This window comes from Stenotrophomonas sp. GD03958 (assembly GCF_029839005.1).
Taxonomy (GTDB): Bacteria; Pseudomonadota; Gammaproteobacteria; order Xanthomonadales; family Xanthomonadaceae; genus Stenotrophomonas; species Stenotrophomonas hibiscicola.
On sequence record NZ_JAOBZT010000016.1, the window covers coordinates 1 to 55,479 of the forward strand.

A 55,479-nucleotide genomic window follows, 5' to 3' on the forward strand; every position below is an offset into this window, starting at 1 on the left:
GGGCGTGGTCGCCAGCGTTGCCAGCACGGCATCGAGCTCACCGGCATCCACGGTGGTGGCATATAGAACGGCCTCGATCTCCACGTCGCGCTCGCCGAACGGGCGCTGGTCCACCGCGCGCACCGGGTACTGCGCCTGCTCAAGCAGCAGCAACAGCCGGTCCAGTACCTCGGCCTGCTGCTCGCGCTGGCAGACCACGTTGATCGCATAGGTCGCCTCGCTGAACGCTTCCGGCAGCGGCTGCCGCTGGATGCGGTTCACCACCGGCCGCAGCAGGGTGTTGGCGGCCAGCACGAACACTGCCGCCAGCACCGCTTCGGGCAGCAGCTTGATGCCGGCACACGCACCCACCGCCGCCGAGCCCCACAGGGTGGCGGCGGTGTTCAGGCCAGACACCTGGGCGCCGTCCTTCATGATCGCACCGGCGCCGAGGAAGCCGACGCCGGAGATCACATAGGCCACCACATGCAGCGGCGAGGGTGAACCACCGTACAGGTCATGGAAGCGCACCGCCAGATCGACGAACACTGCCGCGCCCACCGCCACCAGCGTGTTGGTGCGCAGGCCTGCGGTGCGCTGGCGTAGCTGCCGCTCCAGGCCGATGACCGTGCCCAGCACGAACGCCACCGACAGGCTGATCAGCGAGCTCAAGGTCGCGCCGGCGTTGAAGGCCGGCAGGTTGGGATTGATGTCCATTGTGTTTCTCCCTGGACAAGCGGCGGTCGTTTACTGCCAGCCGTACCGGCGGATGTAGAACTTCTTCAGCGCGGTGGTCAGCACCGCATAGCCGAACAGGATCGCCACCAGGAACGGCCAGTAGCCGGTCGGCAGCGCCTGCAGCTTGAAGTAGCCGGCCAGCGGGCTCATCGGCAGGGCCACGCCAATGGCCATGATCAGGCCGGTCATCAGCAGCAGTGGCGGCGCGGCGATGCTCTGCAGGAACGGCACCTTCGGCGTGCGGATCATGTGAACGATCAGGGTCTGGGTCAGCAGGCCGACCACGAACCAGCCGGACTGGAACAGGCTCTGGTCGCCGGCGGTGAGCGCATCGAACACGTACCACATCAGCGCGAAGCAGGTCAGGTCGAAGATCGAGCTGATCGGCCCGAAGAACACCATGAAGCGGCCGATGTCCGCCGGGTTCCACTTCAGCGGCTTGCGCACCAGTTCCTCGTCCACGTTGTCGAACGGAATGGCGATCTGCGAGATGTCGTACAGCAGGTTCTGCACCAGCAGCTGCAGCGGCAGCATCGGCAGGAACGGCAGGAAGGCCGAGGCTACCAGCACCGAGAACACGTTGCCGAAGTTGGAGCTGGCGGTCATGCGGATGTACTTCAGCATGTTGTTGAACGTGCGCCGGCCCTGGATGACACCTTCCTCCAGCACCATCAGGTTCTTTTCCAGCAGGATGATGTCAGCCGCCTCCTTGGCGATGTCCACTGCACTGTCCACGCTGATGCCGATATCGGCCGCACGCAGTGCCGGGGCATCGTTGATGCCGTCACCGAGGAAACCGACCACCTTGCCTTGGGCGCGCAGCTCGCGTACCAGCCGTTCCTTATGCAGCGGCGTCAGCCGCGCGAACACGCGGTGGTGGTGCAGTGCCCGTGACAATGCGCCATCATCCATGCGCTCGATCTGCGGGCCGGTCAGGATGGTGTCGGCGTCCAGCCCCACCTGTGCGCAGACGCGGGCGGTCACCAGTTCGTTGTCGCCAGTGAAGACCTTGACCTCGACACCGTGTGCGGCCAATGCCTGCAGCGCCTGCGCTGCCGATTCCTTCGGCGGGTCCAGGAAGGCGACGTAGCCGACCAGGGTCAGGCCACATTCGTCGGCCTGCGAATAGGTGGTCTGGCTCGCGGCGGTCTCCTTCATCGCCACCGCCACCACGCGCAGGCCCTGTTCGTTCAGCTCTTCGGTGGTCTGCCGCACGCGGGCCAGGCGATGTTCATCCAGCGGCATGTCCTGGCCGTTCTCGCGCACCGTGCTGCATACCGCCAGCATCTCCTCGACAGCACCCTTGCAGATCAGCTCGTGGTGGTCCTCGCGCTCGGACACCACCACCGACATGCGGCGGCGCTGGAAATCGAAGGGAATCTCGTCCAACTTGTGGTAGTCCTGCGACAGCCGCAGCGAACTTTGCAGCTCCACGTGTTCCAGTACCGCACGGTCCAGCAGATTGATCAGGCCAGTCTGGAAGTGGCTGTTGAGATAGGCGAACTTCAGCACGTCTTCCGAATCGTGACCGAACACATCGGTGTGACGCTCCAGCGCGATCCTGTCCTGGGTGAGGGTGCCGGTCTTGTCGGTGCACAGCACTTCCATCGCGCCGAAGTTCTGGATCGCATCCAGGCGCTTGACGATCACCTTGCGCCGCGACAGCAGCACCGCACCCTTGGCCAGGGTGGAGGTGACGATCATCGGCAGCATTTCCGGCGTCAGGCCCACTGCCACCGACAGTGCGAACAGGAACGCCTCGGTCCAGTCGCCCTTGGTCCAGCCGTTGATCAGCAGCACGAACGGCACCATCACCAGCGCGAAGCGGATCAGCAGCCAGCTGACACTGTTGACGCCGGCCTGGAATGCGGTCGGCGCGCGGTCAGTGGCGGTGCTGCGCTGGGCCAGCGTGCCGAAGTAGGTGCGGTTGCCGGTGGCCAGCACAACGGCGGTGGCAGTGCCGGACACCACATTGGTGCCCATGAACAGCAGGTTGTGCTGTTCCAGCAGGCCAGCCAGGCCGTCGCCCGGGTGCGCGAACTTCTCCACCGGCAGCGACTCGCCGGTCATCGCGGCCTGTGCCACGAACAGGTCCTTGGCAGTCAGCACGCGGCAGTCGGCCGGAATCATGTCGCCGGCCGACAGCACGATGTGGTCGCCGGGCACCAGCTCGCGGATCGGCAGGTCCAGCAGGCGCGCCGGGCGCCGGCTGTGCAGGTGCGCACCGAAGTACTGGTCGGCCACATCGGCGGCCTCGGTACCGGGATTGCGGCGCAGCACGCGTGCGGTATTGCCGACCAATGCCTTCAGCCGCTCGGCTGCACGGTTCGAGCGGCCCTCCTGCACGAAGCGGATCAGCGTGGACAGCAGCACCATTGCCCCGATCACCACGGTGGCCTTGACGTCCTCGGTCAGCCAGGACACCGCCGCCAGCACGGTCAGCAGCAGGTTGAACGGATTGCGGTAGCACTGCCACAGGTGGCGCCACCACGGCAGCGGCTTCTCGTGATCCACCTCGTTGGGGCCGAACGTGGCCAGCCGCTCCTCGGCTTCATGCGGGCTGAGGCCATCGGCATGCGACTCCAGTGTGGCCAGCAGCTCGGCTTCGTCCTGCTGGGCGAGGGTGACCAGGCCGGTGGTGAGCGCGAACGGCGCCGCTTCGGCGCTGCCCGGACCGAATCCGGCCTCGGGCATCGCACGACGGCGGAACAGGTTGCCTGCGCGACGGCTGCGCAGGAAGGCGTTGAACCAGGCGTTGAGCAGGCTCATGGAACGCTCCTCGGTTGTCAGAGCCGGCCGCAGCCGGAACACGAACGGAATGGGTGCGGCAGATCAGGCGTGGCGCATCGCCAGCACTGCCGGCGACCACGGCTGCATGTGCAGGCGCTGGCTGCCGCCGATGCACAGCGGCTTCATTGCATCGCGCAGGGGATAGGGCAGGTGGCGCAGCACGGTGATGCGCTCGCTGATCGGCAGCAGCGACAGCGCGTCGGCCACCACGCGTGACGAACCGAGTGACAGCGAACGGGCGAACATGACCGGGCCGTGCTGCAGCAGCTGGCTGCGCAGGGCGGCAACATCGCGCTCGCCAATCAGGCGGCGCAGGGTGATGTAGAGGATCTTGTAGGACATGGGGCGATCTCCAGGCAGGCGGCGCCTGGCGGTCCCCCGTCACTCAGGCAGGCAGGGACCGGCGGGCAGGCGCCAGGAACAGGCAACAAGCGGTCATCCGGGGCGCGGTGCGCCCAGCAGGGTCGGGGTCCATCTGCGTCTCCATGAGGGGAGGGTGCCAGCCAGGGTTGCCCTGGCCAGTGGCGCTATTGTCCGCCCCTGAATGGGGCAGGCCTAGAGGCCCGTGGGTTAGCCCGGCTATACCTTGGTATAGCCGGCATGCGCAGCGCCAGTCGAGGGCTCAATGATGGATCAATGCGAAGCGCTGGTCTGCTTGCACACGTCGTACTCGCCGCGGCTCAGCGTCTTGTTGCGGTCGGTGTCGCAGGCGTGCAATCGTTCGGCCCAGTCCGGTGCCACGGCATCCACCTCGGCCAGCGTGACGATGCCGTCCTTGTCCTTGTCCAGCGATTCGTAGGCAGGGATGAGCCTTACTTCTGTCACGTCCTCGGCGGCGGTGTCCTTGCTGGCCTCCTGGGGATTGGAACAGGCGCCCAGCAGCAGGCCCCCACATAGCGAGAGAGCGATGGGAAGGCAGCGATAACCGGTCATGGTGTGCTCCTGAGGAAAGGGCGAACCACCGGTGCGGTGGTCACCGCCGGATCTTCTGCGCGGGGCTGTAAGCGGGCTGCGAAGAATGGGGCCGTGGACCGTTGCCGGTGGGCCGCCATTCACCGGGCCGCGCAGCAGCGATCGCGCGGAGTCGACGCAACCCTCGAACGGTGGGATGCCGACCAGCGGCCGGCACTACCATCTGCTCAGAAACGGTCGGCAAAGGCATCCGTCGCCCGCACCAGCGCATCCACCGTGGCCGGCTCGTTCGCGCTGTGGCCGGAGGTCACCATCTCCAGCCGGGCTTCCGGCCACGCCTTGGCCAGATCCCAGGCGCTGCGCGGCGGGCAGATGATGTCGTAGCGCCCCTGTACGATCACGCAGGGCAGGTGGCGGATGCGATCGATGTTGCGCAGCAGCTGGTCGGGCTCCAGGAAGATGCCGTTGCGGAAGTAGTGCGCTTCAATGCGGGCCTTTGCCAATGTGTCCAGCGGGTCGTCGGTGGATTGCGCATCCACGTCGTGCTGCAGGGTGGCGGCGTTGTCTTCCCAGCCCAGCCAGGCCTGCGCGGCTTCGATGCGGGTCGCTTCATCCGGGCCGTCCATGCGGCTCCAGTAGGCCGCGATCATGTCGCCGCGCTCGGCATCTGGAATGTAGGCCTCATAGCGGTCCCAGCGCTCCGGGAAGATCCAGCGCGCACCGCCATCGGCCTCGGCGAACCAGCGGTTCTCGATCTCACGACCGAGGAACACACCACGCACGATCAGGCCCGTGGCGCGCTCGGGATGTGCCTGTGCATAGGCCAGCGACAGCGTCGAACCCCAGGAGCCGCCGTAGACCAACCAACGCTCGATGCCGAGGTGGTCGCGCACCTTCTCGATGTCGGCCACCAGGTCCTGCGTGGTGTTGTGGCGCAGTTCGCCAAACGGCGTGGAGCGGCCGCTGCCACGCTGGTCGATCAGCACGATGCGGTAGCGCGCCGGGTCGAAGAAGCGGCGATGGGTCGGCGAGATCCCGGCGCCCGGGCCACCGTGCAGGTACACCACCGGAATGCCCTCCGGCGTGCCGCACTCTTCGATATGCAGCGTGTGCAGATCGCTCACCGGCAGGGTGAATTCGCGGTAGGGCTCGATGGCCGGGTACAGGGTGCGCATGGCAGGTGTCTCACAAGCAGGGGCGGCCAGCATAGCGCCGCCATCTACGGCTTGCAGTGGCGGGCTCCTGCGCGGCGCTGGAAATGCGCTGGCCGATGCGCATAAGCTTCCGCGATGCAAGCGACCACGACCGGGACGTCCACGTTCGACCTCAGCCTCGGCAGCGGCGCGCGCGAGCTGTTGAAGTGGATCGCGCTGCTGGCCATGACCGGCGACCACGTAGCCAAGGTGGTGCTCGGGGGCTACGTGCCGGTGGTCAGCGAACTGGGGCGTATCGCCTTCCCGCTGTTCGCGCTGGTGATGGCCTGCAACCTGGCCCAGCCGGGCGCCGACCTGCGCAAATCGATCCGCCGGCTCGCGCTATGGGGGCTGATCGCGCAGCCCTTGCACGCCTTCGCGTTCGGTTCCTGGCTGCCGCTCAACATCCTGCTCACCTTCACTTTGGCGGCGGTGGCCGTGCATGCGCTTGCGAACAATCGGCCGGTGCTGCTGTTGCTGGCTGCCGGTGTGCTGCCGATGTTCGTGGACTACCAGTGGGCCGGCGTTGGCGCCGTGCTGCTGGCCTGGATCGCGTTCCGGCATCGGGCGTGGTGGCCGCTGCTGGTCGCGCTTGCGGCGGTGTGCTGGGCCAACCACAACGGCTGGGCACTGCTGGCTGTTCCTATGGTCGTGCTGGCGACGCGGGTGCCGAGGCAACTGCCGCGCTGGCGTTGGGCGTTCTATGGGTACTACGCTGGGCATCTGGCGGTGCTGGCGTTGGTTGCCCATCTGCTTGCGTAATGTCGGAACTGGCATGTGGCATGTCCTGAATGCCGGATGCGGTCAAGGAATGCGCGGTGCCGATGCGGGTGAAGCATGCCGCCATCGGCATGCTGCAAGTTATTGAATTTTCGGCGCGATTGTCGATATGCGACAATGCTGCCACTGCGTGAACGTTGCTGTCTTTGCACTTGGGTTGTTGGCGCCTGCCACCCCGCTGTGCCCATGATGGATTGCCACCGAAAAAGGGTGGCCGGGTGTGGAAACCCGTTTAGCTATGCGTTGTTTACGCTTGCCAGCCGGCGTCGCCTTGTGCGGCGCCGGCTGGCATTCCGTTCGCGTTCTATGGCGGGCGGTACGTGGGGTGCGCGCAAGCGAACCCACCGGGTAATGACGCTTAGCTACCGGTTTCCACACACGTACCGTCCGCCGCCTTTGTTAAGGGCGGTGGTCCCGCATGCCTTGCACAGAGACCTGCCATGAACGCATCGGAGTTCCCCCATCAGCGCGCCCCGGCCAATGCCGATGAGGGGCACGACATCCCGCCCGATCCCAACAACCTGACGGCCCTGCTGCACAGCATCGGGCTGGGCGCGGCTTCTGACGGCCAGCCTTGGCCCGAGCGCCACCAGCTGCCGGGCCGGTGCCTGGCGTTGGCCGACGCCGACGGTGCGCTGGCCGGGCTGCGTGTGGTGCAGGAGATCCTGCTGGCGGCCGAACGCGCCCGCCAGAATGGCGGCCCGGAACAGTACGTGGGTGATCGCGTAATGGAAGGGCTGAAGCTGGCGGCATTGGCGTTGACCAGCCACGCCATCTATCGCCTGCATCCGGAATGACACATAGATCCACGCCATGCGTGGATGCCGTTCGCGGATTGCCTGACGACCTGTAGAGCCGAGCCTATGCTCGGCTCAGCGGACGAAACGGAGCCGAGCATGGCTCGGCTCTACAGGGGTTCCACGCCAGCTTAGAAATCCATCGTTGCCGACAGCAGCACCGTCCTCGGTGCACCCAGCGCCAGGCTCGACAACAACGGCATGCCCCAATACGACTTGTTGGTCACGTTGTTCACGCTGGCCCGCAGCGCAAGCGATCGACCCGCCACGGTGGTGCTGTAGCGCGCCCCCACGTCGAACAACGTACGCCCCGGCACCGACAGGCTATTGTCCGCACTGATGTACTGCTTCGACATCGCCGTGGCATTGCCGGTCAAAGTGAGGCCCTGCAAGGTCGGCACATCCCATTCCACGCCCAGCTTGGCCTGCCGCTGCGCCACGGCGGTGGCTATGCGTCCTTCATTCACGCCGCCGGCCGTGCGGGTCAGCTTCGGCTGCACATAGGCCACGCCACCGAGCAGGCGCACGCCGTCCAGCGGGGCGCCGAAGAAGCCCCATTCCACGCCGCGATTACGTTGCTCGCCGCTAAACGAGAAGATATTCGTGACCGGATCGGTGTAGCTGTTCGGTCGCTTGATCTCGTACACGCTGAAGGTGTGTGCGAAGCGGCCCAGGTCCAGCTTCAGGCCCAGCTCCTTCTGCCTGGTGCGGAACGGTGCGAACACATCGCCGGCGTTGGCGGCGGTCATCGGCGCGGTGGCGCCCTGGCTGAGGCCTTCAATGTAGTTGGTGTAGAGGGAGACCGTGTCGGTGGCCTTCACCAGCAATGCAGCCGCAGGGGTGGTCGCGCTCTTGTCGTAGCGCGAGGTGCGCGCACCGGTAGCGACGCTGAAGGTCTCGCTGACCACCTGTTGGCGACGCACACCCAGCGTCAACTGCACGCGGTCATTGGCGAAGGCGAGGGTGTCGGCGAAGCCGATGCTGTCCAGCTTCAGCTCGGTATGCGAGATGTGCGGTGCCACGAACGGCGCGGCCGGGCCCCACACCGGGTTGTACAGATTGGTGGTCCAGTCCCAGCCGGGTACGCTGCGCCGGCCGTAGTCGTTCTGGGTGTGCTGGTAGTGGGTCACGTTGGCGGCCCACTGGTGGCCGACGCTGCCGGTGTGGAAGGAACCGCGCAGGCCGGCATCTCCGGACTGCTTCTTGATGTCGAAGGCGAGCTGGCCGATCACCGTGGTGAAGTCGCCAGCCGGATTGAGGATCTGCGCGCTGATCGAACCGTTGTAGCGGTAGTCGGTCTTGCTGGTGCCGTAGGCCAGATAGGCCATCAGGCTATCGTTGATATCCAGTTCGCCGCGCAGCATTGCGCCCTTGTCCTGGCTGTCCACGTAGGCCCAGTCCGGGTTGATCAGCGTATCGCCACGCGGCGGCCGCGGAATGGCCACGCCCGGTGCCAGGCCGACGCCACGTGCCGGGCCGTCCACGCGATCGTCGGCGCTGTACAGATCGGCCGACAGCCGCGCACGTTCGCCGCGCCAGTCCAGTGCCAGCGAACCGAGCTGTACCTTCTTGCGCTGCTTGCCGACGGCGCCGTCACCATCACGGTAGGCAAAGTTGAAGCGGATGCCGAACTGCTTGTCGGCACCGAGGCGGCGACCCATATCCACATGGGTGCCGAACTGCGCGTCGGAGGCGAAGTTGGCACTGACCCGCAGCAATGGCAGCTCACCCGCACGCTTGGGCACCAGGTTGACGCTGCCACCGACCGAGCCGCCCGGCGGCATGCCGTTGAGCAGCGCAGACGGTCCCTTCAGCACCTCGATGCGTTCGAACATTTCCGGCGAGGTGCGGTAGTACGGCGCCATGCCGCTCAGGCCATTGAACGTGGTGTCGCTGGTGTTGGAGGCGAAGCCGCGGATCGCGTAGTTTTCGCTCCAGGAACCGGTGACGCCGTTGCTGAACACCGTGGGGTCGGTGGCGGCGATGACGTCGGTCAGGTCCTTGGCCTGGCGATCACGGATGAAGGACTCGGTGTAGCTGACCGTACTGAACGGCGTGTCCATGAAATCCTTGTCGCCGAGCAGGCCGACGCGGCTGCCGGCAGCCACTTGCCCGCCCGCATAGTCTGCAGTGACCCGGCGTTGTTCCTGCACCTGCACCGACGGAAGGGTGGACGGCGCGGCGTCGGCCAGCGCGGCGAACGAGGCCAGCAGCCCCAAAGCGAGGGCGGACATCCGGTAGCGCATGGGCATGCCCGGCGGATGCATCAGGCCTGAGAATGCGGCAGCACGATGCTGTGCAGAAGTGAAGTTGTAAACGGTCATGCCAGAGTCCTGTGAATCGCAGGCGCGAGCGCGCCTGGCGCGCTGCCGACGGCAAGCACGGGGGTAGGGCGCAGCGCAGGGTTGTTGGCTGGGTGGGGACCTGGCGGGAAGTGAGCCATGGGCTCGACTACGGGCAGCGTGCTGGACGCATTCCGAATTAGTTGGGTAAGTTAAACTAAATCAATTGAAGCGGACAAGAGGGTCCCTTTACTGGCACCCTCAGCAGGGTATGGACGCGCACCGTCAGAGCAGGCACCGCATGAGCACGCACCCCGATCCAACGGCGCCGACCCGTGGCCGCCCGCCAACCATCACCCCGGAGCGTCTGGCCGACATCGGCATCCGCCTGGGCCTGCCCAACCTGACCATGGCCAACGTGGCCGCCGAACTGGCGGTGACCCAGGCGGCGCTGTACAAGCGCGTGGCCAACCTGGAGGCGTTGAAGCGCCTGGTGGCGGAGGCGGTGTTCCAGCGCTGGCAGATTCCGCGCGCGTCGATTGACGCACCGGGTGGGCTGGAGGCCTACCTGATGGGGTTCGTGGAGTCGCTGTGCGAAGTGGTGAAGGCGCATCCCGGGCTACCACCCTACCTGCTGCGGCGCACGGTGGCGACCGCGCCGATGCTGGAAAAGATCGCCTCGCACCAGGCGCACGTAGCTGAGGTGTTCGGACTGCCGGTGGACAAGGCGCGCTGGCTGCTGGCCACGATCGCGTTCTACTGCATCGCCGGCGCCGACACGATCTACGCGATTGCGGACGACGAGGAGGGGCAGGTGATCACCGAGTTCAAGCAGGGCATGCGGGCGCTGGTGATCGGTTCGCTGGAGGTATCGCGGCTTCGGTAGATCCATGCCATGCGTGGATGCCGTTGCACGGTTCGCCACGGCCCCACCTACGCATGGCGTGGATCTACAATGCGGCCATGCCTGCCACGCCTACTCTCGATGACCTTCGCCGCTACGCGGTGGCGCGCACCCTGTTCAAGCCGACCACGCTGCTGACCGCGATACGGCGGCTGGGCTTCGTGCAGGCCGACCCGATCCGGGCACCGGCACGCGCACAGGACCTGACCCTGCGCCACCGGGTGAAGGACTACCGCGCCGGTGACCTGGAGCGCCGCTACACGCGTCTGCCGGTGGAAGAGGATTGCCTGGTGAATTACGGCTTCCTGCCGCGCGAGCATCTGGCACTGATGCACCCGCGTGTCTCCAAACGCGAGTGGGATGCCGAAACCCATCGCCGCGCGGCCGACGTGCTGGCCTTTGTGCGCGAGCGTGGCAGCGTGCACCCGCGCGAGGTCGGCCAGGCGTTCGCGCATGGGCGGGTGACCAACTACTGGGGCGGCACCAGCAACGCCAGCACGCATCTGCTGGATGGCATGCACTACCGTGGCCTGCTGCGCGTGCAGCGGCGCGAGAGCGGTACGCGCATCTACGCGGTGGCCGATCATGCCGAGCCCGATTCCAGCGAACAGGCGCAGATCGAACGTGCTGCCGCCCTGATCGATCTGGTTGTGCGCAAGTACGCACCGCTGCCTTCGGCCAGCCTGACCTATCTGGTGCGCCTGCTGGGCTATGGCGCCCCACATCTGGCCGAGCAGACCCGCAAGGCATTGGCGTTGGCCAAGCAGCAGCTGGCCAGTTGCACGTTGGAGGGCACCACCTGGTACTGGCCGGCGGACGAGAATCCGCGTTCGCGCCGCCATTCACCGGACGAACAGGTGCGCCTGCTCGCGCCGTTCGATCCGGTGGTGTGGGACCGCCGCCGCTTCGAACTGCTGTGGGGATGGGTGTACAAGTTCGAGGCCTACACGCCTGCACCGAAACGCCAGTACGGCTACTACGCACTGCCGGTGTTGTGCCATGACCAGGTGGTGGGCTGGGCCAACCTGAGCATGCGCGACGGTGAGTTGGTGTCGAGCGTGGGCTATGCCGGCAGGTCGCTGGCCCGCGACAAGGTATTTCGTGGCGCGCTGGACGACGACCTGCAGCGCATGGCGGAGTTCCTGTAGCGCTAAGCGGCGCATGGGTATCTATCGATCCCGGTAGCCGCCAACCTTGGTTGGCGCTGGCTTCCATCGGTGCCCACCAAGGTGGGCATCTACCGGTCAAGCGGCATCGTTGTGCTCCGCGTCGTCCATGCCGGGGCTGACTCGCCGGCCGATGTCCTTCAGCCGCGCGAGCTGATCCACCATCGATGGTGCATCGTCCAGGCTGCCGATGGTCAGTGCGAACAGGGCTGCTGCCGTCGCGCCGACGGCCAGCACGGCGCCGGCTTCGCGATCGGAGAGCAGGATGCGCAGGCGCGACAGCGTGGTGTAGTGACGGCGCAGCACCGAGGGACTGACCCGGTCCACCAGTCGGATTTCCTGTTCCAGGCGGTTGTTGAGGCGCCCATGCAACTGCTCGTTGCGACGCGCGAACGACGGCAGCAGCAGGAGAGCACCGAACAGCGCGAGGAGGGCGGCACCCCCGACCAGCGGTTCAATTGCGAGCAGCATGACCGCAGCGCCAAACATGGATACCAGTGCGGTGGCGATGATCGGCACGTGCTTTTCGAAGAAGTCGACGAACTCGCGGGCCAGAACGACGCGGGCCGCCGAAGTGGAGGTGGCCTGGCCCAGGCGGCGCTGCGCCTGCACCACGCTCACTGCCAGATCGGCATAGATGCGGGTGAACGTCCGGGTATCGACCGCGCGGCGGGCGGCACCGACCAACCAGAACAGCAGCACCACGCCGGCGTAGGAGATGGCATGGCCGATGTTGCCGCTGATGATCGCGTCTACCGCGAAGCCGGCGAACAGCGGATAGGCCAGCAGCAGTGCGTTCTCCAGTGCGACCAGCGAGAACGTGCCGGTGAGCTGCCAGGGGTAGGTGCGCAGGATGGCCTTCAGGGTGGCGGCCGCATTCTGCTGGCCGATGCTGCCGGCGGCGGCCGCTGGATCATGGGGGTGTTTCATGGGATGCCTGGGTGGGTCGGAGACAGGGCAGGGGACGGATGCCTGCCATCTCCCACGTCGCGCCCAGTATCTGCAGCCCTTTGGAGCGGGCATGGAGGGGCGATGGAGATTGCGTGGAGAAACCGGCGGCGTTCAGCCACGCACGTGGTGCCCACCAAGGTGGGCCGCTACCGGAGCAACGTCCTCCGCAATGCTGCGTCCTCAACGACGCGCGTGCACCGGCCAGCGGATTTCGAAGGCACTGCCGCCGCGTTCGGTCGCCCTGCACTGCGCCGTTCCGTGATGGGCCACGGCAATCGCGCGCACCACCGCCAGGCCAAGCCCGGAGCCACCACTCTGCCGCGAGCGCGACACATCGGTGCGCTGGAAGGCTTCGAAAATGCTGTCGCGAAGGTCGTCCGGCACACCGGGGCCACCATCCTCAACGGTCACGGTGCAATGGCCTTCGGCCAGCGTGACACGGACCCGCAGTGGGCAGGGGATCGCATGGCGCCGCGCATTCTCCAGTAGCGCCAGCACCGCCTGGCGGATGCGTGCCGGATCGCAGTCGGCAAGCGACGGCCGTGCGTCCAAGGTCACCGAGAAACCACTTTCGGTCAACGCCTCGGACATCGCTTCGACCACCGCCGCTACCTGCACGCTGACATCGCTGCGCTGCAGGCGCAGATCCAAGTGACCGCTTTCGGCAAGGCTGACCACGCGCAGGTCTTCGATGATGCGGGTCAGGCCCTCCAGCTGGGTGAGCATGCTGTTGAACTGCTCCGGCCCGGGCTCGAACACGCCTTCGGCGATGCCCTGCAGGCGGCCGCGCAGGATGGTCATCGGCGTGCGCAGTTCGTGTGCGATCGCTGCATTCCAGAACACGCGGTTCTCGGACATCCGGCTGAGCCGCTCGGCCATGGAATTGAAGTCGCTGACCAGTGTGGCGGCCTCGGTCATCGAGGTGTCGCCGCCGCGCGCACGCGCCTCAAGATCACCGCTGGCGACGCGACGCAGGCTTTCGGCCACCGAGTTCAGCGGGGTGATGATGCGCCGGGTCAGGCGCGAGGCGATCAACGTGGCCAGTGCCACCACCACAGTGGCGGTCAGGCCGATCCACAGCCATTCCAGGCCTGACGGCATGATGGTTTCCGGCTCGTCATACCAGCGTGGATAGAACACCTCCATCAGGTAATAGAACAGGTAGAAGCCACTGATCGACAGTACGGTTGAACACAGCGACGCGACCGTGATGGACAGCGTGATCTGGCGCCCGATGCTCTTGCCTTTGGGGTTCATCGGTTCAGTCCAGGAAGCGGTAGCCGACACCGCGGATGGTGGCGGGAATGCCGATGACGCCGACGTCCTCCAGCTTGCGGCGCAGCTTGCTGACGTGGCTGTCCACGGTGCGCTCCTGCGCATCGCCTTCCGGCAGGCAGGTCTGGAGAAGATCCAGCCGGCTGTGCACCATGCGCGGTGCGCGCGCCATGTGCACCAGCAGACGGAACTCGGTGAGTGTGAAATTCAAAGCGTGCACATGGTCATCGGTGCGCACGGTGACCTCATGGCTGCGCAGGTCGATCTCGAACGGGCCCTGCCGGATCAGCCCGTTGGGTTCTTCTGCCATGGGCTTCGCGCTACGGCGCAGCACCGCCTGGATGCGGGCGACGATCTCGGCCGGATTGAACGGCTTGGCCACATAGTCGTCGGCGCCGACGCGCAGGCCAGTGAGCTTGTCCACGTCCTGGTCCAGTGCGGTGAGCATGATCACCGGGGTGTTGCCGCGCCGGCGCAGCTCACTCAGGACCTGCCAGCCATCCAACTTCGGCATCTGCACGTCCAGCAGCACCAGGTCGGGGCGCAGCTGGCGGTGGCTGGCGAGGGCGGCTTCGCCATCGGCGGCGCGGGCGCTGCGCAACCCGGAGCGGGCCAGGTAGGCGCCGAGAATGTCAGCAATTTCGCCTTCATCCTCGGCAATCAGCACCAGGGGCGCCTGGCGCGTGCGTGCATCGGTCTTCATTGAACGCTGCAGTTTCAAGTACGAGATGGGGAGTGCTGGCGACGGTGTCATCGTGGCCGTTCCAGGGTCTGTGCTTCTTCGTGGGCGGCCCAGGCGAGGGTGGCCAGCACCAGCGTGTGCTGCAGGGCGGGCGCCAGCGTTGCGGTCCCGCGCAGGTGCTGTGCGAGCAGGGCCGATACGGCCGCAGGCAGCTTGCTCCACCGTGATTGCATGCCCGTTGCGTCCACCCGGTCCTGCAAGCGGCGGGCCATGCGGACCAGGGCCCACAGGCGCAGGGCAAGCAACGTCGCCACCAGGACCGCTGCTATCCCTGCAGGCATGAGACTCAGGCCAGCGCTGGAGGCGGACCAGGCCGCGAAGCCGATCAGCACCAGCGACGCCAGGGTGCCCGTGCGCGCCGAATGGGCGGGGCCTTCGCTGCGGAAGCACACAAGCGCGGCGGCACCGGCGCCCGCGAGCAGGGGCGGCGCCGGGTTCGCGCTGGCAAGCATCCAGGCGCTGGTCGACGCCATTACCAGTGCAAGCAGCCACGGCGAAGGCGCGCACCAGGCGAGGTAGGCGCGGCGGACATCGATGGGAGGCAGGTCAGGAAACGGGAGGTACACGGCGGGAACGCAGTCGGCGAGGCCGACAAGGCTAGGGGCCGTTGATGGAGACTTGGTCGAGATTGTGTCGAGATTTCATGGACGCGATCCGTGCCGTTCAGGAGCGGACGCCGTGCCTGAACGGATGTGCGGCCTCCATGCAATCTCCACAGTGGCTCCAAGAAACATCCACCACCACCTCCCAGACTGCGGCTTCTGCGGTCACATCCGGTGGCTGCGTGCATGCGAGCCTTCCGATGAACAACCGCAGGACCTGGATCATTGCCGCAATCGTTGCGCTTCTTGCAGGCGGCACCGGCTGGTGGCTGTTCGCCGAAAGTGATGATGCCGCGCTGATCACGGCCCCGGCAAGGGTGGCGGACCTGGAAAAGACCGTGCAGGCCGTTGGCCGGGTCAACCCCAAGGAACTGGTGGCGGTGGGTGCGCAGGTATCGGGCCAGGTCAAGCGCCTGCATGTGGTGCTGGGCCAGCGTGTGCACGCTGGTGATCTGATTGCCGAAGTGGATTCGCAGCCGCAGCGAATCGCCCTGCGCAGCGCCGAAGCGGCTGCCAATGCGCTGCGTGCCCAGCATGCCGCCAGCCTGGCGCGCTACGCCCAGGCCATCCGCGTGCATGAGCGCCAGTCGCAGCTGGTGGCGTCTCGGCTGGTCTCGCAGGAAGGTTTCGAGTCCGCGCGGGTGGCGCGCGAAGCGGCGCGTTCTGACGTCGCAGCGCTGCAGGCCCAGATCGAGCAGGCGCTGACCCAGGTGGAAACGGCGCGGATCAACCTGGGCTACACCCGCATCGTCTCACCTTCCGATGGCTACATCGTGGCCATCGTCACCAAGGCCGGACAGACGCTGAACTCGATGCAGACCACGCCGACCATCGTAATGCTGGCACAGATGGACACGATGACGGTTCGCACCGAGATCGCGGAGGCCGACGTGGAGCTGATCGCGCCTGGCCAACCCCTGTGGTTCTCTACGCTGGGGCCGGGCGGACGCCGCTATGAATCGCATCTGCAGCAGCTTGAACCTGCGCCATCGTCGATTGCCGATGTGGCCACCGGCAACACCGGTGGATCGGCGCAGACGCCGAAGGCGGTGTACTACGCTGGGCTGTTTGACGTACCCAATCCGGGCCTGAAACTGAAGCCGTCGATGACGGTGAAGGTGACGATCCAGCTGGCGCGCGCCGCCAACGCGCTGCAGGTGCCGTTGACAGCAGTGTCCGAGAGCGATGACAAGGCGGGCAACCGCGCGACCGTACAGGTGATCGACGCCAAGGGCCGTGCCCGCGAGCGCGCGGTGACGACCGGCCTGCGCACAGCTACTGCGGTGCAGATCCTGTCCGGCCTCAAGGCAGGCGAGAACGTGGTGGTCGGGCAGGCGCCCAGTGGCGCGGAAGCCGAGCCCACCAGCCTGCTGGGGATGTGAGCATGGCCGACGCGCTGCTGGAACTGCATGGCGTATCGCGCGCCTACCGCTCGGCCGCCGGCGAGGTGGTGGTGTTGAAGGACGTGTCGCTGCGCATCGCGGCGGGCGAGTTCATCGCCATCATCGGCCCGTCCGGTTCGGGAAAATCCACGCTGATGAACATCCTGGGCTGCCTGGACCGGCCAACCGAAGGCAGCTACCGCGTGCACGGCGCCGCAACCGAGCAGATGTCGCCCGATGAACTGGCGCACCTGCGTCGCGAACATTTCGGTTTCATCTTCCAGCGCTACAACCTGATGGAGAACCTGAGCGCTACCGAGAACGTGGCCTTGCCCGCCGTCTATGCCGGGGTGGAGGCCGATGCGCGCACCACGCGTGCCCGCCTGCTGCTGGAAACGCTTGGCCTGGGCGAGCGCACCACGAACCGGCCCAGCCAGCTGTCCGGCGGCCAGCAGCAGCGCGTTTCCATTGCGCGTTCGCTGATGAACGGCGGCGCCATCGTGCTGGCCGACGAGCCGACCGGCGCGCTGGATCATGCCAGCGGCAGTCAGGTGATGGCCGAACTCAAGCGCCTGCATGCACAGGGCCATACCGTGATCCTGGTGACCCATGATGCGGCGATTGCCGCGCACGCTTCACGCGTGATCGAGATCGCGGACGGCCGGGTCGTATCCGACCGTGGTACGGGTGATCCCGCGGACGCACGCAAAGCCGTCGCGCCCGAGCGCAGCACGGAACCGGGCGCCGAGCGCCGCGCGCGCCTGGATGCGACCAGGGAAGCGGCACGGATGGCGGTACGTTCGATGCTGGCCCATCGCCTGCGCACCTTGCTGACCATGCTGGGCATCATCATCGGCGTGGCTGCGGTGGTGACCGTGGTTGCGTTGGGCAAGGGCGCACAGGCGCAGGTCGAGTCACAGATCAACGAACTGGGTGCCAGTACGCTGGAGATTTTCCCGGGTGCGGATTTCGGCGACCCGCGCTCGGCCGAGATCGAAACGCTGGTCGTGGACGATGCCGATCACCTGGCCGCATTGAGTTACGTAGACAGCGTAAGCCCCAACCTGAGCAGCTCGGTGGCCGCTCTGCAGGGCAACCGGCGCGCCAACACACAGGTGCTTGGCGTGGGCGCTGATCTACCCCGCGTGCGCGGGCTGCGCCTGAAGGCGGGCCGGTTCTTCACCGATGTCGAGGTGGATGCGCATCGCGCGGTGGCCGTGCTCGACCAGAAGGCGGCCAAGGCACTGTTCAACGGCAATCCGATCGGCGGCACGGTACTGCTAGGCGGCATGCCGGTGGACGTGATCGGTGTGGTGGGTGCCAGTGCATTCGCAGGCGGCGCGACGCCCACGGTCTACGTGCCTTACACCTCGGCGGCCTCGCGCCTGCTTGGCAGCCAGCGGCTGGAGAGCATCACCGTACGCGTGCGCGATGACGTGCCAACCCGTGCAGCTGAGGCCTCGCTGGGTGCGGAACTGCAGCGGCTGCATGGGCGCCGCGATTTCTTCATCTACAACTCGGACCAGATCCGCAAGGCGGTAATGAAATCCAGCCAGACCATGGCGGCGCTGGTCTCGGCGATTGCGGCGGTGGCGCTGGTGGTCGGAGGCGTGGGCGTGATGAACATCATGCTGGTGTCGGTGAAGGAGCGCGTGCGCGAGATCGGTGTGCGGCTGGCAGTGGGGGCCCGGCAGGGCGACATCCTGCGCCAGTTCCTGATCGAGGCCGTGCTGATCTGCCTGTTCGGTGGGGTGCTGGGCGTGTTGTCCGCGTTGGGTGTGGGAGCCTTGTCCAGTCTGCTGTCACTGGGCGTGCCGTTCCTGTTCACGCCAGGGCCGGTGCTCGCCGCGCTGGCATGTTCGTCTGCAATCGGGCTGGGTTTCGGCTACTTCCCGGCCCGCAATGCCGCGCAGCTGGACCCGATCCAGGCATTGGCGGCGGAGTAGGCTCGCCTGCTATGGCACGTGTAAAGCCGAACCCACGCTCGGCTGCTCTCCGTTCAGACCGCGATGCGTGATGCGCCCTGCGCCCTGCGCCCTGCGCTACGCGCAGCAAGCCGAGCATGGGCTCGGCGCTACAGCGACTCAGCGCGCCTTGCCCTTTATCGGCAGGCTGCCTGGCAGGTGCGAATAGCCGCTGTCGCCCCAGTGCCGGGTGATGCGCTGGAAGAACAACGAGTTGGGCACGCGCAGCAGGCAACCGCGCGCGCCTTCGCCACGATCACTCAGCGTGGTGTAGATCAGGTTGATGTCCACCACCTGACCACACAGGCCCGGCTTGTCCACGCTTTCCAGCACTTCGATGGTGTCATTGATGCGGAACGGGCGCGTAGCCACGATCAGGAACGAACAGAACAGGTTGGACAACACGCTCCACGCTGCAAAGAACGCCACCGCACCGACCGCCATGAACCCGGTCAGCGCAGTCCACAGCACCGAGCGCGAAACGCCCAGCCGCTCCAGTATCAGCAGCGCGGCCGCCAGATACAGCAGCAATGCACCGCCGCGGCGCAGGCCCACATGAAGCTCTGGAGCCAGCCTGCCGCGCTGCCGGGCCTGCACCAGCAACCACGCCAGGGCGCGCACCATCACCCACGCGACGCCGAGGATGGCCAGCACCTCGGCCACCGGCACAACCACGGTCAGCCAATCCTGGATCCAGGCGGGCAATCCGGCCATGAGGGGTCACAGTGTTGCCGCGCCGCCGGAGATGGTCAGCAGTGCGCCGGAGGTATAGCTGGCGCTGTCCGAAGCCAGCATCACATAGGCTGAGGCCAGCTCGGCCGGCTGTCCGGGGCGGCCGAACGGCGTCTGCGCGCCGAACTGTTCGACCTCTTCGGCGGCCATGCCAGCGGGAATGAACGGCGTCCAGATCGGGCCGGGTAGCACGGCATTGACGCGGATCTGATGTTCGGCCAGCAGGCCGGCCAGCCCCAGCGTCAGGTTGGCGACGGCACCCTTGGTTGCAGAATAGGGAAGGATGTTCGGCGTCGGCCGCTTGGAGTTGACCGACGCCGTGTTGATGATCGCGCCGCCACCGCGAAGATGTGGCACGCACAGCCGGGTCAGATTGAACACGGCATGCACGTTGGTATCGAACGTCCGCTTCCAGTCATCCAGGGTGATGTCGTCGAAATGCTCGTAGTAGCGTTGGTAGGCCGCGTTGTTGACCAGGATGTCGAGGCCGTCAAGCTCGCTGGCCACGCGGTCGACCAGCGAGCGCGCCTGCGCCGGGTCGCTGATGTCACAGGGCACCAGCACGGCCTTGCGCCCGGCCTGTTCGATCTGCTGCTGCACATGGCGGGCGTCGTCCTGCTCTCCATCGAGGAATGCGATGGCAACGTCGGCGCCTTCGCGCGCGAACGCGATTGCCACCGCCGCGCCGATGCCGCTGTCACCGCCAGTGATCAGTGCCTTCTTGCCCTGCAGCAGTCCATGCCCGCGGTAGCTGTCCTCGCCGTGGTCCGGCCGGGGCTGCATCTGCGCGGTCTTGCCGGGGAAGGATTGCTGTTGGGCGGGGAAGGGCGGGCGTGGGTAGTCGGGCAGGGCCATCGTCACTCTCCGGAAGGAAACCGGGGCCAGTCTCCCTCCATGGCGGTAAACGGCCGGAGGGCGCGGTGTCGTTGCGGCGTGGATGTGTGCGCGCAGGACTTCACAGCGGATGGGCGATGGTGGTCATGATGCTGTTGGCCGGTTGACGCGAATCCAGTCGCGTGTGCTGCACGATGATCGGCTGGTCGGATTCGACGAGGGTAGCGAAGCCGGTGCCGCGCGGTACCGGCGCCGGATCCTGCAGGTCATTGAAGCGCAGGTGACAAGTGCGTCGTGCCGGCACGGTGACCCGGTAGGGGCCCACGGGATCTCGGTCTTCGAAGTAGAGGGTCAGGGTGACATGCGCGTCCTCGTTGCCGGCATTGAGGACACAGCAGGTTTCGTGACTCTGCATCTCCGGTGACGGGCCGTTGCTCCAGGCTGGAATGTAGCCTTCGGCGATAGCCCAGCGTCGATGCCCGATGCAGGAAGCGTTCGTTTCCATGACGCCGTTTTAGCCCGGCGGGTGTTGCCATCGTGTCCAGTCCCCGCACGGAATCCGTGATGACCATCGGCTACCACGCATCGCATGAGCAGTTCCCGCCCGCCACTTTGCTGGGCCTGGCACTGCGCGCCGAACAGGCGGGATTCGAGGCTTTGATGTGCTCGGACCACTTCCACCCGTGGACGACCGCGCAAGGGCAGTCCGGCCACAGCTGGGTATGGGCCGGCGCGCTGGCGGTGCAGAGCGCATTGCCCCTGGGCATGGTGACCTGCCCGATGCTGCGCCAGCACCCGGCATTGGTGGCACAGGCAGCGGCGACGCTGGAGCAGTTGGCGCCGGGCCGGATCTGGCTGGCGCTGGGTACCGGCGAGGCCCTGAACGAGCGCATCACCGGCCAGCCGTGGCCAGCCAAGCGCGAGCGGCAGAAGGCACTGCGCGATGCGGCCGAGGTGATGCGGCGGCTGTGGGGCGGCGAGCAGGTCGACCACGACGGTGGCTTCCGGGTGCGCCAGGCACGGCTCTACAGTCGCCCGGCGCTTCCCCTGCCGCTGCTGGGGGCGGCCGTCACCGAGGAAACCGCACGCTGGATGGGGGGCTGGGCCGATGGCCTGATCACCATCAGCCAGCCACTGGCGCAGTTGCGGCGTGTGGTGGCGGCGTTCGAGGACGGCGGTGGCAGGGGCAAGCCGATGTACCTGCAGGCCAAGCTGTCCTACGCGCGCGCCGAACAGGCGGCGCTGGAAGGTGCGATGGAGCAGTGGAGCGCCAACGTGCTGCCGCCGGAACTGGCCGAAGGGCTGGACCAGCCCGAACAGTTCGAAGCACAGGCGCGATCGGTCAGTGCCGAGGTGCTGCGCCAGCACGTGCATGTCTCGGCAGACCTGGGCCAGCATCGGGCCTGGCTGCAGGAGCTGCAGGGACTGGGCTTCGATCGCATCTACCTGCACAACGTGAACCGCGAGCAGGAACGCTTCATCGATGATTTCGCCGAGCACGTACTGCCTGCGCTGCGCACTCAGGCACCCTCGGCGGCCAGCCACGTATAGCCATGGCCCTGCAGGTAACAGCGGCGATCCTGCAGCCTGGCGCCGTGGCCCACCAGCGTGTTCAACGGACCGCGCAGGGGCACGTCCACCTCGACCGGCTCGTCGCCGAAGTTGATCAGTGCCAGTGCCTGATGGGGTGCCTCACCGTAGCGGAGCATCAGCAGCGCGGGAGATGGCGGGTCGAGCGTGTGAGGACCCTGCTGCAGCAGGGGATGTGCATTGCGCTGCTGCAGCAGCTCGCGCACCCGCAGCAGCAGTGAACCTGGCGTCGCGCGTTGCGCCTCGACGTTCACCGTGCGGTAACCGTACGGGCCGTCTGCCGGTGGTGCGCGCCAAGCATGCCGCGGTTGATCGGTAAACCCCGCCGCTGGTCCACCGTGCCAGTGCATCGGCATGCGCACGGCATTGCGCTCTGGCAGCTCCAGGCAGTCACCGAGGCCGATCTCTTCGCCATAGCGGATCACCGGTACCTGGCCCAGCGACAGCAATGCCGCCCAGGCCATACCCTGCCATGCGATGTCGCCCTCCAGCATCGGTGCCAGCCGGCGGCGGATGCCACGGCCATAGATGCGCATGCCACGCTCAGGGGCGAAGCGTCCCATCACCGCTTCGCGCTCGTCCGGCTCCAGCTGCTCCAGGTCAAGCTCATCGTTGTTGCGCAGCCAGGCGATGCGGGTGTGCGGCGGCGCCTGCCGTCCGTATTCGGCCATGACCCGGGCCACTTCGCTGGCGTCGCCGCGCGCCAGGGCCAGGAAGAAATGATTGTTGAGGTGGAAATCCAGCAGGTGCGAAAGCCGCCGGCCCTGGCAGAGGAAGTCACCGTAGCGCGACGCGGGGACGTCCGCTTCGCCGATCAGCGGCAGGCCTGGCTGCTGCGCGTCTGTCGTGGCGCGCATCGCCTCCAGCAGCCACAGCCCGTCGTCGCGCTGGTCCGCGTGGCGGGCGCGCTCGACCATGTAGGGAACGGCGTCCACGCGGAAGCCGGCCACGCCGCGCTGCAGCCAGAACGTCATTACCCGCAGCAGTTCCTCGCGTACCGGCGCATGGGCCAGGTCGAGGTCTGGCTCGTGCCGGTAGAACATGTGCCGGTTGAACGCGCCGGCCTCGGCGTCCCATGTCCAGGCAGAGGCCTCGATCGGCGGGAACATCGGCTGCAGGCCGTCGTCGGGCACGTGGTCGCTCCACAGGTACCAGCGGCGCCATGCTGGGTCGCCCCGCTGCGCGGCGACGAACCACGGGTGGGCGCTGGCAGTGTGCTGCATCACCAGCTCGACGATGATGCCGATACCGCGTGCGGCGGCAGCATCGACCAGGCGCTGGAACGCCGCCTCGTCACCCAGGCGTGGATCGATGCGGTAGTGATCGGTGACATCGTAGCCACCGTCACGGCCGGCGTTGCAGTAGAACGGCAGCAGCCACAGGTGGCTGATGCCGAGCCATTGCAGGTAGTCCAGCTTTTCGGTGATGCCATCCAGAGTGCCCCAGCCGCGCCCATTGCTGTCGCGGAAGAGGTAGGGGTCGACCTGGTAGATCGCGCGCAGCGGACGCACCGCCATTGGGCCGCTCCAGCACCGTTCAAGGGTGACCAGCCTGCTGCGCGACATGGCAGCAGTCCGTGAACCGGACGGCATTGCATCATGACGCGGCATCCACGGTCCCTGCATGCCCGGACGCGCACAGTGAACGCTCACTCGATGCGCCGAGGAGCCTCTAGCCATGCCCCGCCGCAAAACGCTTCGTATTGCGACGTTCAACGTCAACGGCATCGGCACACGCCTGCCGCAGCTGTTGGACTGGCTGCACAGGGAATCGCCGGATGTGGTTGCCCTGCAGGAACTGAGGGCGACCGACGCCGCGTTTCCCGCTGCGGCATTGGAAGGGGCCGGCTACGGTGCACTCTGGCAGGGTGAGGCGCGCTGGAACGGGGTGGCGCTTCTTGCACGGGGGGCCACGCCGGTTGAAAGCCGCCGCCGATTGCCGGGCGAGCCCAAGGACACCCAGAGCCGCTACCTGGAGGCGGCGGCGCATGGCATTGTGGTGGGCGCTCTCTACCTGCCCAACGGCAACCCGCAGCCCGGGCCCAGGTTCGACTACAAGCTGCGCTGGATGGCGCGCCTGATCCGGCATGCGCGCAGCCTGGTGGAGCTGCCGCACCCGGCGCTGCTGCTGGGTGATTTCAACGTGATTCCCACCGAAGCCGACGTCTACGACCCCAAGGCTTGGCGCCGCGATGCGCTGTTCCAGCCCGAGGTTCGCGATGCCTTCGAGCGGCTGCTCGCGCAGGGCTGGACCGATGCGCTGCGAAAGGTGCACGGCGACGCCACGATCTACACCTTCTGGGACTATTTCCGCCAACATGCCGAGCGCGACCGTGGGCTGCGCATCGATCATCTGCTGTTGAATCCGATACTGGCGGAGCGACTGAAGGATGCCGGCGTCGACCGCTGGGTACGACTGCAGGAAAAGGCCAGCGACCACGCGCCAGCCTGGGTGACGGTCAGGGCGTGATCAGCGTGCGGCCGGGTCTTCGCGCCGCTCGCGGCGTACCCGCGCGCGGGTGCGGTACAGGCGGCTGTCCGCCTTCTGGATGGTGTCGGCCACGGGTTCGCCGGGCGTGTTGATGGCTGCACCCATCGAGAACGCGCTGGGCGAAAGCGCGGCGTGGTCCTGGTACCAGTGTTCCAGTTCGCTCAACCGGCCATTTTCGGGCGCGACCAGCACCACCATGAACTCGTCGCCACCCAGCCGTACCACGGTCTCGTCCTTGCCCAGCGGCGAGCGCAGGAAGGTGGCGAACTCGACCAGCACGGCATCGCCACGGCGGTGGCCCTGGGTGTCGTTGATGTGCTTGAAATGGTCCAGATCGAACATCACGCACGCCCAGCGCTCGTCAATCAGTTCATCCAGCCGGTGCAGGTAACGCCGGTTGTAGCACTGCGTGAGCGGATCCTTGAAGGACATGTCGCGCAGCTGCTGCTCCTGCATCCTCAGCGCGGTGACGTCCTGCGCATGCCCCAGCACGTAGGGCGGGCTGGCTTCGTTGTCGAGCACGTTGTGGTACGCCCAGTAGTGGCGCGTACCATCGGCGGCAATCAGCTCGATCACGCCAGCGTCGGTGTGGTTTGCCTGGATCCGGGCGAGGTAGGCCTTGAAGCCCTCGCGCTTTTCCGGTGGCATCAGGTCACACAGGCTGCGCCCGATCATCTGGCTTTCCTCGAAGCCCAGCGACTGCACCGCCGCCGGATTCACCGAGGTCAATGTCCCGTCCAGCGTGTGGGTGCAGATCAGGCCCAGGCTGTAGTGGAACAGTCGCCGGTAGCGGGTTTCGCTGGCTTCCAGCGCGTCGAGCGCGGCTCGCTCGTCCGTGATGTCCTGGATGGCCCCGACCAGGCGCGGATGGCCGTCGACCTGTTGCCGGCTGCCGACCACCCGGGTCCAGATCGCGCGCCCGTCGGCGGTCGTCATTGGCAGCTGCACCTCCCAGGACGTGCCTTCGTCGATGCAACGCTGCACTGCCGCGCGGATGATGTTGCGGCTGTCTTCGCGATAGAACGACAGCGCGGTGCCGAGCGTCGGTTCAAAGTTGCTGCGCACGCCGTGCAACTGCTTGGTCTCGCGGGTCCAGCGCACTTCGTTGGTGACCAGGTCCATCTCCCAGCCGCCCACCCGCGCCGCGCGGTTGGTGCGCTCCAGGAAGTCTTCGCTGCGTTTCAGCTCGCGATGCAGCGCTTTCGCCTGGCCAACCTGCGCCATCAGGGTACTGCGCTGTTCCAGCACCTGGGTGGTGACCCGCGCCAGATGCACCATCAGTTCGCGCTGGGAGGGGGACAGCACGCCGGGCATCGGGTCGAGCAGGCACAGCGTGCCGATACGTGCGCCGTGCGCCGAGCCCAGGGGGATGCCAGCGTAGTGGCGGATGCGCGGCCCACCCGTCACCAGCGGATTGGTGGAAAAGCGTGGGTCCTGGCGCGCATCGGGTATCTCGAACAGCTGGTCCTGGCGTATGGCATGGGTGCAGAAGGAGATCTCGCGGGCTGTCTCGCTGACGCCCTCCAGGCCGATGTTGGCCTTGAACCACTGGCGGTCTTCGGCCACCACGGTGATCAGGCCCATGGTCAGGCCGGTCGCGGCGCGGGCCGCGGCGACGATGGCATCGAACACCGGCTCCGGGGGCGTATCCAACAGGTGCAGTCGTTCGATTTCGAGCAGTCGTTCGGCTTCGTCCATGGCGCTTTTCAGGGCTGGGTGGCGAGGGCGGTTGCGGCGGCTGTCTGGCGCTACGCTAGTGCGCGCGCCGTTATGTATCGCCACGGCGGGGTGATGCCGATGTGAGGTGGGCGCGCTGGCTCAGTGTTGTTGGAGCGATGCCTGCAAGGCGGTAGCCAGCGCGGCATCACCGGACACCAGGTCCTGCCAGCGCAGCGTGATGCCCTTGCGGCGCCCCTTTTCAACCAGCTTCAGTCCTTCGGGGTCCACGATGAGGGTGTAGGGCTGGCCATCGATGTCCAGTTCGCGTCGAAGCGGTTTGTCGAGCGGGGTCATCATCGTTTCCTCGCCGGGGAGAGAGCGCGGCGTGGCTGTATCGATACGTGACGATGATCACGGACGTGCCAACGCCAGGGGAAATCAACAGTGCGGGTGATGCCGATGCGGGGCCCGACCACTGGATCCTCCGGCGGCGGCACGCCGTCGCTGACGATGACAATGCCGTGGTTGCCGGTCACCAGATCAGCGCCGTCGAAACTGCGGTCCAGCCCGAAGGCCTGCGAGAGCTTGCCGGGCCCGCTGGCCAGATCGTGGTCGCGGCGCGCGGCGGGACGCAGTTCGCGCATGCGCTCCAGGCCCACCAGCGGCTCGATGGCCCGCAGCAGCACCGCCACGCCTTCACCCACTTCGCCGCAGACAACGTTGCTGCCCCAGTGCATCCCGTAGGTGAAATAGACATACAGGTGGCCGGCCTCACCGAACATGCTGGCCGTGCGCGGCGTCTGCCCGCGATAGGAGTGTGCGGCCGGATCGACACTGCCCGCGTAGGCTTCGACTTCAACGATGCGACCGGCCCGGCCATCGTCACGGACCAGGAGCTTGTTGAGCAGCTCGGGCGCAACCTCGACGGGCGGGCGCCGGTAGAAGCTGCGCGGGAGGATCTGAAGAGAGGCAGGCAACCAATCCGGCACGGTAGAGGCAGGCTCGGGCAAACGGTGATGGCACTCTGGCATCAGGCAGGTGAAACCGGCGCAGACGCAGTGTCATTGCTGCGCAGGACCGGCGGCCAGTGCGGCTCTCCGTGCGGCATAGACCTCCGGCGTCTGTGGCTTGATGAACAGTGCCACCAGTTCCGGATACTCGCGCTTCACCGCCGTTTCGATGCGGGTGATGCAGGCTTCGATCTGCGGGGTCCGCCGGTCATCCTCGAACTCGGCGCTGAGCATGGCCACGACCTGTTCCGGGCCCATCTGCATGGTGGTCACGCCATTGGCGCGGCGCAGGTCCGGATCGGTTTCCGCCACGGCCATGATCCGCTCGGCCACGGCCGGGTGGGCCGGCTCACCCACCAGCAGTCCCTTGGTTTCGCGTGCGAGAAGAAAGGCGGTGGCGGCAAGCACGCCGGCGATGCACAGCGACGCCACACCATCAAGCACCGGCATGTCCAGGACCTGGGCGGCCACGAGCCCGATCAGTGCAAAACCCAGGCCCAGCAGGGCCGCGCTATCCTCCAGCAGCACGGTGAAGGTGGACGGGTCCTTGCTGCGACGGAAGGCTTCGAAGTAGCCCAGTTTGCCCTTGGTACGCCGGAACTCCCGTAGCGCGACCCACCATGAAGCCCCCTCGAACAGGATGGAGATGCCCAGCACGCTGTAGCTCAACGCGTGGTTGGTGGCCGGCTCCGGCCGGCGGATGTGCTGGATGCCCTCGTAGGCCGAAACACCGGCGCCGGCGGCGAACACCAGCAGGGCGACGATGAAGCTCCAGAAGTACAGCTCGCGGCCGTAGCCGAACGGATGCACGGGGTCTGGCGCCTTGCCGGCGCGGCGCAGGCCGTACAGCAGCAGGAGTTCATTCAACGTGTCGACCAGCGAATGCACGCCCTCACTGAGCATGGCCGAGCTGCCGGAGATGCCGGCAGCAATGAACTTGGCGATGGCGATGGCCAGGTTGCCCGCGAGGGCGGCGTAGATGACCAGACGGGAACCGGTGGGGGCGGACATTTCGGCGGCGGGGTGAGGCGGATTCCTGATCTTCCTGATCAGCGCGTGCCTACTGTGTGCACGGTGCGATCAGCGCCCCTTGGGATTGAGGTACAAACGCGCCCCATCCGATTCACGGTAGCCCGTCCAGCGCCCACCGCCGGACGCGCGGAAGCGCCCGAACACGGTGTTGCTGGTGTCGGTGAGCAGCAGCTGATTGCCCGACAGTACCCAACGGTTGGCCGAGAAGAAGCCATCCGGGCAGCCGGCGGGCACGTAGGCACTTTAGCCGCCGAACCACTCGATGTTCTTCAGCTCGATGGAGCAGGTGTTGCCGTTCTCCTGGCCCAGCGTCCAGCTGCCGAACAGATCGCTGTCGCGCACACCGCGGCCGCCACGGTGGCGGTCGTGGCCCCAGTCGTCGTTGTCGTCGTGGAAACCGAAGCCCACGTCGATCTCTTTGCTTTCGCTGCGTGACTCGGACTGCGAGCTGCCGCTGGTGATGGACTGGGTGGTCACCGCGCCACTGCTCTGGGTCTGGGTGCTACTGGATTGCGTGGTCGGTGTGAGGGCGCGCCCTGAGGCAAGCCAGCCAAGAACAGGTGCTGTCCGCTGAAGGGTAGTGCCGGCCGCTGGCCGGCTCCCCTTTGACGCCCAGAGCCGAAGGAATGCCGGCCCGCAGCCGGCACCTCCCGCAGCCAGGCATGGCTTGGCTCTACGGGTCGGGTTTCACCCTTACCACCCGTTTCCGGTACTCGTACACGTTGTCACCGCGGATGCGCTTTTCCTCGGTGCCGGTGACCCGGCCCACCTGCTGGTCCGAACCGGTCACGGGCTGTGCCTCGATTTCGGTCTCGTGCTCGAAGGAATGCGATTTGTCGGTGTTGCGGTAATAGCGGTACAGCGCCCAGTACAGCGCGGTCGCGCCGGCTGGACCTGCCGCCAACAGCCAGAGTCCACTGTCGTCGCTCATGTCGATGCTACCAGGAAGGCAATTGCGAGGGCTTCAATGATGGTGCCGGTGGCCAGTGCCGCCAGCAGCATCTTCCATTGCTGCACGGGCACGCTGCCCATGGTTTCGCCGGTACGGCCGTTCACCGCGATGTAGTGCAACATGCCGCCGTTCCTGCCGGGCTGGTGATACGAGTACAACCACACCGGCAGGTACATCGACACCCAGCGCGTTCCATGCACCTCCAGCTGTTCCTGTTCCCAACGCACGCCACGGTTGTAGCGCCTCACCGAACCTTCCACCTGTGCGCGGGCAATCGACAGAAGCTGGTCTTCCAGCCGCGGCCGCAGCTTTTCCACGTCGAGATTGCGTTTTTCAGAGGTGAAGCCGGCCAGGTACGAAGCGTTCCATTTCACCGCGTTCTTGGTGTCGAATGGCAGGACGGTGTTGATGATGTTGTTGGTGTTGGCGCGGATATCAAGATTCCCGCGCTCGGCCGAGGATTCCAGGGGCAGGTCATCGACAGTGAAGTCGACCTGGCGTTCGACCTGGTAGACATCTGCGTCGTACAGGGTGCGCTTGTTCTTCTCGGTGCCGACCGTGTATTGCCGGGTCTGGATCTCGCCCTTGCCGGCCACGGCCGCGCTGACATTGCTGTCGACGATCATGTAGGGCAGGAACACGCCCACCACGTTTTCCGGGGTGAACTGGTCCTTGAAGGCCTTCAGCGCGAACATGCGGCGTTTGTCGACGAACTGGCGGATGCGCGCGACCGCCTCGTCCTTCTTGATATGGAAGGGCAGCACTGCATCAGGCACCGCGCCATTGCTGATCTGTTCGTTGACGCCGAAGACGTGGCGGCACCAGTGGCAGCGCGCCGTCATCGTGCTTTCGGTATTGACCGTGACCTCGGCACCGCAGCCGGTGCACTTGAACGTCATCAACGCCGAGGTGTCGGTATCGATGTCACGTGCGCCGGACGCGATGACGGTGCCGCGCAGCTGGTCGATGGCCTCGCCCAGCCCGAATTCCTCCTCGACCCGCGCGCCATGCCATTCGTGACGGCAGTACAGGCAGACGAGGATGTCGGTGCCGGCCTTGGGCCGGATGTCGGTGGCGCCGCACTTCGGGCAGCGGTTGAGGCCGTCCTTCAGCTCGCTGGCCGAGGTATCGATGGCCACGGGATCGGGCGCTTCCACTTCATCGCGGATGGCCTGCGGCAGCTTCGAAGTGTCCAGCGGGAAGCTGCCGGGCAGGGGTGGGACGTCCCGCGGCGAACCGGGCCCATCCAACGACGCCGCCGGCAGGGGCGGCGGCGTCGCGGGCGCGGATCCGGGCAGCGGCGGTGGGCCGTTTCGGGGATCGGACATGTCGGTTGTGCGTCCTGCTGTTACAGGCCCAGTGCCTTGGCCTTGAGCGCGTCGTAATCGCTCTGGGTGATCAAGCCCAGGTCCAGCATTTCCTTCGCCTTCTTCAGCTTGGCGACCGGATCGTCGGCAGCCGGGGTGGCCGGCTGCTGCATGCCGCCGACACCGAACATGCCCGAGGCCATGCCGACACCGACCAGGCCCGCCGCACCGCCGTTCTCGCCGGCCGACTGGACGCCCTGGGCGACGCTGGCCTGCAGGTTGGAATTGCCGCGCGAACCGGACAGCGCATCGGCGCGCTGCACGGTCTTCAGCAGTTCGCGGGTGTTGGCGTCGTACTCGATCGAGACGATGGCGGTCTTGACGATGGCCAGGCCGCGGTCGGACTTCCACTGGTAACCCTGCTCGACGGCGGCCGACAGGCTCTGCGCGAAGCCCAGCGAGTCCTGCTGCAGCTTGGTGATGCGGTTGCCCTTGCCCGGATCGTTGGTGTACAGGCTGAAGGCCGGGGCCAGCGAACCGACCACTTCATTGAACAGCTGGCTGGCAGCGGCGTTGTCCAGATCGGTGAAGTCGAACACCTGGCCCGGCCGCAGGTAGCTGGCCGGTACGAAATTCTTCACGAACAGGATCGGGTCGACGATCTTCAGCGTGTACGAGCCGCGGGTGATCGCACCGACCTGGGTATTGAGGAAACCGTCGTCCCAGTAGATTTCCGACTGGGTGCCGAAGCGGTTGTCCGGCAGTTCCTTCAGCGAGACGAAGTAGGCCGCCTGCTGCGCGCCCGGCTGGCCGCCGAACTTGAAGCGTTCCCAGCTCTGCTTGATGAAGGTGCTGACCAGGCCGTCGCCGGCGAAGATCGACTGCGAGTTCAGGTCGTCCGAACGCCATTCGTAGCCACCCGGTTCGGCGACGAATGCGGTGATCGCGCCGTCCTGGAACAGCAGCAGGCCGTAGCCTTCCGGCACGATGATCTTCGAGCCGTTGGTGATGATGTTGGACGAGCCGCTGGTGTTGGAGCCGCGGCCGGCATTGGTGCCCTGCGGCACCGCCGCGAACAGGGCGGCCGTGGACGGCAGGCCCGCCGGCACGGTGTAGAAGTCCTTCCACTGGTCGGCCAGCACACCGCCAACCGCACCCTTCACCGCCTGTACCAGACCCATGTCCAACTCCCTGTGATTCGAGGGCAGGCACCGTGCCTGCCGAGCTGGACTGAATATAGCAGCGGGCAGGGACCGCTGTGGTGCCGGAAGATGAATCCGGGCCATGCCGATGCACGGCGCAGCGTCGTGCCTGGCGCTGTTGCTACAACATGTACGGAATCTTGAACGCCAACGTGAAGTCCGGCGCATCCGGGGTCAGCCCGATGCCCAGCAGCGTCACCAGCGTGGTGTGCTGGTTCAACGCATAAGTCACGCCCAGGTTCAGGGATGCCGCATTGGCATCACTGCCGATCACCTTCATCCACTTGCCGCCTTGGAAGCGGGTGGAGGCGCGGGCGCTGATGCGGTCACTGAAGGACAGGCTCAGGCTGGTCCGCTCGTTGAACGCAAAGGCCACGCCTGCGCCGAAGTACACCGAGCCACCCAGCTTCACGTCGCCCGGATTGACCGTGTCCGGATTGCTGTCGATGTCGTTGAATCCGCGCGGGATGGAGTGCACATAGCCGATGTTGGCGAACAGGATGGCCGGGTCGGCGGTCTTCACCATCGACAGGCCGAGGTTGGCCTGCCATACGCCGTTGCCGGTGGGCTGCTCGCGCGGCACGGCGAAGCGGATGTAGTCATCGTCATCGCGCTCTATCACCTTCCAGTCCAGGCCGTAGGGTGCGCGCCCGGTGGGGGCGGTGACGCCGGCCGTGAGCACGGTCTCCGGGCGCCAGCCGCGTTCGCCGAACAGCCGGTAGTTCGCGCTCAGGCCAATGTCGCCCAAGCCGTTGCCGTTGGTCTGCTCCTGCGCGATGGCGGCTGCTGCACCGCCGGCGCCGCCTTTCTGGTACACGGTGCGCCGCGCCAGGTAGGGCACATCCAGGTTGAGCGTCAGGTTCGGGCTGACGCCCCAGCGGGCCGCCACGTTGTAGGTCAGCGAGTCGGACTCCACGTTCTCGATGGCGATATTGCCGAGGAAGATCGCGTCCAACGCGAGGAAGCCGTTGAGGGTGAGCTGCTTGCGGTCGTAGCGTGCGTAGGTGAGGCTGTTCTCGATGGTGAAGCGGCGCGAGAACAGGGCCGATTGCTGCTGCTTCACATCGTCCACGCTGCGGCGCGACTCCTGCCTGGCCTGCTGTGCTTCTGCGGCGGTACTGGCGTAACCCTCGCTGCTTGGTGGAACCGCGGCGGCCGCCGCCTGTGCCAATGGCGCGGCCGGTGGGGTCGAAGCCGGGCCAACCCGCCCGCCCAGGCGCGCCTGCATGGCCTGCACCTGCATGTCCAGTTCGCGCAACCGCCGCACTTCCTGTGCGTAGTTGGCTTTCAGCTGTTCCAGCTGGTTGGCCAGGGCCTGCACGTCGGCGCCATCGTCAGGCGTCGGCGGCACGGCAAGGGCGGTGCCCGCCAGCGCCGCCAGCGCCAACGGGGTGATCCTCATCAGGGTGTGCATGTTCGTGTCCTGCGTTGTGGAGCGTTTCCCCCAATGCCAGGCCCTGCTACTGGCCCGGCCCCATGCCGCGGTTCAACGCAATCGCCTGGGCCACGTTCTGGCTCAACGGCAGATTGCCGCCCACGGCGTTGCGCACCAGCTCCAGCCGCAGCTGGTTGCTGGCGATCTGGCCGTCACCGGTAAGGGCGATGCCCTGGCCGACGCTGCCATTGCGGATCCACTGCTGCACCAGCCCCTGGCCATCCACCTGCAGCAGCAGGTGTGCCTGGTTGCCTTCCAGCACGGCCGTCGCGCTGGCGCCGGCAGGCTGCGCGGTGACGTTGCCTGCGCCATCAGAGAGAACAGCCGGCACGCCACCCTCGCGGACGGTCAGCGTGGTGACGTTGCGCGCGACATTGCCATCGCCGGCCACCTGCACGCTCTGCACCAGGCCGCTGGCATTGGCCAGGCCGCTGCTGTCGATGCTGCGTCCGTGGGTATCGGGCAGCGGCGCATCGGCTGCCGTGACATGCACGCTGGGCTGGAAGCTGAGCTTCGGCGCGCCAGCACCACGGAAGTCCATGCCCAGGGTCAGGCTGCCCTGCAGGGTCGTGCCGTTGCTGGCCTGCCACTGCGACAGCATGGTGACCCCGAACCAGGCAACGTTGTTGCCACCCACGGTGTAGCGCCCCCGCATCAGGCTCAGCTCCGGGTCGGGGATTTCCGTGAGTCCACGCCCCGTCCTGCCGTCGGCGGCCTGCAGGGGCAGGGCAGGGGCCATCAGCAGCAGAGCCATCCATACGTGTTGACGGAACATGGTCGTACCTCCTCAGAACAGGTCGGCGTGGCTGAAGCCGAAGTCGACCAGTTCGGCATCGGTGATCGGCCCTTGCCGCGCGTAGAGCGCGCGGGCACTTGGCCGTTCGCTGGGTTGCAGAAGAGCGGTGTTGCGATCGAAGTCGCTGCCGATCACCACAAAGACCGCGCGCGATGGCCAGGCGGCCAGGAACTCCGGCAGCGCCAGGCTGCGGTTGCCGAGGATCGGGTCAGCCACTTCCACGATGCCGTTGCGCACCTGCTTGAGCACCACGAAATGGCGGAAACCGCGCACGTCCATCAGCACCAGTCCCGGCACGCGAAGGGTGCGCAGTCGTGTTTCATCGATGCGGTAGCCCCGGCCACGCATGCCCAGCGATTCCACGTAGCGCTTGATGTCGAGCAGGGAGAAGCCGCGTTCGGCCACCAGCGCTGGATCGGAAACCCCCATCATCCCTTCAATCACCGTCGCCTCGTCGGTCTGCAGGTGGTAGGCGTGGCGCAGGATGGTCGCCAATGCGGCCGCCCCGCAGCTGTAATCGGTGTGCTGGCGCACCACGTTGCGGTAGCGCCGCTCCTGCATGCTTTCCACCTTCTGCTGCAGCAGCGCGCCATTGGGCAGCACGCCGGCGAAGTGGACCTCGCCCGCCCATGCCGATGCGGTGCCCATCAGCAACAGGAAGGCAAGCAGGCGCATCGATGGAGGGCAACGGATCATCTACGTTCTCCGGCAGCAGGGGGGAGCCCCCGTTCCAAGGGGGAGGAGGAACAGGGGCTCCCGGGGACCCGGCCATTGGCGGACGGCCGGGGTGTTGCGCTTACTCGCCGCTGCCACCACCGCCGCCAGTGCTGGGCTGGGCGACTGCCAGGGCCAGGCTGTTGGCCTGCAGGTTGCCGGTGCCCGCAGCAACGTTCACGCCGATGTTGCCGGAGGCGCCCGATAAGGCACTGCCGGACAAGGCCGAGGTGTTGGTCGCATTGACGTTCACCCACCGCGTGGTGCTGACCGTGCCGCTGAGGCTGGCATACAGGTCAGCCACGCCCAGTTCGACGAACTGGCTGGTGCCACTCTCACGCGTATCGAAGCCCAGGCCGCCCACCCCCGGCCGGTTGGGGTTCATCGTGGCGTTCTGGATCTGGTTGTCCAGATCGATATGCCCGGTGCTGTTGCCACCCGGGTGCGGCAGCTCGCCACTCCACGTATCCAGGTAGTAGTTGGCCATCTGGTAGGCGTTGCCGGTGCCGCGGTAGGTGCCCGCGCCATAGGCCAGTGTCAGGCCGCTGACGCCGCCACGCATGCCGACCTGCACGGTATCGGTGTAGGACTGCACGAAGCCGGCGTTGCTGACCGTGTTGCCGGTGGAGACCTGGTTGGAGCTGATGCTCGACTGGGCCACCGCCGTGGTCGCTACCGACGCCGCGAGCGCGTTCTTCTGCTCATTGTTGTTGCCCGAGGCGATGTTCACGCCGATGTTGCCGGAGGCGCCGCCAAAGGCGTTGCCGCTGAGGCCTGCGGCGTTGGTGACACCGGAGTTCATGGTGGCGTTGCCGAAGCCGGCCTGGTTGACGAACACCTCGGCGTCGGCCATGCCGAAGCTGAAGGACGCATCGGCAGCGGACAACGACGCGGCATTGTCCTGGGCGTTGTTGTCGCCGGAGACGACATTGAAGCCCAGATTGCCCGAGGCACCGGCGCCGACGTTGTCACCGATCGACGCGCTGTTGGTGACCAGGCTGTTGCTGGTGGCGTTGTTGCTGATCGACTGCCGGTTGTCGATCACGGCAATGGCCGCCGAGTCGAGGTCGATGTCGCCGGTGATGTTCGGGTCGCCGGAGAAATTGATGTCGGTGCTCAGGCGCAGGTCCTTCTCCAGATTCACGTCGACGCCGTGGTTGTTCTTTTCCTTGCGTTCGTCGGCCTGGATGTTGCTGTGCTTCTGCACATTGACGTTGACGGTGCGGTTGCGCACGTCGTTGTCGGTGTGGTTGTGCGTGTCGTTGCGGGTCTCGCTGACGGTGTGGTTGTGGTTGATGTTCGCGTTGGCGTTCTGGTTGTCCCAGCCATTGGCCGCAGCGGCGGTCGAGGCAGTGGCAATCGCCATGGCGAGCATGGTCTGTTTGACGGTCGCTTTCATGGTGCCCTCTCTCTCATCAGGTGGTGCATCGGTTGGGTGGTTGTCACGGGCGGTCCTGCACGACCAGGCCCAGTACGTTGGCCGTGTCGTTGCCGTTGCCCGCGATCTGATTGAGTTGCAGGACCCCGTCGAATCCCCGCAGTGCGGTGCTGGCTACACCGGCGCTGCGGGTGCCCGTCGCGACGCCGTGACCGGTGTCGTCCCGCCCCCCTGCCAACGCGGAACCCTCGGCGGCCAAGGCCGTATCGTCGGTTTCGCGTATGCCCTGTCGGGCCAGCGTCGCGCTGACGACGTTGAGCGTCGTGTTGGCGATGCCGCTGGTCTGGTTGATGGATGCGATGCCACTGGCACCGGCCAGTGCGTCACCGCCAATGAACGCGGTGGCCTGCAGCGGCCCGGACAGCACGAGGTTGCCCTGCTGCAGTTGCCGGGCATTGATCGCCACGTCGGCGCGATCGCCCTTGGCGAAACCCCGCAGGTTGGCCTGCACGTTGAGGTCGCCGGCGGCCTGGTTGACGGCGATGGCACCCGTCGCCCCGGCCAGTGCGTGGCCGTCGATGCGGGCCACGTCGAGATAGGCGAGCATGCCGCCGTAGTCATCGGCCCGGGTCGCCCAGGGCGCGGCAGCGAGCAGCAGAAGCAAGCCTTGCAGGGCCTTCATTTTCCACCTGCCGGGGCCGTGCCCTGCAGGGGGAACTGGGCCAGTGCGCCGCGCACGGTATCGGCGATACCGCGGGTGCTGCTGCCGACCGCACCGAGCGGACCGCTCATGGCGCCCCCGAGGTTGCTGCCGACCATGCCATCACCACCGCGGCCAAGCGTGCCGCCCAGGGCCTGCTGGGTGACCCGTTCAACGGTAGTGCCGCCCGATGTCGCGACGGACGCTGCCTGGCCGGCACCCATGCCGGCATAGTCCTCATCGCTCAACTCGTCCATGCCGTTCGTCGTGCCACCGGCGCCCAATGCGGTGGCGATCTCGCGCTGTGGCTTCGGGTCGGCAATCAGCGCCATGCCCGGCGGTGCCATGCGATAGGCCGGCCGCGCCGACACGTCCCTCAGCAGGACGATTTCGCCCGGTTGTGCCTTCACGCCCTGGCGGGCGCCCGATGCGGACGCGTCGGCGCCAACCGACAGCAGGGCCATTGCCAGCGCTGCGGCCAGGCCGCGAATCAGGGTGGTGCCGTCCATGCCGATCTCCCGCGATGGGTGCGGCGGAACCACGCATCAACCGTGCCAACTTCGAAGTGCCCGTCCGCCAACGTGGGGACCATTCAGTACCTGACCGGGCTGCTGCCACGCTGTTACAGGCACGTCGCGAAATTGTCGGGATTTCGAAGCCCCAGGCACCGCAGGACAAGGGCGGCGGGCGACTGTCGCATCGGTGTTACAGGTGGCGTCGCCGTCTGCAACGGTGCCGCTTCAGCCTCGAATTCCTTGACGCACTGCTCATTGCGTCGCCGTTTAGGGAAGCGCTAGGATCCGCCCAACAAAGGCCGCCCAGGCGGCCGTAGAGGTCCCGGCGGGGGGCGGCACGCCGGTGATTGCCTGACAGTCCGCCGACGGTGTCCGGATGCTGGGGGAAGCATGGCAGCGGTCCCGGAGGCTTCTACGTCACGTTGCGTGCTCTGGTTTGGCGAGCCGTTGGCGAACGAGCGCAGTGCGCTGGCGGCAGCGGGCTGGCATGTGCGCAGCATCCATCCCGATCCCGCCATGGCGATTGGCCTGCGCGGGCGCGATCGATTGCTCGCCGTGCTCGATCTGCGCCATCTCGATGCGGTCGCGCTGCAGCTGCTGGCGCCGTGGATCGAGCAGCACCAGCATCTACCCTGGCTGGCGGTACTGCCACCGGGTGCCGGACCCACATCGCCGGCTTGGCTGCCGTTGCTGCAGCGATGCTGCGCGCGCTTCACGCTGCCGTTCGGCCTGCAGGACCTGGTCTGCGCAATGCGCCAGCAGTTCGATGCGGATGATCCGCCTGTCGATGCAACCTGCAGTGGGTATGGACCGCATGCACTGATTGGCGAAAGCGCTGCGCTGCATGCGGTGCGCACGGTGCTGCACAAGTTCGCGCCGGTGGAACTGCCGGTGCTGGTCACCGGCGAAACCGGTACAGGCAAGGAACTGGCTGCACATGCGCTGCATGCGCTGTCGGGGCGCGCCGGCAGGCCTTTCATTGCGGTGAACTGTGGTGCGATTCCGGCCAGCCTGGTGCAGTCGGAGCTGTTCGGTCACGAACGTGGCTCGTTCACCGGTGCCGACAAGCGGCAGATCGGTGTGTTCGAATCCGCCCATGGCGGTACGGTGTTTCTTGATGAGGTAGGCGATCTGCCGGCAGAAGCGCAGACCAGCCTGCTGCGCGTGCTGCAGGAGGGGACCTTCGAGCGCGTGGGCAGCAGCCAGCCGCTGCGCGCGGACGTGCGGGTACTTGCCGCGACCCACGTCGAACTGGAACACGCGGTGGCGCAGGGGCGGTTCCGCAGCGATCTCTACTACCGCCTGAACGTGCTGCGCCTGCTGATGCCACCGCTGCGCGAGCGCGGTGCCGACGTGCAGCTGCTGGCCGAGCACTTCCTGCGCTGCTTCCGGTTGCGCCACAGCGTGCGTGCACGCGGCTTCGCACCGGCCGCACTGCAGGCGATGCGGCGCTTCGACTGGCCCGGCAACGTACGCGAACTGCTGAACCGTGTGCAGCGTGCAGCGATCATGGCCGAAGGCGAGCTGATCAGTGAGCGTGACCTGGAGCTGGGCGCATCGGTAGCGGCCCTGCCCGCGGCGATGCTGCACGATGCACGCGGCCAGGCCGAGCGCGATGTGCTGCTGCAGACCCTGCGCCAGACCGGCTACAACGTCTCCGAGTGCGCGCGGCAGATGCAGATATCGCGGGTCACGGTGTATCGCCTGTGCCGCAAGCACCGGCTGGAGCTGCCTGCGCAGCGCTGATCAGCCGGCCGCGAGGTGCTTGAACAGGCGCAACGGCTTGCCCGCGACGCGCTCGATCACGCCCTTGGCTTCCAGGTCCAGCTGCACGGCCTTCAACCACCAGCCGGCGGTGGCACCTGCCGGGAACAGCGCGGCGGGCAGGTGTGGCAGCAGTGCCTGTTTCGCCTGCGCGACGGTCAGGCCGGGCGGTTGCGCGGGCAGCGCCCGCAGCAAGGCATGGCGCATGGCGAGGTACTTGGCGCGATCCACGCGCTGGATGTGCCCGGGCGTGGTGATGCTTTCGATCTCGATCCGTCCGGGCTCAGGCATGGGTATCTCCCGCGACCTCGATGCGTGGGCTGCGGAAGCCCATGGCGATCCACGCCTTCATCAGGCGGGCGTAGAACCGCAGCGAGTGGGTCTTCAGGTTCGGCACATCGTCCGGAAGGACAGACGGGTCAGGAAGATCACTGACCATCGTCCGCATCTCCACGGCAGGTCTTGTCGATGCCGGCCACAACAGGCCATACAGGCTCAGCCAATGGCCGCCGCTGAACTCCAGGAAGAGCGGCGTATTGCAGCAGCCGGCCAGCACGCGGCGGCTGCCGCCCCTGCTGGACAATCGCAAGGCACGCAGCATGGCATGCCCGGCATCGATGCTGACGCGATCCTTGCGGTGCATTACGAAGAGCGTCTGGCCGTGCGGGCCCAGCACGTCCGGTGCTCGGGGCATCGACTGCAGCATGGCGCCGGCCTTGCGGCAGCTGTCGCAGCAGCATTCGACGGTGGCAATCGGTTGGCCCGTGGCGGTCAGGCGTACCTGGCCGCAGGCGCAGGCAAGGGACTGGTGTGAGGCCATCTGCGTTTTCTCCTGGGGTAGTCATCCTCTCGACGAACCGGGGCGCGGAAAATCGACAACATCTGCCTTCAAGGGCGCATCATCCGAAACCGGATGCGGTACAGGTCCAACCCTGCACCGTCCGCGCGCCGCGCCGAATAGGTCAAGGTGTCGGGTTGCGAGCCATCCAGCATCGCGCCGTAGCTGTCGCCGGAGGCCTCGTTCAAGGGGGAGGGCAATGCAAGGCCCGCGTCATAACGGCCTCCACGCTCGTAGGCGATGAACTGGCGTACCGGTGCACTGCCGAAGTCCAGGGCGCGGGCAAACACCAGCGTCCGGCCGTCGCCCAGGAAGGTGGCGTCGAACTCCTGCGCTGCGGTATTGAGGTCTCCCGGCAGCGGCCGTGCCGGCTGCGCCATGTCACGGACCATCGCTGCGACGTAGAGGTCATGGCCACCCGCACCGCCTGCGCGATCGCTGGAGAACAGCAGCGTGGCTGCGTCCGGCGAGAGCATCGGCGCGAATTCATCGGCCGCGCTGTTCACTGCCGGGCCAAGATTGACCGGCTTCCCGAATCGACCGTCGCTCCCAATGCTGACCCGGTACAGATCGTCGCCGCCCAGGCCGCCTGCGCGATCCGAACAGAAATACACCACGCGGCCATCGGCGGAAAAAGCGGGATCGAAGTCGCGCCCCGGCGAGTTGAACGGCACCGGCATCGCCGGCCGCCAGCGCTGCCCATCGTTGCGGGAGACCCAGATGTCATACCCACCCGGCCCGCCGGGCCGGTTGCGGCTGAACCACAGTGCGGTTTTTCCGTCCGGGCTCAAGGTCAGTCGAATCTCGTCGTATTGCGTGGATGCAACGCCCGGGGCAAAGCGCTCGGCGGGGCCGACGATCCGCAGCACCCTGGATGGCGACGCGGGAGGCGACGCAGCAACCAGCAGCATCACGGCCAGCAGCGCCTTCATGCCTGTCGCTCGAAGTCGCTGACCCAGTTGGTTTCCCAACTGCGTCCACCATCGGTCGAGGCCGCCTGTTCCCAGCGCGCCGAACGCGGGGTGATGTGTGACCAGATCACCCGTGTCTGGATTGTTCGACCGTCGTGCTGGTCTTCGCCAAAGAAGCGGCCGACACCGGCCTGGAAACCTCCGCGCAGTGGCGGGCCGATCCGGGTTGGCTCCCGGCCATCCAGCCACCAGCTCAGCCAGTGCCGCTCCGCCGCATTCCAGGCGCGGATGCCCATGCCTCGCAGCGGCGCTCCAGGCATGTCCATCAAGTTGTCACCCACGTTGCCGAATCCTCCCAGGACCGGCCAGTTGCGCAGGGTGCCGTTGAACGCGTCCCATGCATCGCTGCCTGCCAGCCGAGCGCGCAGGCGACGATGGCGCACGTTCCAATGGCCCACCAGGAAATCAAAATCGCCCGGTGCATCCGGCAGCTTCGGAAGAGGAGAGGGGACCGCAGCAGTGCGGCGGAACCAGTTGCGCCAGTTCACTTCCCAGTGCGCACCGGCATCGTCGGAGAACGCCTGTTCCCACCACGGCTCCTCGCCGTGGATGTCATGCCAACGGAACCAGACCTCGATGGGGCGCCCGTCGATCCGGTCGGTGCCGCGGAAGCTGCCGGCATCGCCCTTGAAAGCGCCGCGCACAGGGGCTTCGATATGGGCAGGATTGCGGCCATCGATCCACCAGATCGACCACGTGGAATACACCGGATCGAATGCACGCACGCCCAGGCCCCTGTAGGGGCCCGAAGGCAGCGCCATGACGTTGTCATCGATGGTGCCGAGTCCGCCCAGGGTGAGCCAGACCGCGCTGGAACCGGTGAAGGACTCCCAACGGGTATCGCCGACCAGGCGCTCCTTCAGGCGTCGGTGCCGGACCTGCCAGTTGCCCTGCAACCATTTCCAGTCTTCGCTGTGGCTGGGCAGGGCCCACCCGGAGGGCAGCGCCGTAGATGCCGCTGCGGCGGCCAGGGTGGCCAGGAACTGCCGTCGATCCATGTGCGTGATCCCCTGTCGAAGGTGCCTCCATCGTTGCGCGTACCAGGGGGATTGACCACGCAGATATCGGGGCTCAGGCTAAGCCACACTTATGGTCACCCAACGCCAGCTGCCATCGCTTGCCGCAATCCGTGCCTTCGAGGCGGCGGCAAGGCTGGGCAGTTTCGCGCGCGCCGCCGAGGAGCTCGACACCAGTGCGGCATCGGTGAGCTACCACGTGCGGCGGCTGGAGGCCCAGACCGGTACCTGCCTGTTCCTGCGCCATGCACAGCACGTAGAACTGACAGCGACGGGTGCCAGCGTCGCCCAGGAGGCCACCCGGGCATTCGATGCACTGCGCGCCAGCTTCATGCGCGCCGCAGACAGGGATGCGGCGCGACTGCGCCTGTCCGTGCTGCCCACGCTGGGCACCAGTTGGCTGACGCCGCGACTGGGCACCTTCCGTGCCCGCCACCGGCAGCTCGTGCTGGAACTGGACCTGTCGGCAGCGCCGCAGGATCTGGCCGCCGGTCACTTCGATGCCGCCATCCGCAATGGCCAGGGCGGATGGCCGGGTCTTCAGGCAACTCCCTTGTTTCCCAGCGTGTTCACACCGTTGTGTGCGCCGGCGCTGCTGCACGAGGCGCGTGGGCTGGGCAGCAGCGCGCTGGAGATTCCCCTGCTCGGGCGGCCGGACTGGTGGGCCCTGTGGTTTGCCGCGCACGGGCACATTCCACCGCCGGCACCGGAGAGTTTCGTCGCGCCCTTTGCCGTCGAGCATCTGGATGTCGGCGCCGCGATCGCCGGGCAAGGCATCGCCATTGGTTCGCCGATCCTGTTCCAGGCCGAGCTGGACAGCGGGCGGCTGGTGCAGGCGCATCCGGGTGTCGCCAGCGACGGTCGCAGCTTCTGGTTCGTGGCACCCACGGCGCGAGGTGGCAGTGCCAAGGTCATTGCATTCCGTGACTGGCTGGTCGAGCAGGCCGCCGAGGCGCGGCATGCAGCCCGCCATTACCTGGCCCGGGCGGTAATGCCATGAGCCAGAGCCCCGAACTGCTCCGGCGCCTGCTGCGTGCCAAGGACCGGATGGGCCGCGCCAGCCATGAGGAATGGCCGGTCGCGCGCCTGGCCGAGGTCAGTGCGGTGTCGCCGGCGCACTTCGCCCGCTCGTTCAAGCAGGCCTTCGGGCTGCCACCGCACCGCTATCTCCTCAGCCGGCGCATCGAACGGGCCGTGGCGATGTTGCGTGACACCGAGTTGCCGGTCACCGAAATCGCCGCGCAGACCGGGTGGAGCAGCCTGGGTACCTTCGGCCGCATCTTCCGTGCCATCACCGGTGACAGCCCGGGCAATGTGCGTGAGCGTGAGCGTGCAACCCGGGCGGCGTCGGCCAGCGTGCCGGAATGCCATGCACGCGCCGCGCAGCGCCCGGACCTGAAGATCGCAGTTTTGGAGAAGCGCCGCCGCGAGGCGGTTGCTAACGTGGACCCCACCTGAGGGAGGTCCCATGACGAACACTGTGAACACGGTCGGCCTGTATGTGCGCGACCAGGATGAGGCGCTGGCGTTCTACGTCGGCAAGCTCGGCTTCGAAGTGCATACCGACGTACGCAATGGCAGCTACCGATGGCTGACGGTCCGCAGCCCGGGCCAGGACGGTTTCCAGCTGGGCCTGTTCGTGCCAGGCCCGCCCACCCACGACGCCGCTACCGCACTTGCGCTGCAGCAGCTGGTGGCCAAGGGCGCAATGCCGCCGCTGGTGCTGGCCGTGGATGACTGCCAGGCGCGCTACACGCAATGGCTGGCACAGGGCGTGGAATTCACCCAGGAGCCGATCGAGCGCTATGGCGCCGTCGACGCCGGATTCCGTGACCCGTCAGGCAATGGCTGGAAGATGATCGAAGCCCGTTCCGAGGCGAGGCGCCGGCAATGAGCCGCGGTGGCTGGGCACGGCCCGACATCGTTGGACCTCGATCGTGTTCACCCTGGCCGTGATCGCCAACTTCGCCGTTCGCGGGCTGGGGCAGGGCGAACCTGCAGCGTGGATCACCTATGCGCCGCTGCCGCCGCTGTTCCTGCAACTGTTCACCGGGTTGTACCTGTTTGCGCTGCACTACAGCAGCAGGTGCCGCAGCGCCGGGCAGGGCGCTGCGGGTTGACGCCAGGTCAGGCGGCAGCGTCGGCGGCGTAGGCCGCCAGCAGTGCGGGAAGATCTTCCATGCGCTGGAAGATCACCTGGGCACCGGCCGCGCGCAGAGCTTCGGGTGTGCTGTGGTGCGGGCCGCCCTCGCTGAAGCCGAACACGGTGGCACCTGCCGCCACGCCGGCGGTCGCGCCGGTCACGGTGTCTTCAATGACCGCGCAGCGCTTCGGATCCACACCCAGCGCGGCAGCGGCCGCCAGATAGACGTCCGGGTGCGGTTTGGTGCGCGGCATGTCCTGGCCACTGAACACATGGGCACCGAAGGCATCAAGGATGCCGACCTTGCCCAGCTGCAGCTTCACCTTGAACAGGTCGGCACCGGAAGCGCAGGCAATGCGGCCACCGGTCGCTGCGGCGATCGCACGCACGGCCTCGGGCGCCCCCCGGATCGGGTCCAGATCCCGTTCCAGCGCCCGGTTGCGCTGCTGGCGGAACTCCTCCAGCCATTCCTCGGTGAACGGTTTGCCGGTGCGCTCTGCGATCAGCCCTGCCAGATGGGCCACGGACTGCCCGAGGAAGACTTCACCCGCCTGCGCCGGGGTCAGCGGCCAGCCGCGTGCGGTCAGCATTTCCGAGAGAACGCGGGCGACCAGCGGCTCGGAATCGACGAGTACGCCGTCGCAGTCGAACAGCACGGCATCGAAGGGGAAACAGGACATCTACAGCTCCAGGGGGCAATGCGGTGGTGCAATTGCCCGCCATTTTCCCACAGCCATCCTTGCGTGGCACCCGGACCGGGTGCCACCCATTCCCGGCAGACCGGTCAGCCCAGATCACACCCCGCTGGCTGCGGCCAGGTGCTGGCCGGCAGCATGTTCTTCAGCGAGTCCGGTGCGTTGATCGCAACGTAGCTCGCACCCAACAGCTCCTCCAGATCGGCGATGGTCACCAGGTAGCTGTCGAGGCTGCCCAGATTGGCTTCGTTGGGAATGATCCAGCTGATCGCCTTGGCCGTGCCAGTGTTCGGATCACGGGTGATGATCGTCTTCCAGAAGAACTCCGGCGTCGGGATGCCGTGGCTGGAAAGGAAATAGTCGTTGGAGGCGTCGCCGTAGACCACGCCACCATAGACATCCACCGGTGCGATGTCACGGTAGCACTCGGCCACGTTCTCGGCCTTCACCCAGATGCCCTGGTTGAAGCTGGAGACCTGCGGAACGATGTTGGTCATGTAGTTGGCGCGGCGGATGTAGGTCGCGTTGTAGTCCATGTGGTTGGACGTCACCAGATGCCCCCGGTCATAGCCGGACTTGATGCTGGCGTAGGAGTCGGTGCTGGTCTGGCCGAGGCAGCCTGCCGGCAGGTCGGGGTCCTTGTAGAAGCTGGACGGCCGGGCAGCCGAGCCGGTGTCGGCGGTCAGGGTGTATTCGTAGCGGGTGGCGCTGTGGATGCTGCAATCGTAGGTGAGCACGAAGCCGCCCTTGTTGAGGGTGACGACCTGGGCTTGGGCAGCGCTGGCGAAGGCACTGAGGACGAACGCGAAGAAGAAGCTTGCAAGGCGCATTGCGGTTCTCCAGCAGAAGTTCAGGGCGCAGCCGTCCGCCACGACCGTGCCGGAGCGAGGTCATGTGGAGACGTTGCGGAGTCGGGTGCTACGGATTGCGGTGGGACGTGACCGCACGGGTGGGGCCATGCAGGCCTTGCGGTGTCGTAAGCGTCACAAGCTGTCGCGTTTCGGTCAACGACGAAAAGACGAAGCTGTGACCGCCCGCAAGCACTGGAGAGGTGTCAGATCACACGGCGCGTGGGTGACATGCGCGCGTGCTAGGGCGGGGCGGTCCCCTTCGCCACCAGGCTCAGGGCTGTGCCCGCAACACGTAGTCGCCGCGGCGCGCTCCAGGTACCAGCGACCATCCGGGCGCCAGGCTCAGCGTCCATCCATGATCCTGCAGGGGCAGTTCGCCCGATGCAGGCGCCTGCACGAACACGGCCTTCCAGTCGTTCTGCATCAACGCTCCGTCGGTGACCGTCAATGTTCCCCATACGTCGCTCAGCCGCATCGTGGGATACACCGTGCCGCTGCCAGGCAACGGCTGCATGTTGCCTGGGTCGAACTGGATGCGCATGCTGCGAAGATCCAGCCGCAGTACCGGGCCGGTTACAAAGCGGGCCTGGTTGCGTTCAAGCTGCGCAAGGCGCTGCTGTTCCCGCTGCACTTCCGTTTCGCGCAGCGCAGGCCCGTCATAACGCGCTGCTGTGGTGAGCAGTGCAGCTTCGTCGGTGAGTGGAGTGGTGTGCGTGCGCTCTGCCAGAAGTGAACCGAGATCCCGGGCGGGGTGGACAAGATTGCGATGCCATCCGGGCGCAACCTGGTCCAGCAGCAGGCCATAGGCCGGGCCGGTCGCGTAGGCGAACGAACGGACGAAGCTGCGATCACCCACATGGGCGCGAAGGTCATGAAGTGCAGCTTCGATGCGCGCAGCGCGAGTTGGATTGCCGACGAGAACGCCGGTGTACTCGGCCAGGCCTTCATTCAACTCCAGCGCGGCCTCGTCCCGGGAGGCGGCTGGGAAGTGACGGTAACGCTCAGCACGGAACGCGAGCGCATCGTTCATCGCGTAGCGCTGTGCGCCGGGGTCGGTTGCGGACAGTGCGGCGGCAAGCGCACGCCATTCCAGCTGCAGCCAATAGCGACCTTCGAGCGTGTCGAGGTGCTCATTGCCGCCTTCTGCCGGCGTTTCGATCGACAATGCGGGTTGCAGGCGATGGAACATCTCGTGGGCCAGCAGCGTGCGTCGCCGGCTTTCGTCCTGTGGCAGCGGCCAGAGCAGCTGCGTCCAGCGGGTGCCGGACCATTCGACGGCGGTGTTGGCGATGATCGCGTCCGGCGGAAGCTGGCCGACGAAGACCTTTCCACGTACCTGCAGGCGGCCCTGTGCATCTGCATGGGATGCCGTGACCCGTCGACTGGTCCGGTCTACCAGCATCATCGGCCCACACAGCGACGCTCCCCAGAGTCGACCGTTGTCGGCCTGGCACAGCGCTTCCGCCTCTTCAAAAACTGCGCCGGCGGCGACGTCGGACAGCGCGGGTCCTTCCGCAGACACGGGGCCGACTGCACCCAGCATCAGGGCGGCAAGTGAGAGTGGCCGGGGCCTCATGGTATCCGTCCATCCTTGGGAAGTACCCCGTCATAGCATCGATCCAAGCCTTCGACAATGCAGCAAACGCCATGCTGCGTCGCAAGGTGCCACCCACCATTCGCACTGGTACGGTCCGATCCGTTGCACCACCACCGACGGGGAGAGACCACGATGCGCAAGGTAGTGCTGCTGTTGATCCTGCTGACCGGGCTGGCGCCCACCGCCTGGGCGGCCACGGTCAAGACCACCCATCGCACCATTCCCAGCTGGGATGGAACGCCTCTCGGGGCCTTCGTCATCGAACCGCAGGACGCCGGCAGCGGGCGGTATCCGCTGCTGGTGATGCCCAGCAGCTGGGCCGTGCCCAGCGTGGAGTACGTGGGCGTGGCGCAGTCACTGGCCCGGCGCGGCTATGTGGTCATCAGCTACAGCTCGCGTGGCTTCTGGGAATCCGGCGGCAGCATCGACATCGCCGGGCCGGCCACGGTCGAGGACGTCAGTGCACTGATTGACTGGGCGCTGGACAATACCCGCGCCGACCGGTCACGAATCGGCGTATCGGGCATCTCCTATGGGGCCGGCACCAGTCTGCTGGCGGCGGCACGCGATCCGCGCATCAAGGCAGTGGCCGCACTGAGCGGCTGGGCCGACCTGCAGGCCTCGCTGTACAGCAACGACACGCCCAGCGCGCAGGGCATCGCGCTGCTGGTTGCCGCGGGCCTGGCCACCGGTCGCCCGGGACCGGAGCTGTCCACCATCAATCGCAATGTGCTGGTCGGCAACTACCAGGGCGCGGTGGACTCGCTGTTGCCGGTGGCGGCGCAGCGCAGCCCCGGGTCCAGCATCGATGAGATCAACGCCAACCAGCCAGCGGTATTCCTGGCCAACGCCTTCAACGATAGCCTGTTCCCGCCGGGCCAGCTGGTGGACTTCTTCAACCGTTTGAAGGGTCCCAAGCAGCTGCAGCTGCGCCATGGCGACCACGCCCTCAACGAGGCCCTTGGCGCTTTCGGTATTCCCAATGAGGTGTATGCCGCAGCGGGCGACTGGTTCGACCACTACCTGAAGGGGGTGACCAATGGCATCGACCGCCAGGCGACGGTGCAGCTGAAGTCGCAGAAGGGCAGCTGGAGCCATTATCCAGACTGGCAGGCTACCCGGACGGGTGTGGTCAGCTACGGGCTGACCGCGCCGAGCGGGCTGTTACAGCCCACCGGTGGACTGGTGGCGAACGGTGGCGGCACCGGCTGGAGCTACCGCATCGGCAGCGGCCTGCTGACGGCTGCCAACTCCGGCGTGGTGATGGCGTCCGGCGCGCTGCAGATGATCAACCTGCCACCGGGCGCGTATGTGCCGTTCGTCGGACGCAACGCCGCGGGAGTCTGGCAAGGGCCGATCTACTGGAGTGCGCGCCGTCTGGATGGCGCGCCGGAAGTGCGGATGACGGTCACGCCAAGCCGCGCCGACACCACGTTGTATGCCTATCTCTATGCCGAGGACGTGCTGGGCAATGGCCAGCTGATCAGTCACAAGCCCTATACGCTGCGGGGTGCCACGCCGGGGCAGGCGAAGACCATTGACCTGCGGCTGGAGGCCAGCAGCTGGGAGGTGCCGGCCGGCAGTCGCCTGACCCTGGTGGTGGACACGGTGGACCTGCGTTATGCGGGCATCAGCCAGTTGGGTGGCACGGTAACCTTCAGTTCACCGGCGAACGCGCCGTCGGTACTGAAGCTGCCTTTGCACTGATGGGTCATCGCAGGTCCGGTGGATTCATCGAAGCGTCGCGGACACAGGGATCACCGGCGTCCGGTGTCAGGCGCGCCTCGATGTCCGGTGGAAACCGCGGAATCCTGCTGGTCTGCATCACCGCCCAGCGCATGATCGTGTGCAGGTAGTTGAGTGGCAGCATCGTGAGCCACATGAAACCCGGGAGGCGCGCGTCTTCGGCGAAGATGCGCTCCTTGCCGGACGCGAAGCTCTCGCGCTTGCCGTCCAGCGGCATGCAGCAGTGCACCGCGTCCACGACGGCTGCCGGTCCTTCTTCCATGTGGCGCCGCAGGAACTCCCAGTGGGCATGCGCGTTCTCGATGCGGGAGGTCGCGATGCAGAACGCGAACGTCTCCCGTACTGTCACGCCATCCGCGTCCAGGATCAGTCCGCGGACATCCCAGTTGTACCATCCGAAGGTTCCGGTTCCGCGGCCAAGCGTGAAATAGACCCGGTCCCAGGGCACGCTGAGGGTGGTGCCATCCAGCCGGAACACGTGTATCTGCCGGTGCTTGCGATCGAGCGCGATCGGATAGTAGGTCCAGCGGAACAGCTCGAGGCAAGCCACCCAGATGCTCGCTGCAGTGAAGGCGGCCAGCATCGCCATGCCGATGAATATCGCCTCCCACAGGCCATTTTCGTTGGGTAGCCTGTTCACGACCAGCAACCAGAGCAGCATCAGCATGCCGCCCAGCCCGAAGGCAATGCCGATCGCGCCCAGCAGGGCTGCAAAGCCACGCGCGGCGAACCAGCGATCCACCGAAACCAGGCCGTTCGAATTCATCTTCACCACGCACAGCTGCGCCAACGGCACGACATCCAGCCGCTTCTTCTGCAGCAGGCGGTGCTCGCGATCAAACGCATCCAGTGGGCGGTTGTTGGGAAACTTGCGCGTGTATCCGGTGTAATCCATGGGCGATCCCTGCGCGATTCCAGCGCCCGTTGGATTCTAGCGGGATTCTCCCGGGGGGAGATCAGCGACGAACGTCGAACGGGTGGCTCTCCATCAGTGCCCGGACTTCAGCTTCGCGGGCAGGGCTGAAGTCGCCGGGAATGGCGTGCTTCAACGCGCCCGCGGCCAGTCCGAAGTGCACGGTGCTTTCTGCGTCCAGCCCGGACAGCAATCCGTGCAGGATGCCGGCGGCAAAGGCATCGCCACCGCCGATGCGATCAACGATGCCGGGCAGCGGCCTCGGAGGAGCCTGCGCGCGGGTTCCATCGCGCCCCAGCAGCAGCGCGCCGAGCACGTGATGGTCGGCGCTGATCACCTCGCGCTGGGTGCAGGCCAGCCACCGCAGGTGCGGGAACGCGGCAAAGGCAGCGGCCGCAGCGGCCTCGGTTCGGGCGACCGCATCGTCCTGCGGGAAGTGCAGCCCCAGCACCAGTTCGATGTCCCGATGATCGGCAAAGACAATGTCGGCCTCTGCGAAGACCTCGCGCAGGATCGCCGCTGCGTCGCCATCCCAGCGTCGCCACAGTGAGGGACGATAATTGCCGTCGAAGGACACCTGCACACCGGCCGCGCGAGCCGCACGCACGGCACCCAGCACCGACTCCGCCACGTTGGCGCCCAGCGCCGGGCTGACGCCCGAGACATGCAGCAGGTGCGCGCCGGACAGCACGGCGGGCCACGCATGATCCTCGGCGCTGCTGCTTGCGAATGCAGAACCGGCCCGGTCATACACCACTTCACTGGCGCGCTGCACCGCACCGGTCGCCAGGAAGTACAGGCCCATGCGGTCACCCTCCACTTCACGCACGGCGGCCACGCCCACGCCATGCCGCCGCAGCTCGGCCGCGGCATGCCGGCCCAGCGCGTTACCGGGTACCGTGCTGACCATCTGCACATCGTGGCCCAGGCTGGCCAGCGAGACCGCCACATTGGCCTCGGCACCTCCCACATGAACCTGCAGCTGCGGCGTCTGCAGGAGCAGTTCACGACCGGGCGCGCCCAGGCGCAGCAGCAACTCACCGAAACAAACGACGTGGCTCATCGGTTCTCTCTCACTCGGGGGTAGTGCAGCCCAGCATGCGCAGATCGATGGCATCGGCCATGCGCCGGTAGCCTTCGTCGTTGGGATGCAGATGGTCGCGGGTGATCTCGTTGGGCAGCGATTCGGCTGCCTTCGGGTCACGCAGCGCGGCGTCGAAATCGATGATGCCATCGAACCCGGTCTTCCCTCCGCGTGCCCACTGGTTGATCGTGATGCGGGTGGCTGCCGACACGGGCTCGTAGCGCTCGGAACCGCCGAACGGAGTCAGCGTGCCCAGCCAGGCGCGGATGCCGTGCGCATGCAGCCGCGCTGCGACCTGCTGGTAGCCCAGCAGCATGTCCGCCGCACTGCGTCCAGGCAGCGGCTGCGCGCCACCGCCGTGGCGTATGTCATTGATGCCTTCGAACAGGATCACCTGATCGGCGTCTGCCACCGCGATCACATCGCGATCCAATCGTGACAGCGCACTGTGGCTGCGGCCATGGTCAAGCAGCTTGTTGCCGCTGATGCCCTGGTTGAGTACCACGAACCGGTTCGGGCAGGCCTGCTGCAGGCGCTGCGCCAATCGCTCCGGCCACTGGTTGAAGGTGCCGCGGCGTGCGGTGGCGCCTTCCGTGATGGAATCGCCCAGCGCCACGATTACCTGGGGACGATCATCACGCTGCACCATCACTGCCGAGAACACGTTCTGCTGGTAGCTCAGCCGCACGCTGTCGGCGACGGCTGTCTGCCTGCCATCTGCGACCCGCAGCTCGGTGCGGCGCACGGCGGGGCGGGTGGGCTGCGGGAAATAGGCACTCACGCTGATTTCCTGCAGCGCCGCCACCGGCATCCGTACCGGGTCGCTCAGCAGCGCGGCTCCGACCGGCACCTCGATGACCGCGCGGCCATCCACCGTTACCGGCAGCGGTGCGGCCTTGCCGTCCTTCACTTCCACGCGCAGGTCCTCGACCCGCAGCGGCGCCGTGCCGAGCTCGTTGCTGATGCGCAGCCGCAGCGCATCGCCACGGCTGCCGATACGCATGTCCTGGCGCACGGTCTGTGCGGCGAACTGTACGGGTGCCTCGGCGGTGCCATCCTTGCGGTCCGGCGCCGGCGAGGCGGTCCAGGCAGTGACCCAGACCGGTGCAGCCTGGGTGGCGGGGGCGGCCACGGCAGCGCCGACGGCCATCGAAAGCAGGGTGATCCAGCGCTGCATGGCAGGTATCCGGTCAGGTGTCAGGAGAAGTAGGTGCCGCCGTTGACGTCCAGATTCGTGCCGGTGATGAACGCCGCCGCATCCGAGGCCAGGAACACCGCAGCGTCGGCGGCTTCGTCCGGCGCCCCCTGGCGGCGCAACGGGGTGGCGCCGGCAACGGCCGTGCGTACTTCCGGCTTGGTGAATTCATCGTGGAAGCGGGTGGCGATCATGCCGCAGCACAGTGCGTTCACACGGATACCCTTCGGCCCCAGCTCCTTGGCCATGGCGCGGGTGAAGGTCATCACCGCCGCCTTGGCGGTGGCGTAGATCGATGCGCCCGGGCCGCCACCATCACGACCTGCCTGCGAGGCGAAGTTGACGATGGCCGCGCCTTCGCGCATGTGCGGCACCACCGCGTGCGTGGTCAGGTAGGTCGAGGTGAGGTTCAGGTCCATCACGGTGTGGAAGAACGCCGGGTCGATGTCGGCCAGCGGCCGGCGCTGCACCATGCCACCGGCCACGTTCACCAGCAGGTCGATGCGCTCGCCGAACGCGGCCTGTGCCGCAGCGACCAGGCCGGCGACGGCCGTGGCGTCGGTGACGTCGGCACGGTGCACGATGGCCTGGCCACCGGCCGCACGGATCTGTGCCAGCGTTTCCTGGGCACTGCCTTCATCATTGGCGTAGTTGATGCAGACGCGTGCGCCGGCGGCAGCCAGCTTGATCGAAACGGCGCGACCGATATCGCGGCCACCGCCGGTGACAATGGCCACCTTGTCCTGGAACGACATGCGGAAAACTCCTTGGTTTGCGGGGGAATTGAAGAGAGATGCAGGCTCAACTGCCGCGGCGGTCGAGCTTGTGGATAGGTCCGGTCCACCACCACAGCGCGGCCAGCGACAGCGGCACCAGGGTGGCAACGAGGATGAAGATCGGGGCATAGGAGTGGCGGGTCAGCACCGGCACCAGCCAGGTGGTGATCAAGGTGCCGGCCACGGCGGCCAGGCCACCCAGGCCTGCCAGCGTGCCCACCGAGCGGCCGTCGAACAGGTCGCCCGGCAGGGTCTGGATGTTGCCGATGGCCACCTGGAAGCCGAACAGCACCGCGGCGATGGCCAGCACGGCAAGCAGTGGCTGGTTGGCCAGCACGGCACCCAGCAGGGCAGGAGCCATGACCACGCAGCCCAGCGTGATGGCCAGCTTGCGGGCGCGGTCCACGCTGTGCCCGGCGCGGATCATCCGCCCGGAGAGCCAGCCGCCGCTGAGGCTGCCCAGCATCGCGCCAACGAACGGCACCCAGGCGAACAGGCCGATCTGCTTGATGTCGAAGCCGAAGGTTTCAGCGAGATAGATCGGTAGCCAGGACACGAACAGCCACCAGATCGGGTCGAGCAGGAAGCGGCAGGCCAGCATGCCCCAGCTCTGCCGGTGGGCCAGCAGCTCACGAACGCTGGCCTTCGGCGCCGCCACCGCCTGTTGCCCGGCCTGGTCTTCCTGGATCAGCCGGCGCTCGGCATCGCTCACCCACGGGTGCTTGTCCGGCCCGGCGCGGTAGACAAACAGCCACGGCAGCAGCCACAGGAAACCGATTGCACCGACCAGCACGAAGGTGCCGCGCCAGCCAAGCCACAGGTACAGGCCAGCGATGGCCGGCGCGGAGACGATCGCGCCGATCGACGCGCCCGCGTTGAACACGCCCTGCGCCAACGCACGCTGGCGCGCCGGGAACCACTCGGCATTGGCCTTGACCGCGCCCGGCCACGCCCCGGCTTCGCTGATGCCGAGCATCGCCCGCACCAGGCTGAAGGAGAGCATCGAATGGGTGATCGCGTGCAGGGCGATGGAGATCGACCACACGCTGATCGACAGGGCGAAACCCAGGCGCGTGCCGATCATGTCGAACAGGCGCCCGAACAGGAACTGGCCAGCGGCGTAGAACAACATGAACACCGTCACCAGCAGGGCGTAGTCATCCTTGGTCGCGCCCACTTCCCTGGCGATTTCCGGCCACATTACCGCCAGTGCGTTGCGGTCGATGTAGTTGATCACCGTAGCCACGGCGATCAGGCCCACGATCAGCCAGCGCACGGCCGACCGTACCGGCACCTTGCGCAGGTTGGCCACCACCGCAGGGCCGTTCATTTGCCGTCAACCTTGCTGCGGTCCATGCGTGCATGGCTGCCGCTCCAGCGGTAGGCATGGCCGTCCACGCTCACGCTGTGCTCGCCCTTGGCGCTGCTGTCGTCGGCCACGCCGAGGGCGATGCGTGCACCGCTGGCCAGGCGCAGCTCGATCACCTCGGCATCGCTGCCGCGGGTGCGCACGATGTCCCTGATGCGGCTGTCGGCGCCGTGCACGTACTCGGCGGTGCCGTTGTACTCGCCATGCGGCTCCAGCACGCTGAAGAAGGTGACGTCCTTCTGGCTGTCCACGCGCTGCAGCAGGGCAGGCTCGCGGCGCAGGTTGAATTCCGGATCGTTCGCGCCGCTTTCCACCAGCAGCGCCTGTGCCGGCGCACTGCTGCCGAAGCGGTAGGTGTAGAAGCGCCCGTCCAGCAGCCATGCCAGCGACCGCGGCTCGCTGCCGGGTTTGCTGCGTGCATCCAGCCACAGGTGCTGGTAGCCGTTGTCCTTGCCCAGCACCGGGCGCTGGGCGGGGAAGTGTTCGGCTTCGAAGCCGGTGGTGACGATGTGGCCGTTGAAGTGTAGCGGCAGGTCGTAGCGCGCGGCCTTGCCGCCGTGCACCTGCAGCAGGTCCAGCGCGACCGGCAGGCCCAGGTCGGGATGGCGCAGCAGCGCCTGGGTGCGGGTGAACACCACGCCGGGGTAGGCGTCGCGCATCGTTGCCGAGGCAATCTGGGTGTCGGCATCGGCCTGGAAGAAGCGCACCTGCGGGGCATGTTCCTCGCCGCGCTTCCAGTCACCCTTGAAGTGGCTCTGCTCGTCCACCACCAGGGTGTTGTGGGCCACGGTCTGCTTGGCCCAGCTGCGGTTCTCGGCCAGGTAGATGCCACCGCGCTTGGCTTCCACGTTGAGGAAGCGGGCGGCGCCGTAATCGGTCACCACCGGGTTGCCGTTGTCGTAGAAAAGCCAGTTGAGCTTGTCGAAGTGGCCATGGCCCATGCCCTGCATCGTGTCCTTCTGCACCAGCGCCTGGCCGCGTTCGCCGTTCATGCGCATGATCGCCAGGCCGCCGCGATCGCCGTCGGGGCCATCGCGCAGCAGCATCGGCCGGTAATCGAAGGGCTTGGCCTTGTCCGCGGCCAGTGCCTGCGCCACCTGCAGGCCTTCGGGCGAAAGCAACAGGCGTTTCTGCTGCTGGGCCACCGACAGCAGGCGGTCATCACCGGTGCACGCATAGGCAATGCCGATGCCGGCCACCAGCTCTTCGGTGTCGATGCCCTTGTCCAGGATCGCATCGTTGATCGGGAAGAACAGGCCGCCATAGCTGGACTGCACCAGCACATCCACGGCCTTCAACAGCACGCCGTCGCGGCGCGCGAAGATCTTCCGCTGCGGTTCGTTGCGTTCGATGGCATTGGCGAACAGCAGGAACGGCGCCAGTGCATAGCGCTGGTAGTAGGGGCCTTCCTCGTAGTAGCCATCGGGCGAGAACAGCAGGTCGATCTGCCGCAGGAAGCCGAACCGGTCATCTTTCTGGCTGCCGCGCAGGGACTTTTCCACCAGTTCCTGGTCGCGCAGCACGTAGCCGGTCATGCCGGTGGCGGCCACCGCCCACGTGGCGTGGTTGTGGATCTGGTCGTAGTTCTTCGGTTCGCTGACGAGGAACTCGGCCATCGGCCGGAACACCTTCGATTCTATGGTGTCGCGGTCCTCGGCGGACAGCGTGTCACGGATCGCGTCGTAGCCCTGGATGGCGTTGACCAGCCATACCGAATC

General features: G+C 66.8%; 55 protein-coding genes and 1 pseudogene (1 of these 56 only partly in view). 14 read left to right on the forward strand and 42 right to left on the reverse strand.

What is annotated here, in order from left to right:
• The 5 genes from N5C25_RS07030 to pip form a co-directional block, all read right to left on the reverse strand.
• On the reverse strand, positions 1–696 hold a 696-nt coding region (locus tag N5C25_RS07030), incomplete at its 3' end, for an MgtC/SapB family protein (protein ID WP_279936673.1).
• Between the two features lie 30 nt (positions 697–726).
• Positions 727–3,486: a magnesium-translocating P-type ATPase gene (gene mgtA / locus N5C25_RS07035; RefSeq protein ID WP_279936674.1), complete on the reverse strand. Its 2,760-nt coding sequence runs from the start codon at positions 3,484–3,486 to the stop codon at positions 727–729.
• 63 nt (positions 3,487–3,549) lie between these two features.
• Complete coding sequence (locus N5C25_RS07040; RefSeq protein WP_279936675.1) at positions 3,550–3,849, reverse strand: hypothetical protein; 300 nt, start codon at positions 3,847–3,849, stop codon at positions 3,550–3,552.
• A gap of 291 nt (positions 3,850–4,140) precedes the next feature.
• Positions 4,141–4,440: a hypothetical protein gene (locus tag N5C25_RS07045; RefSeq protein WP_279936676.1), complete on the reverse strand. Its 300-nt coding sequence runs from the start codon at positions 4,438–4,440 to the stop codon at positions 4,141–4,143.
• Positions 4,441–4,646: 206 nt separating this feature from the next.
• On the reverse strand, positions 4,647–5,594 hold the full coding sequence (pip, locus tag N5C25_RS07050) for a prolyl aminopeptidase (protein ID WP_279936677.1): 948 nt from the start codon (positions 5,592–5,594) through the stop codon (positions 4,647–4,649).
• Positions 5,595–5,708: 114 nt separating this feature from the next.
• On the opposite strand from pip, the gene N5C25_RS07055 reads away from it, so the two are divergent.
• Positions 5,709–6,374 (forward strand): TraX family protein, encoded by a 666-nt coding sequence (locus N5C25_RS07055; RefSeq protein ID WP_279936678.1) that lies wholly within the window; start codon positions 5,709–5,711, stop codon positions 6,372–6,374.
• Between the two features lie 458 nt (positions 6,375–6,832).
• Positions 6,833–7,189, forward strand: a complete 357-nt coding sequence (locus tag N5C25_RS07060) for a hypothetical protein (protein WP_111098504.1) — start codon at positions 6,833–6,835, stop codon at positions 7,187–7,189.
• A gap of 131 nt (positions 7,190–7,320) precedes the next feature.
• Here the strand turns inward: N5C25_RS07060 and N5C25_RS07065 are convergent, their stop codons facing one another.
• A complete protein-coding gene (locus tag N5C25_RS07065; RefSeq protein WP_279936679.1) occupies positions 7,321–9,513 on the reverse strand; it encodes a TonB-dependent siderophore receptor in 2,193 nt (730 codons plus the stop codon).
• 259 nt (positions 9,514–9,772) lie between these two features.
• Here N5C25_RS07065 and N5C25_RS07070 point away from each other — a divergent pair, with 259 nt between their 5' ends.
• Both N5C25_RS07070 and N5C25_RS07075 read left to right on the forward strand, forming a co-directional pair.
• Positions 9,773–10,357 (forward strand): TetR/AcrR family transcriptional regulator, encoded by a 585-nt coding sequence (locus N5C25_RS07070; protein ID WP_058982841.1) that lies wholly within the window; start codon positions 9,773–9,775, stop codon positions 10,355–10,357.
• A gap of 53 nt (positions 10,358–10,410) precedes the next feature.
• Positions 10,411–11,523 (forward strand): crosslink repair DNA glycosylase YcaQ family protein, encoded by a 1,113-nt coding sequence (locus tag N5C25_RS07075; protein WP_279936680.1) that lies wholly within the window; start codon positions 10,411–10,413, stop codon positions 11,521–11,523.
• Between the two features lie 96 nt (positions 11,524–11,619).
• Here the strand turns inward: N5C25_RS07075 and N5C25_RS07080 are convergent, their stop codons facing one another.
• From N5C25_RS07080 to N5C25_RS07095, 4 genes are all read right to left on the reverse strand, one after another.
• Entirely contained in the window at positions 11,620–12,471 is an 852-nt protein-coding gene (locus N5C25_RS07080; RefSeq protein WP_279936681.1) for an ABC transporter six-transmembrane domain-containing protein, read from the reverse strand.
• Between the two features lie 201 nt (positions 12,472–12,672).
• On the reverse strand, positions 12,673–13,749 hold the full coding sequence (locus N5C25_RS07085) for an ATP-binding protein (RefSeq protein WP_279936682.1): 1,077 nt from the start codon (positions 13,747–13,749) through the stop codon (positions 12,673–12,675).
• A 4-nt stretch (positions 13,750–13,753) separates the two neighbouring features.
• The gene (locus tag N5C25_RS07090) at positions 13,754–14,470 is read right to left on the reverse strand and encodes a response regulator (protein ID WP_058982847.1); all 717 of its coding nucleotides are present in this window, start codon (positions 14,468–14,470) and stop codon (positions 13,754–13,756) included.
• A 47-nt stretch (positions 14,471–14,517) separates the two neighbouring features.
• Positions 14,518–14,982, reverse strand: coding sequence for a hypothetical protein (locus tag N5C25_RS07095; protein WP_049395962.1), 465 nt, complete (start codon positions 14,980–14,982; stop codon positions 14,518–14,520).
• A 329-nt stretch (positions 14,983–15,311) separates the two neighbouring features.
• Here N5C25_RS07095 and N5C25_RS07100 point away from each other — a divergent pair, with 329 nt between their 5' ends.
• Positions 15,312–16,493 (forward strand): efflux RND transporter periplasmic adaptor subunit, encoded by a 1,182-nt coding sequence (locus tag N5C25_RS07100; protein WP_058982851.1) that lies wholly within the window; start codon positions 15,312–15,314, stop codon positions 16,491–16,493.
• Between the two features lie 2 nt (positions 16,494–16,495).
• Positions 16,496–18,439, forward strand: coding sequence for a MacB family efflux pump subunit (locus N5C25_RS07105; RefSeq protein ID WP_279936683.1), 1,944 nt, complete (start codon positions 16,496–16,498; stop codon positions 18,437–18,439).
• A 138-nt stretch (positions 18,440–18,577) separates the two neighbouring features.
• On the opposite strand, the gene N5C25_RS07110 is transcribed toward N5C25_RS07105, so the two are convergent.
• The 3 genes from N5C25_RS07110 to N5C25_RS07120 all read right to left on the reverse strand — a co-directional run bounded on the left by N5C25_RS07110 (position 18,578) and on the right by N5C25_RS07120 (position 20,528).
• Entirely contained in the window at positions 18,578–19,171 is a 594-nt protein-coding gene (locus N5C25_RS07110) for a mechanosensitive ion channel domain-containing protein (RefSeq protein WP_279936684.1), read from the reverse strand.
• Positions 19,172–19,177: 6 nt separating this feature from the next.
• The gene (locus N5C25_RS07115; RefSeq protein ID WP_019659796.1) at positions 19,178–20,044 is read right to left on the reverse strand and encodes a glucose 1-dehydrogenase; all 867 of its coding nucleotides are present in this window, start codon (positions 20,042–20,044) and stop codon (positions 19,178–19,180) included.
• 100 nt (positions 20,045–20,144) lie between these two features.
• On the reverse strand, positions 20,145–20,528 hold the full coding sequence (locus tag N5C25_RS07120) for a sensory rhodopsin transducer (RefSeq protein ID WP_058982857.1): 384 nt from the start codon (positions 20,526–20,528) through the stop codon (positions 20,145–20,147).
• Between the two features lie 59 nt (positions 20,529–20,587).
• Between N5C25_RS07120 and N5C25_RS07125 the strand changes: the two genes are divergently transcribed.
• Entirely contained in the window at positions 20,588–21,574 is a 987-nt protein-coding gene (locus N5C25_RS07125; protein WP_279936685.1) for a TIGR03885 family FMN-dependent LLM class oxidoreductase, read from the forward strand.
• On the opposite strand, the gene N5C25_RS07130 is transcribed toward N5C25_RS07125, so the two are convergent.
• Positions 21,544–23,178: an alpha-amylase family glycosyl hydrolase gene (locus N5C25_RS07130; protein ID WP_279936686.1), complete on the reverse strand. Its 1,635-nt coding sequence runs from the start codon at positions 23,176–23,178 to the stop codon at positions 21,544–21,546. The two genes, N5C25_RS07125 and N5C25_RS07130, sit on opposite strands and share 31 nt — an antisense overlap.
• Before the next feature lie 112 nt (positions 23,179–23,290).
• Between N5C25_RS07130 and xth the strand changes: the two genes are divergently transcribed.
• Positions 23,291–24,082 (forward strand): exodeoxyribonuclease III, encoded by a 792-nt coding sequence (gene xth, locus N5C25_RS07135; protein WP_279936687.1) that lies wholly within the window; start codon positions 23,291–23,293, stop codon positions 24,080–24,082.
• Here the strand turns inward: xth and N5C25_RS07140 are convergent, their stop codons facing one another.
• The 15 genes from N5C25_RS07140 to N5C25_RS07210 all read right to left on the reverse strand — a co-directional run bounded on the left by N5C25_RS07140 (position 24,083) and on the right by N5C25_RS07210 (position 36,797).
• Positions 24,083–25,801, reverse strand: coding sequence for a PAS domain S-box protein (locus tag N5C25_RS07140; protein WP_279936688.1), 1,719 nt, complete (start codon positions 25,799–25,801; stop codon positions 24,083–24,085).
• Positions 25,802–25,921: 120 nt separating this feature from the next.
• Positions 25,922–26,116 (reverse strand): hypothetical protein, encoded by a 195-nt coding sequence (locus tag N5C25_RS07145; protein ID WP_279936689.1) that lies wholly within the window; start codon positions 26,114–26,116, stop codon positions 25,922–25,924.
• Positions 26,116–26,751, reverse strand: a complete 636-nt coding sequence (locus N5C25_RS07150; protein ID WP_279936690.1) for a DNA-3-methyladenine glycosylase — start codon at positions 26,749–26,751, stop codon at positions 26,116–26,118. The genes N5C25_RS07145 and N5C25_RS07150 overlap by 1 nt, the downstream gene beginning before the upstream one ends.
• Positions 26,752–26,823: 72 nt before the next feature.
• A complete protein-coding gene (locus tag N5C25_RS07155) occupies positions 26,824–27,783 on the reverse strand; it encodes a cation diffusion facilitator family transporter (protein WP_058982868.1) in 960 nt (319 codons plus the stop codon).
• Between the two features lie 69 nt (positions 27,784–27,852).
• The gene (locus N5C25_RS07160) at positions 27,853–28,038 is read right to left on the reverse strand and encodes an AprI/Inh family metalloprotease inhibitor (RefSeq protein ID WP_279936691.1); all 186 of its coding nucleotides are present in this window, start codon (positions 28,036–28,038) and stop codon (positions 27,853–27,855) included.
• A gap of 9 nt (positions 28,039–28,047) precedes the next feature.
• On the reverse strand, positions 28,048–28,281 hold the full coding sequence (locus tag N5C25_RS07165; RefSeq protein WP_279936692.1) for a hypothetical protein: 234 nt from the start codon (positions 28,279–28,281) through the stop codon (positions 28,048–28,050).
• Positions 28,282–28,477: 196 nt separating this feature from the next.
• Entirely contained in the window at positions 28,478–28,735 is a 258-nt protein-coding gene (locus tag N5C25_RS07170) for a hypothetical protein (RefSeq protein ID WP_005409784.1), read from the reverse strand.
• Positions 28,732–30,084: a TFIIB-type zinc ribbon-containing protein gene (locus N5C25_RS07175; protein WP_279936693.1), complete on the reverse strand. Its 1,353-nt coding sequence runs from the start codon at positions 30,082–30,084 to the stop codon at positions 28,732–28,734. Before N5C25_RS07175 ends, N5C25_RS07170 begins: the two co-directional genes overlap by 4 nt.
• A 20-nt stretch (positions 30,085–30,104) precedes the next feature.
• Positions 30,105–31,244, reverse strand: a complete 1,140-nt coding sequence (locus tag N5C25_RS07180) for an SPFH domain-containing protein (protein WP_279936694.1) — start codon at positions 31,242–31,244, stop codon at positions 30,105–30,107.
• Between the two features lie 142 nt (positions 31,245–31,386).
• Positions 31,387–32,679: a transporter gene (locus tag N5C25_RS07185; RefSeq protein WP_058982878.1), complete on the reverse strand. Its 1,293-nt coding sequence runs from the start codon at positions 32,677–32,679 to the stop codon at positions 31,387–31,389.
• 46 nt (positions 32,680–32,725) lie between these two features.
• A complete protein-coding gene (locus tag N5C25_RS07190) occupies positions 32,726–33,475 on the reverse strand; it encodes a hypothetical protein (RefSeq protein ID WP_279936695.1) in 750 nt (249 codons plus the stop codon).
• 12 nt (positions 33,476–33,487) lie between these two features.
• Complete coding sequence (locus tag N5C25_RS07195; protein ID WP_058982879.1) at positions 33,488–34,192, reverse strand: C39 family peptidase; 705 nt, start codon at positions 34,190–34,192, stop codon at positions 33,488–33,490.
• Between the two features lie 100 nt (positions 34,193–34,292).
• Positions 34,293–35,609 carry an adhesin gene (locus tag N5C25_RS07200; RefSeq protein ID WP_279936696.1) on the reverse strand — a complete coding sequence of 439 codons (1,317 nt, stop codon included), beginning with the start codon at positions 35,607–35,609 and terminating at the stop codon, positions 34,293–34,295.
• A gap of 43 nt (positions 35,610–35,652) precedes the next feature.
• Positions 35,653–36,270, reverse strand: coding sequence for a hypothetical protein (locus N5C25_RS07205; RefSeq protein ID WP_279936697.1), 618 nt, complete (start codon positions 36,268–36,270; stop codon positions 35,653–35,655).
• Positions 36,267–36,797 carry a hypothetical protein gene (locus N5C25_RS07210; RefSeq protein ID WP_279936698.1) on the reverse strand — a complete coding sequence of 177 codons (531 nt, stop codon included), beginning with the start codon at positions 36,795–36,797 and terminating at the stop codon, positions 36,267–36,269. Before N5C25_RS07210 ends, N5C25_RS07205 begins: the two co-directional genes overlap by 4 nt.
• Positions 36,798–37,193: 396 nt before the next feature.
• Between N5C25_RS07210 and N5C25_RS07215 the strand changes: the two genes are divergently transcribed.
• Entirely contained in the window at positions 37,194–38,549 is a 1,356-nt protein-coding gene (locus N5C25_RS07215; protein WP_279936699.1) for a sigma-54 dependent transcriptional regulator, read from the forward strand.
• On the opposite strand, the gene N5C25_RS07220 is transcribed toward N5C25_RS07215, so the two are convergent.
• The 4 genes from N5C25_RS07220 to N5C25_RS07235 all read right to left on the reverse strand — a co-directional run bounded on the left by N5C25_RS07220 (position 38,550) and on the right by N5C25_RS07235 (position 41,374).
• Positions 38,550–38,858, reverse strand: coding sequence for a hypothetical protein (locus N5C25_RS07220; RefSeq protein WP_019337410.1), 309 nt, complete (start codon positions 38,856–38,858; stop codon positions 38,550–38,552).
• Positions 38,851–39,387, reverse strand: a complete 537-nt coding sequence (locus N5C25_RS07225) for a hypothetical protein (RefSeq protein ID WP_279936700.1) — start codon at positions 39,385–39,387, stop codon at positions 38,851–38,853. Before N5C25_RS07225 ends, N5C25_RS07220 begins: the two co-directional genes overlap by 8 nt.
• Before the next feature lie 68 nt (positions 39,388–39,455).
• On the reverse strand, positions 39,456–40,337 hold the full coding sequence (locus tag N5C25_RS07230; RefSeq protein ID WP_058982890.1) for a PD40 domain-containing protein: 882 nt from the start codon (positions 40,335–40,337) through the stop codon (positions 39,456–39,458).
• A complete protein-coding gene (locus N5C25_RS07235; protein WP_251101873.1) occupies positions 40,334–41,374 on the reverse strand; it encodes a twin-arginine translocation signal domain-containing protein in 1,041 nt (346 codons plus the stop codon). Before N5C25_RS07235 ends, N5C25_RS07230 begins: the two co-directional genes overlap by 4 nt.
• 91 nt (positions 41,375–41,465) lie before the next feature.
• On the opposite strand from N5C25_RS07235, the gene N5C25_RS07240 reads away from it, so the two are divergent.
• The 4 genes and pseudogenes from N5C25_RS07240 to N5C25_RS07255 all read left to right on the forward strand — a co-directional run bounded on the left by N5C25_RS07240 (position 41,466) and on the right by N5C25_RS07255 (position 43,512).
• Positions 41,466–42,392 carry a LysR substrate-binding domain-containing protein gene (locus tag N5C25_RS07240; protein WP_279936701.1) on the forward strand — a complete coding sequence of 309 codons (927 nt, stop codon included), beginning with the start codon at positions 41,466–41,468 and terminating at the stop codon, positions 42,390–42,392.
• Positions 42,389–42,850 carry a helix-turn-helix transcriptional regulator gene (locus N5C25_RS07245; protein ID WP_279936702.1) on the forward strand — a complete coding sequence of 154 codons (462 nt, stop codon included), beginning with the start codon at positions 42,389–42,391 and terminating at the stop codon, positions 42,848–42,850. Before N5C25_RS07240 ends, N5C25_RS07245 begins: the two co-directional genes overlap by 4 nt.
• A gap of 10 nt (positions 42,851–42,860) precedes the next feature.
• On the forward strand, positions 42,861–43,286 hold the full coding sequence (locus N5C25_RS07250; RefSeq protein WP_005409768.1) for a VOC family protein: 426 nt from the start codon (positions 42,861–42,863) through the stop codon (positions 43,284–43,286).
• Positions 43,283–43,512: pseudogene (locus N5C25_RS07255) on the forward strand (hypothetical protein). The gene N5C25_RS07250 and the pseudogene N5C25_RS07255 overlap by 4 nt, the downstream one beginning before the upstream one ends.
• Before the next feature lie 7 nt (positions 43,513–43,519).
• Here the strand turns inward: N5C25_RS07255 and N5C25_RS07260 are convergent.
• The 3 genes from N5C25_RS07260 to N5C25_RS07270 all read right to left on the reverse strand — a co-directional run bounded on the left by N5C25_RS07260 (position 43,520) and on the right by N5C25_RS07270 (position 46,624).
• Complete coding sequence (locus N5C25_RS07260) at positions 43,520–44,215, reverse strand: HAD family phosphatase (protein ID WP_279936704.1); 696 nt, start codon at positions 44,213–44,215, stop codon at positions 43,520–43,522.
• A gap of 104 nt (positions 44,216–44,319) precedes the next feature.
• Positions 44,320–45,060: a DNA/RNA non-specific endonuclease gene (locus N5C25_RS07265; RefSeq protein ID WP_279936705.1), complete on the reverse strand. Its 741-nt coding sequence runs from the start codon at positions 45,058–45,060 to the stop codon at positions 44,320–44,322.
• A gap of 292 nt (positions 45,061–45,352) precedes the next feature.
• The gene (locus N5C25_RS07270) at positions 45,353–46,624 is read right to left on the reverse strand and encodes a hypothetical protein (RefSeq protein ID WP_251101871.1); all 1,272 of its coding nucleotides are present in this window, start codon (positions 46,622–46,624) and stop codon (positions 45,353–45,355) included.
• 186 nt (positions 46,625–46,810) lie between these two features.
• Between N5C25_RS07270 and N5C25_RS07275 the strand changes: the two genes are divergently transcribed.
• Positions 46,811–48,385 carry an alpha/beta fold hydrolase gene (locus tag N5C25_RS07275; protein WP_058982908.1) on the forward strand — a complete coding sequence of 525 codons (1,575 nt, stop codon included), beginning with the start codon at positions 46,811–46,813 and terminating at the stop codon, positions 48,383–48,385.
• A 4-nt stretch (positions 48,386–48,389) separates the two neighbouring features.
• Here the strand turns inward: N5C25_RS07275 and N5C25_RS07280 are convergent, their stop codons facing one another.
• From N5C25_RS07280 to N5C25_RS07305, 6 genes are all read right to left on the reverse strand, one after another.
• A complete protein-coding gene (locus N5C25_RS07280) occupies positions 48,390–49,220 on the reverse strand; it encodes a DUF6708 domain-containing protein (protein ID WP_279936706.1) in 831 nt (276 codons plus the stop codon).
• Between the two features lie 160 nt (positions 49,221–49,380).
• On the reverse strand, positions 49,381–50,400 hold the full coding sequence (locus tag N5C25_RS07285; RefSeq protein WP_279936707.1) for a sugar kinase: 1,020 nt from the start codon (positions 50,398–50,400) through the stop codon (positions 49,381–49,383).
• Positions 50,401–50,410: 10 nt separating this feature from the next.
• Positions 50,411–51,598: a GDSL-type esterase/lipase family protein gene (locus N5C25_RS07290; RefSeq protein ID WP_251101869.1), complete on the reverse strand. Its 1,188-nt coding sequence runs from the start codon at positions 51,596–51,598 to the stop codon at positions 50,411–50,413.
• A gap of 20 nt (positions 51,599–51,618) precedes the next feature.
• Positions 51,619–52,371, reverse strand: coding sequence for a glucose 1-dehydrogenase (locus tag N5C25_RS07295; RefSeq protein WP_251101868.1), 753 nt, complete (start codon positions 52,369–52,371; stop codon positions 51,619–51,621).
• Positions 52,372–52,417: 46 nt separating this feature from the next.
• The gene (locus tag N5C25_RS07300; RefSeq protein ID WP_251101867.1) at positions 52,418–53,722 is read right to left on the reverse strand and encodes an MFS transporter; all 1,305 of its coding nucleotides are present in this window, start codon (positions 53,720–53,722) and stop codon (positions 52,418–52,420) included.
• Positions 53,719–55,479 carry the 3' portion of an oligoalginate lyase gene (locus N5C25_RS07305; protein ID WP_279936708.1) on the reverse strand. 468 nt of this gene lie beyond the right edge of the window, so 1,761 of the gene's 2,229 nt are visible here — the last part of the coding sequence; its start codon lies off the right edge, out of view; it ends in the stop codon at positions 53,719–53,721. The genes N5C25_RS07300 and N5C25_RS07305 overlap by 4 nt, the downstream gene beginning before the upstream one ends.

Excerpts from the sequence above, each read along its gene's own strand:
- N5C25_RS07045 (WP_279936676.1), bottom strand. The coding sequence starts at position 4,440 with ATGACCGGTTATCGCTGCCTTCCCATCGCTCTCTCGCTATGTGGGGGC.
- N5C25_RS07125 (WP_279936685.1), top strand. The coding sequence starts at position 20,588 with ATGACCATCGGCTACCACGCATCGCATGAGCAGTTCCCGCCCGCCACT.
- N5C25_RS07200 (WP_279936696.1), bottom strand. The coding sequence starts at position 35,609 with ATGAAAGCGACCGTCAAACAGACCATGCTCGCCATGGCGATTGCCACT.
- N5C25_RS07090 (WP_058982847.1), bottom strand. The coding sequence starts at position 14,470 with ATGAAGACCGATGCACGCACGCGCCAGGCGCCCCTGGTGCTGATTGCC.
- N5C25_RS07120 (WP_058982857.1), bottom strand. The coding sequence starts at position 20,528 with ATGGAAACGAACGCTTCCTGCATCGGGCATCGACGCTGGGCTATCGCC.
- N5C25_RS07055 (WP_279936678.1), top strand. The coding sequence starts at position 5,709 with ATGCAAGCGACCACGACCGGGACGTCCACGTTCGACCTCAGCCTCGGC.
- N5C25_RS07140 (WP_279936688.1), bottom strand. The coding sequence starts at position 25,801 with ATGGACGAAGCCGAACGACTGCTCGAAATCGAACGACTGCACCTGTTG.
- N5C25_RS07070 (WP_058982841.1), top strand. The coding sequence starts at position 9,773 with ATGAGCACGCACCCCGATCCAACGGCGCCGACCCGTGGCCGCCCGCCA.
- N5C25_RS07145 (WP_279936689.1), bottom strand. The coding sequence starts at position 26,116 with ATGACCCCGCTCGACAAACCGCTTCGACGCGAACTGGACATCGATGGC.
- N5C25_RS07265 (WP_279936705.1), bottom strand. The coding sequence starts at position 45,060 with ATGCGCCTTGCAAGCTTCTTCTTCGCGTTCGTCCTCAGTGCCTTCGCC.
- N5C25_RS07075 (WP_279936680.1), top strand. The coding sequence starts at position 10,411 with ATGGCGTGGATCTACAATGCGGCCATGCCTGCCACGCCTACTCTCGAT.
- pip (WP_279936677.1), bottom strand. The coding sequence starts at position 5,594 with ATGCGCACCCTGTACCCGGCCATCGAGCCCTACCGCGAATTCACCCTG.
- N5C25_RS07060 (WP_111098504.1), top strand. The coding sequence starts at position 6,833 with ATGAACGCATCGGAGTTCCCCCATCAGCGCGCCCCGGCCAATGCCGAT.
- N5C25_RS07245 (WP_279936702.1), top strand. The coding sequence starts at position 42,389 with ATGAGCCAGAGCCCCGAACTGCTCCGGCGCCTGCTGCGTGCCAAGGAC.
- mgtA (WP_279936674.1), bottom strand. The coding sequence starts at position 3,486 with ATGAGCCTGCTCAACGCCTGGTTCAACGCCTTCCTGCGCAGCCGTCGC.
- N5C25_RS07175 (WP_279936693.1), bottom strand. The coding sequence starts at position 30,084 with ATGTCCGATCCCCGAAACGGCCCACCGCCGCTGCCCGGATCCGCGCCC.
- N5C25_RS07250 (WP_005409768.1), top strand. The coding sequence starts at position 42,861 with ATGACGAACACTGTGAACACGGTCGGCCTGTATGTGCGCGACCAGGAT.
- N5C25_RS07295 (WP_251101868.1), bottom strand. The coding sequence starts at position 52,371 with ATGTCGTTCCAGGACAAGGTGGCCATTGTCACCGGCGGTGGCCGCGAT.
- N5C25_RS07240 (WP_279936701.1), top strand. The coding sequence starts at position 41,466 with ATGGTCACCCAACGCCAGCTGCCATCGCTTGCCGCAATCCGTGCCTTC.
- N5C25_RS07275 (WP_058982908.1), top strand. The coding sequence starts at position 46,811 with ATGCGCAAGGTAGTGCTGCTGTTGATCCTGCTGACCGGGCTGGCGCCC.
- N5C25_RS07170 (WP_005409784.1), bottom strand. The coding sequence starts at position 28,735 with ATGAGCGACGACAGTGGACTCTGGCTGTTGGCGGCAGGTCCAGCCGGC.
- N5C25_RS07115 (WP_019659796.1), bottom strand. The coding sequence starts at position 20,044 with ATGGCCCTGCCCGACTACCCACGCCCGCCCTTCCCCGCCCAACAGCAA.
- N5C25_RS07230 (WP_058982890.1), bottom strand. The coding sequence starts at position 40,337 with ATGAAGGCGCTGCTGGCCGTGATGCTGCTGGTTGCTGCGTCGCCTCCC.
- N5C25_RS07040 (WP_279936675.1), bottom strand. The coding sequence starts at position 3,849 with ATGTCCTACAAGATCCTCTACATCACCCTGCGCCGCCTGATTGGCGAG.
- N5C25_RS07215 (WP_279936699.1), top strand. The coding sequence starts at position 37,194 with ATGGCAGCGGTCCCGGAGGCTTCTACGTCACGTTGCGTGCTCTGGTTT.
- N5C25_RS07065 (WP_279936679.1), bottom strand. The coding sequence starts at position 9,513 with ATGACCGTTTACAACTTCACTTCTGCACAGCATCGTGCTGCCGCATTC.
- N5C25_RS07290 (WP_251101869.1), bottom strand. The coding sequence starts at position 51,598 with ATGCAGCGCTGGATCACCCTGCTTTCGATGGCCGTCGGCGCTGCCGTG.
- N5C25_RS07180 (WP_279936694.1), bottom strand. The coding sequence starts at position 31,244 with ATGGGTCTGGTACAGGCGGTGAAGGGTGCGGTTGGCGGTGTGCTGGCC.
- xth (WP_279936687.1), top strand. The coding sequence starts at position 23,291 with ATGCCCCGCCGCAAAACGCTTCGTATTGCGACGTTCAACGTCAACGGC.
- N5C25_RS07205 (WP_279936697.1), bottom strand. The coding sequence starts at position 36,270 with ATGAAGGCCCTGCAAGGCTTGCTTCTGCTGCTCGCTGCCGCGCCCTGG.
- N5C25_RS07285 (WP_279936707.1), bottom strand. The coding sequence starts at position 50,400 with ATGAGCCACGTCGTTTGTTTCGGTGAGTTGCTGCTGCGCCTGGGCGCG.
- N5C25_RS07195 (WP_058982879.1), bottom strand. The coding sequence starts at position 34,192 with ATGATCCGTTGCCCTCCATCGATGCGCCTGCTTGCCTTCCTGTTGCTG.
- N5C25_RS07105 (WP_279936683.1), top strand. The coding sequence starts at position 16,496 with ATGGCCGACGCGCTGCTGGAACTGCATGGCGTATCGCGCGCCTACCGC.
- N5C25_RS07095 (WP_049395962.1), bottom strand. The coding sequence starts at position 14,982 with ATGGCGTCGACCAGCGCCTGGATGCTTGCCAGCGCGAACCCGGCGCCG.
- N5C25_RS07190 (WP_279936695.1), bottom strand. The coding sequence starts at position 33,475 with ATGTTCCGTCAACACGTATGGATGGCTCTGCTGCTGATGGCCCCTGCC.
- N5C25_RS07210 (WP_279936698.1), bottom strand. The coding sequence starts at position 36,797 with ATGGACGGCACCACCCTGATTCGCGGCCTGGCCGCAGCGCTGGCAATG.
- N5C25_RS07130 (WP_279936686.1), bottom strand. The coding sequence starts at position 23,178 with ATGTCGCGCAGCAGGCTGGTCACCCTTGAACGGTGCTGGAGCGGCCCA.
- N5C25_RS07270 (WP_251101871.1), bottom strand. The coding sequence starts at position 46,624 with ATGCTGGGTGCAGTCGGCCCCGTGTCTGCGGAAGGACCCGCGCTGTCC.
- N5C25_RS07225 (WP_279936700.1), bottom strand. The coding sequence starts at position 39,387 with ATGGCCTCACACCAGTCCCTTGCCTGCGCCTGCGGCCAGGTACGCCTG.
- N5C25_RS07085 (WP_279936682.1), bottom strand. The coding sequence starts at position 13,749 with ATGAACCCCAAAGGCAAGAGCATCGGGCGCCAGATCACGCTGTCCATC.
- N5C25_RS07235 (WP_251101873.1), bottom strand. The coding sequence starts at position 41,374 with ATGGATCGACGGCAGTTCCTGGCCACCCTGGCCGCCGCAGCGGCATCT.
- N5C25_RS07260 (WP_279936704.1), bottom strand. The coding sequence starts at position 44,215 with ATGTCCTGTTTCCCCTTCGATGCCGTGCTGTTCGACTGCGACGGCGTA.
- N5C25_RS07220 (WP_019337410.1), bottom strand. The coding sequence starts at position 38,858 with ATGCCTGAGCCCGGACGGATCGAGATCGAAAGCATCACCACGCCCGGG.
- N5C25_RS07110 (WP_279936684.1), bottom strand. The coding sequence starts at position 19,171 with ATGGCCGGATTGCCCGCCTGGATCCAGGATTGGCTGACCGTGGTTGTG.
- N5C25_RS07185 (WP_058982878.1), bottom strand. The coding sequence starts at position 32,679 with ATGCACACCCTGATGAGGATCACCCCGTTGGCGCTGGCGGCGCTGGCG.
- N5C25_RS07080 (WP_279936681.1), bottom strand. The coding sequence starts at position 12,471 with ATGAAACACCCCCATGATCCAGCGGCCGCCGCCGGCAGCATCGGCCAG.
- N5C25_RS07300 (WP_251101867.1), bottom strand. The coding sequence starts at position 53,722 with ATGAACGGCCCTGCGGTGGTGGCCAACCTGCGCAAGGTGCCGGTACGG.
- N5C25_RS07155 (WP_058982868.1), bottom strand. The coding sequence starts at position 27,783 with ATGTCCGCCCCCACCGGTTCCCGTCTGGTCATCTACGCCGCCCTCGCG.
- N5C25_RS07100 (WP_058982851.1), top strand. The coding sequence starts at position 15,312 with ATGAACAACCGCAGGACCTGGATCATTGCCGCAATCGTTGCGCTTCTT.